This is a genomic window from Kitasatospora sp. NPDC002522 (genome assembly GCF_053595195.1).
This window is the reverse complement of record NZ_JBSFXE010000010.1, coordinates 109,614-166,625: the sequence shown is the minus strand read 5'-3', so window position 1 is coordinate 166,625 and position 57,012 is coordinate 109,614. Positions and strand designations below refer to the sequence as shown.

Annotated in this window: 49 protein-coding genes and 1 pseudogene (2 of these 50 running past the window's edge); 24 read left to right on the top strand and 26 right to left on the bottom strand. The window is 72.6% G+C overall.

The features are described 5' to 3' along the window. The 3 genes from ACWD4U_RS11440 to ACWD4U_RS11430 form a co-directional block, all read left to right on the top strand. Positions 1-43, top strand: the 3' portion of a protein-coding gene (locus tag ACWD4U_RS11440; protein ID WP_363459546.1) for a GDSL-type esterase/lipase family protein. Its footprint begins 1,136 nt before the window's first position; the window shows 43 of its 1,179 coding nt (coding positions 1,137-1,179); its start codon lies off the left edge, out of view; its stop codon occupies positions 41-43. A gap of 128 nt (positions 44-171) precedes the next feature. Continuing rightward, a complete protein-coding gene (locus ACWD4U_RS11435; protein WP_363459544.1) occupies positions 172-1,800 on the top strand; it encodes an MFS transporter in 1,629 nt (542 codons plus the stop codon). A gap of 137 nt (positions 1,801-1,937) precedes the next feature. Beyond that, positions 1,938-2,459 (top strand): PP2C family protein-serine/threonine phosphatase, encoded by a 522-nt coding sequence (locus ACWD4U_RS11430; RefSeq protein ID WP_363459605.1) that lies wholly within the window; start codon positions 1,938-1,940, stop codon positions 2,457-2,459. A 27-nt stretch (positions 2,460-2,486) separates the two neighbouring features. Here the strand turns inward: ACWD4U_RS11430 and ACWD4U_RS11425 are convergent, their stop codons facing one another. Together ACWD4U_RS11425 and ACWD4U_RS11420 are read right to left on the bottom strand one after the other, a co-directional pair. Then, positions 2,487-3,677 (bottom strand): serine hydrolase domain-containing protein, encoded by a 1,191-nt coding sequence (locus ACWD4U_RS11425; protein ID WP_363459542.1) that lies wholly within the window; start codon positions 3,675-3,677, stop codon positions 2,487-2,489. A gap of 230 nt (positions 3,678-3,907) precedes the next feature. Further along, a complete protein-coding gene (locus ACWD4U_RS11420) occupies positions 3,908-4,534 on the bottom strand; it encodes a TetR/AcrR family transcriptional regulator (RefSeq protein ID WP_363459540.1) in 627 nt (208 codons plus the stop codon). 192 nt (positions 4,535-4,726) lie between these two features. On the opposite strand from ACWD4U_RS11420, the gene ACWD4U_RS11415 reads away from it, so the two are divergent. The 3 genes from ACWD4U_RS11415 to ACWD4U_RS11405 all read left to right on the top strand — a co-directional run bounded on the left by ACWD4U_RS11415 (position 4,727) and on the right by ACWD4U_RS11405 (position 7,338). Beyond that, positions 4,727-6,007: a YncE family protein gene (locus tag ACWD4U_RS11415; protein WP_363459538.1), complete on the top strand. Its 1,281-nt coding sequence runs from the start codon at positions 4,727-4,729 to the stop codon at positions 6,005-6,007. A 136-nt stretch (positions 6,008-6,143) separates the two neighbouring features. Further along, a complete protein-coding gene (locus tag ACWD4U_RS11410; protein ID WP_449787167.1) occupies positions 6,144-7,007 on the top strand; it encodes a hypothetical protein in 864 nt (287 codons plus the stop codon). A 49-nt stretch (positions 7,008-7,056) separates the two neighbouring features. Beyond that, positions 7,057-7,338, top strand: coding sequence for a hypothetical protein (locus ACWD4U_RS11405; protein WP_449787166.1), 282 nt, complete (start codon positions 7,057-7,059; stop codon positions 7,336-7,338). A 113-nt stretch (positions 7,339-7,451) separates the two neighbouring features. On the opposite strand, the gene ACWD4U_RS11400 is transcribed toward ACWD4U_RS11405, so the two are convergent. Further along, positions 7,452-8,381 (bottom strand): GNAT family N-acetyltransferase, encoded by a 930-nt coding sequence (locus ACWD4U_RS11400; RefSeq protein ID WP_363462266.1) that lies wholly within the window; start codon positions 8,379-8,381, stop codon positions 7,452-7,454. A gap of 275 nt (positions 8,382-8,656) precedes the next feature. On the opposite strand from ACWD4U_RS11400, the gene ACWD4U_RS11395 reads away from it, so the two are divergent. Continuing rightward, positions 8,657-9,133, top strand: coding sequence for a hypothetical protein (locus tag ACWD4U_RS11395; RefSeq protein WP_363462264.1), 477 nt, complete (start codon positions 8,657-8,659; stop codon positions 9,131-9,133). Here ACWD4U_RS11395 and ACWD4U_RS11390 read toward each other — a convergent pair. Next, complete coding sequence (locus ACWD4U_RS11390; RefSeq protein ID WP_449787165.1) at positions 9,127-10,794, bottom strand: LCP family protein; 1,668 nt, start codon at positions 10,792-10,794, stop codon at positions 9,127-9,129. The genes ACWD4U_RS11395 and ACWD4U_RS11390 overlap by 7 nt on opposite strands. 156 nt (positions 10,795-10,950) lie before the next feature. On the opposite strand from ACWD4U_RS11390, the gene ACWD4U_RS11385 reads away from it, so the two are divergent. Next, positions 10,951-11,628, top strand: a complete 678-nt coding sequence (locus ACWD4U_RS11385; RefSeq protein WP_449787164.1) for a YoaK family protein — start codon at positions 10,951-10,953, stop codon at positions 11,626-11,628. 63 nt (positions 11,629-11,691) lie between these two features. Continuing rightward, the gene (locus tag ACWD4U_RS11380) at positions 11,692-12,876 is read left to right on the top strand and encodes a cytochrome P450 family protein (RefSeq protein ID WP_363457216.1); all 1,185 of its coding nucleotides are present in this window, start codon (positions 11,692-11,694) and stop codon (positions 12,874-12,876) included. 30 nt (positions 12,877-12,906) lie between these two features. Here the strand turns inward: ACWD4U_RS11380 and ACWD4U_RS11375 are convergent, their stop codons facing one another. Continuing rightward, the gene (locus tag ACWD4U_RS11375) at positions 12,907-13,677 is read right to left on the bottom strand and encodes a maleylpyruvate isomerase N-terminal domain-containing protein (protein ID WP_363457213.1); all 771 of its coding nucleotides are present in this window, start codon (positions 13,675-13,677) and stop codon (positions 12,907-12,909) included. Positions 13,678-14,021: 344 nt separating this feature from the next. On the opposite strand from ACWD4U_RS11375, the gene ACWD4U_RS11370 reads away from it, so the two are divergent. The 3 genes from ACWD4U_RS11370 to ACWD4U_RS11360 all read left to right on the top strand — a co-directional run bounded on the left by ACWD4U_RS11370 (position 14,022) and on the right by ACWD4U_RS11360 (position 16,446). After that, on the top strand, positions 14,022-14,663 hold the full coding sequence (locus tag ACWD4U_RS11370) for a carbonic anhydrase (RefSeq protein ID WP_363457210.1): 642 nt from the start codon (positions 14,022-14,024) through the stop codon (positions 14,661-14,663). A gap of 207 nt (positions 14,664-14,870) precedes the next feature. Continuing rightward, positions 14,871-15,611 carry a hypothetical protein gene (locus ACWD4U_RS11365; RefSeq protein ID WP_363457207.1) on the top strand — a complete coding sequence of 247 codons (741 nt, stop codon included), beginning with the start codon at positions 14,871-14,873 and terminating at the stop codon, positions 15,609-15,611. Positions 15,612-15,627: 16 nt separating this feature from the next. Next, positions 15,628-16,446 carry a peptidoglycan-binding protein gene (locus ACWD4U_RS11360; RefSeq protein WP_363457204.1) on the top strand — a complete coding sequence of 273 codons (819 nt, stop codon included), beginning with the start codon at positions 15,628-15,630 and terminating at the stop codon, positions 16,444-16,446. An 81-nt stretch (positions 16,447-16,527) separates the two neighbouring features. On the opposite strand, the gene ACWD4U_RS11355 is transcribed toward ACWD4U_RS11360, so the two are convergent. Together ACWD4U_RS11355 and ACWD4U_RS11350 are read right to left on the bottom strand one after the other, a co-directional pair. Continuing rightward, on the bottom strand, positions 16,528-16,740 hold the full coding sequence (locus tag ACWD4U_RS11355; protein ID WP_363457202.1) for a hypothetical protein: 213 nt from the start codon (positions 16,738-16,740) through the stop codon (positions 16,528-16,530). After that, the gene (locus ACWD4U_RS11350) at positions 16,737-17,621 is read right to left on the bottom strand and encodes a hypothetical protein (RefSeq protein WP_363457199.1); all 885 of its coding nucleotides are present in this window, start codon (positions 17,619-17,621) and stop codon (positions 16,737-16,739) included. The genes ACWD4U_RS11355 and ACWD4U_RS11350 overlap by 4 nt, the downstream gene beginning before the upstream one ends. A gap of 506 nt (positions 17,622-18,127) precedes the next feature. On the opposite strand from ACWD4U_RS11350, the gene ACWD4U_RS11345 reads away from it, so the two are divergent. Beyond that, positions 18,128-20,473, top strand: coding sequence for a ricin-type beta-trefoil lectin domain protein (locus ACWD4U_RS11345; RefSeq protein WP_363457197.1), 2,346 nt, complete (start codon positions 18,128-18,130; stop codon positions 20,471-20,473). Between the two features lie 48 nt (positions 20,474-20,521). Here ACWD4U_RS11345 and ACWD4U_RS11340 read toward each other — a convergent pair whose 3' ends face one another. Beyond that, complete coding sequence (locus tag ACWD4U_RS11340; protein WP_363457194.1) at positions 20,522-22,300, bottom strand: ricin-type beta-trefoil lectin domain protein; 1,779 nt, start codon at positions 22,298-22,300, stop codon at positions 20,522-20,524. A 408-nt stretch (positions 22,301-22,708) separates the two neighbouring features. Here ACWD4U_RS11340 and ACWD4U_RS11335 point away from each other — a divergent pair, with 408 nt between their 5' ends. The 3 genes from ACWD4U_RS11335 to ACWD4U_RS11325 all read left to right on the top strand — a co-directional run bounded on the left by ACWD4U_RS11335 (position 22,709) and on the right by ACWD4U_RS11325 (position 29,174). Continuing rightward, on the top strand, positions 22,709-25,519 hold the full coding sequence (locus ACWD4U_RS11335; RefSeq protein WP_363457191.1) for a glycosyl hydrolase family 95 catalytic domain-containing protein: 2,811 nt from the start codon (positions 22,709-22,711) through the stop codon (positions 25,517-25,519). A 383-nt stretch (positions 25,520-25,902) separates the two neighbouring features. After that, entirely contained in the window at positions 25,903-28,221 is a 2,319-nt protein-coding gene (locus ACWD4U_RS11330) for a discoidin domain-containing protein (protein ID WP_363457188.1), read from the top strand. Between the two features lie 374 nt (positions 28,222-28,595). Continuing rightward, complete coding sequence (locus tag ACWD4U_RS11325; RefSeq protein ID WP_363457185.1) at positions 28,596-29,174, top strand: hypothetical protein; 579 nt, start codon at positions 28,596-28,598, stop codon at positions 29,172-29,174. On the opposite strand, the gene ACWD4U_RS11320 is transcribed toward ACWD4U_RS11325, so the two are convergent. Both ACWD4U_RS11320 and ACWD4U_RS11315 read right to left on the bottom strand, forming a co-directional pair. Then, positions 29,171-29,413 (bottom strand): hypothetical protein, encoded by a 243-nt coding sequence (locus tag ACWD4U_RS11320; protein ID WP_363457182.1) that lies wholly within the window; start codon positions 29,411-29,413, stop codon positions 29,171-29,173. The genes ACWD4U_RS11325 and ACWD4U_RS11320 overlap by 4 nt on opposite strands. A gap of 174 nt (positions 29,414-29,587) precedes the next feature. Further along, positions 29,588-30,322 carry an alpha/beta fold hydrolase gene (locus ACWD4U_RS11315; protein ID WP_363457179.1) on the bottom strand — a complete coding sequence of 245 codons (735 nt, stop codon included), beginning with the start codon at positions 30,320-30,322 and terminating at the stop codon, positions 29,588-29,590. An 80-nt stretch (positions 30,323-30,402) separates the two neighbouring features. Here ACWD4U_RS11315 and ACWD4U_RS11310 point away from each other — a divergent pair, with 80 nt between their 5' ends. Both ACWD4U_RS11310 and ACWD4U_RS11305 read left to right on the top strand, forming a co-directional pair. Then, positions 30,403-31,377, top strand: coding sequence for a helix-turn-helix transcriptional regulator (locus ACWD4U_RS11310; RefSeq protein ID WP_363457176.1), 975 nt, complete (start codon positions 30,403-30,405; stop codon positions 31,375-31,377). Between the two features lie 45 nt (positions 31,378-31,422). After that, entirely contained in the window at positions 31,423-31,779 is a 357-nt protein-coding gene (locus ACWD4U_RS11305; protein ID WP_363457173.1) for a hypothetical protein, read from the top strand. Between the two features lie 117 nt (positions 31,780-31,896). Here ACWD4U_RS11305 and ACWD4U_RS11300 read toward each other — a convergent pair whose 3' ends face one another. Beyond that, the gene (locus ACWD4U_RS11300; protein ID WP_363457170.1) at positions 31,897-34,380 is read right to left on the bottom strand and encodes a SpoIIE family protein phosphatase; all 2,484 of its coding nucleotides are present in this window, start codon (positions 34,378-34,380) and stop codon (positions 31,897-31,899) included. A 457-nt stretch (positions 34,381-34,837) separates the two neighbouring features. Here ACWD4U_RS11300 and ACWD4U_RS11295 point away from each other — a divergent pair, with 457 nt between their 5' ends. Beyond that, positions 34,838-35,380 (top strand): thioredoxin family protein, encoded by a 543-nt coding sequence (locus ACWD4U_RS11295; RefSeq protein WP_363457167.1) that lies wholly within the window; start codon positions 34,838-34,840, stop codon positions 35,378-35,380. 15 nt (positions 35,381-35,395) lie between these two features. Here the strand turns inward: ACWD4U_RS11295 and ACWD4U_RS11290 are convergent, their stop codons facing one another. Next, a complete protein-coding gene (locus ACWD4U_RS11290) occupies positions 35,396-36,403 on the bottom strand; it encodes a hypothetical protein (protein WP_363457164.1) in 1,008 nt (335 codons plus the stop codon). 259 nt (positions 36,404-36,662) lie between these two features. Between ACWD4U_RS11290 and ACWD4U_RS11285 the strand changes: the two genes are divergently transcribed. After that, complete coding sequence (locus tag ACWD4U_RS11285) at positions 36,663-36,959, top strand: hypothetical protein (RefSeq protein ID WP_363457161.1); 297 nt, start codon at positions 36,663-36,665, stop codon at positions 36,957-36,959. A 284-nt stretch (positions 36,960-37,243) separates the two neighbouring features. After that, the gene (locus ACWD4U_RS11280; protein ID WP_363457158.1) at positions 37,244-39,043 is read left to right on the top strand and encodes a cholesterol oxidase substrate-binding domain-containing protein; all 1,800 of its coding nucleotides are present in this window, start codon (positions 37,244-37,246) and stop codon (positions 39,041-39,043) included. A 6-nt stretch (positions 39,044-39,049) separates the two neighbouring features. On the opposite strand, the gene ACWD4U_RS11275 is transcribed toward ACWD4U_RS11280, so the two are convergent. Further along, the gene (locus ACWD4U_RS11275) at positions 39,050-40,378 is read right to left on the bottom strand and encodes a GH1 family beta-glucosidase (protein ID WP_363457156.1); all 1,329 of its coding nucleotides are present in this window, start codon (positions 40,376-40,378) and stop codon (positions 39,050-39,052) included. 190 nt (positions 40,379-40,568) lie between these two features. Here ACWD4U_RS11275 and ACWD4U_RS11270 point away from each other — a divergent pair, with 190 nt between their 5' ends. Next, complete coding sequence (locus ACWD4U_RS11270; protein ID WP_363457153.1) at positions 40,569-41,468, top strand: hypothetical protein; 900 nt, start codon at positions 40,569-40,571, stop codon at positions 41,466-41,468. Positions 41,469-41,606: 138 nt separating this feature from the next. Here the strand turns inward: ACWD4U_RS11270 and ACWD4U_RS11265 are convergent, their stop codons facing one another. The 4 genes and pseudogenes from ACWD4U_RS11265 to ACWD4U_RS11250 form a co-directional block, all read right to left on the bottom strand. After that, positions 41,607-42,503 (bottom strand): DUF1963 domain-containing protein, encoded by an 897-nt coding sequence (locus ACWD4U_RS11265; protein WP_363457150.1) that lies wholly within the window; start codon positions 42,501-42,503, stop codon positions 41,607-41,609. A 62-nt stretch (positions 42,504-42,565) separates the two neighbouring features. Then, positions 42,566-43,732 (bottom strand): tryptophan 7-halogenase, encoded by a 1,167-nt coding sequence (locus tag ACWD4U_RS11260; RefSeq protein ID WP_363457227.1) that lies wholly within the window; start codon positions 43,730-43,732, stop codon positions 42,566-42,568. Then, positions 43,729-44,322, bottom strand: a complete 594-nt coding sequence (locus tag ACWD4U_RS11255; protein ID WP_449787170.1) for a hypothetical protein — start codon at positions 44,320-44,322, stop codon at positions 43,729-43,731. The genes ACWD4U_RS11260 and ACWD4U_RS11255 overlap by 4 nt, the downstream gene beginning before the upstream one ends. Positions 44,323-44,452: 130 nt before the next feature. Then, a pseudogene (locus ACWD4U_RS11250) lies at positions 44,453-45,727 on the bottom strand (LodA/GoxA family CTQ-dependent oxidase); the annotation flags it as partial. 243 nt (positions 45,728-45,970) lie between these two features. Here ACWD4U_RS11250 and ACWD4U_RS11245 point away from each other — a divergent pair. Next, positions 45,971-47,014, top strand: a complete 1,044-nt coding sequence (locus ACWD4U_RS11245) for a polysaccharide deacetylase family protein (RefSeq protein WP_363457147.1) — start codon at positions 45,971-45,973, stop codon at positions 47,012-47,014. Positions 47,015-47,042: 28 nt separating this feature from the next. On the opposite strand, the gene ACWD4U_RS11240 is transcribed toward ACWD4U_RS11245, so the two are convergent. The 5 genes from ACWD4U_RS11240 to ACWD4U_RS11220 are packed head-to-tail and all read right to left on the bottom strand — an operon-like array spanning position 47,043 to position 52,883. Then, positions 47,043-48,071 (bottom strand): LacI family DNA-binding transcriptional regulator, encoded by a 1,029-nt coding sequence (locus tag ACWD4U_RS11240; protein WP_363457144.1) that lies wholly within the window; start codon positions 48,069-48,071, stop codon positions 47,043-47,045. Between the two features lie 27 nt (positions 48,072-48,098). After that, complete coding sequence (locus tag ACWD4U_RS11235) at positions 48,099-49,853, bottom strand: glycoside hydrolase family 36 protein (RefSeq protein ID WP_363457141.1); 1,755 nt, start codon at positions 49,851-49,853, stop codon at positions 48,099-48,101. Positions 49,854-49,858: 5 nt separating this feature from the next. Then, positions 49,859-50,686 carry a carbohydrate ABC transporter permease gene (locus ACWD4U_RS11230; RefSeq protein WP_363457138.1) on the bottom strand — a complete coding sequence of 276 codons (828 nt, stop codon included), beginning with the start codon at positions 50,684-50,686 and terminating at the stop codon, positions 49,859-49,861. Further along, positions 50,683-51,543 carry a carbohydrate ABC transporter permease gene (locus ACWD4U_RS11225; protein ID WP_363457135.1) on the bottom strand — a complete coding sequence of 287 codons (861 nt, stop codon included), beginning with the start codon at positions 51,541-51,543 and terminating at the stop codon, positions 50,683-50,685. Before ACWD4U_RS11225 ends, ACWD4U_RS11230 begins: the two co-directional genes overlap by 4 nt. After that, positions 51,540-52,883: an ABC transporter substrate-binding protein gene (locus tag ACWD4U_RS11220; protein ID WP_363457132.1), complete on the bottom strand. Its 1,344-nt coding sequence runs from the start codon at positions 52,881-52,883 to the stop codon at positions 51,540-51,542. The genes ACWD4U_RS11225 and ACWD4U_RS11220 overlap by 4 nt, the downstream gene beginning before the upstream one ends. 198 nt (positions 52,884-53,081) lie before the next feature. On the opposite strand from ACWD4U_RS11220, the gene ACWD4U_RS11215 reads away from it, so the two are divergent. Then, positions 53,082-53,873, top strand: a complete 792-nt coding sequence (locus ACWD4U_RS11215) for a hypothetical protein (RefSeq protein ID WP_363457129.1) — start codon at positions 53,082-53,084, stop codon at positions 53,871-53,873. Positions 53,874-53,936: 63 nt separating this feature from the next. Here ACWD4U_RS11215 and ACWD4U_RS11210 read toward each other — a convergent pair whose 3' ends face one another. The 4 genes from ACWD4U_RS11210 to ACWD4U_RS11195 form a co-directional block, all read right to left on the bottom strand. Further along, entirely contained in the window at positions 53,937-55,391 is a 1,455-nt protein-coding gene (locus ACWD4U_RS11210; protein WP_363457126.1) for an FAD-dependent monooxygenase, read from the bottom strand. A gap of 116 nt (positions 55,392-55,507) precedes the next feature. Next, positions 55,508-56,113, bottom strand: coding sequence for an acyl-CoA-like ligand-binding transcription factor (locus tag ACWD4U_RS11205; RefSeq protein WP_363457123.1), 606 nt, complete (start codon positions 56,111-56,113; stop codon positions 55,508-55,510). Between the two features lie 77 nt (positions 56,114-56,190). Next, positions 56,191-56,829 (bottom strand): class F sortase, encoded by a 639-nt coding sequence (locus ACWD4U_RS11200; RefSeq protein WP_363457121.1) that lies wholly within the window; start codon positions 56,827-56,829, stop codon positions 56,191-56,193. Then, a protein-coding gene (locus tag ACWD4U_RS11195; RefSeq protein ID WP_363457118.1) for a hypothetical protein crosses the window boundary here: on the bottom strand, positions 56,819-57,012 show its 3' end. The gene runs 517 nt beyond the window's last position; the window shows 194 of its 711 coding nt (coding positions 518-711); the start codon falls outside the window, past its right edge; it ends in the stop codon at positions 56,819-56,821. Before ACWD4U_RS11195 ends, ACWD4U_RS11200 begins: the two co-directional genes overlap by 11 nt.

Here is a 57,012-nt window from a genome sequence, read left to right as displayed (position 1 = left end):
GGGCCAGGACGCCTCGGGCGTCTCGCTCGCTCCGCTGCCCTAGGTTCAGGCAGGCTCGCCGAGCCTTTCCCGACAGGGGACTTTTGTTACTTATCTGCGGCACATTTTCGCGGGAGCCTCGGAATGTAGGGGGAGGAAGTCCCACTCGCCACCGAAAACGAGGTTCTCCGCATGGCCGCCGAGATCACGGCCGACCCGCCGCGCGCCGTCACCGCCCTGCCCGCCCTGGCGCGGGGCGGTGCCGGACGGCCGGTCTCGGTGCTGTTGTCGCTGGCGGCCGTCTACTACGTCATCACCCCGGTGCTGCAGGGTGCGGCCCAGCCCGTCGTGGTGGCCGCCTTCGACCTGCGCCCCGGCCAGGTCGCCGTGATGAAGGTGGCGGGCGCAGCGGCCACGGTGCTGACCATGTTCGGCACGGGCCAGGCGGGCGACCGCTGGGGCCGGCGGCGGGTGCTGCTGTGGTCGCTGGCGGCGCTCGCCGCCGGTCTGGCCGTCCAGACGGCGGCCTTCTCCGGCTGGTCGTACCTGCTCGGCCGGGGGGTGATCACGGTCGCCGCGGCGGCGCTGTTCGTCAGCTGTCTGATGCTGGTGCCGGCGCTCAACGCCCCGGGCCGGATGACCCGGGTGCTGGGCGGCTGGCTGGCCGTGATGTCGGCGGCGTTCTTCGTCTCCGCCAACCTGATCCCGCGCACCCCGTCGCTGTTCTCGCTGCGCGCTGCCGCCGGAATCGGCTGCCTGATCGCCCTGGTCCTGCTGGCCTCGGCCCGCCGCCGGCTGCCGGAGCCGGTCGGCTCCCCGGCCGGGACCTGGGACCGGGTGCTGACCACCGCCCTGGCGGGCGTCGCGGCCACCGCGGTCGCCGCCCTGCAGGTCGCCCCGGTCTGGGGCTGGGCCGACCCGCGGACGGTCGCCCTGTTCGCCGCCGTCCCGCTCGGGCTGACCGTGCTGGGCTGGCGGCTGGTCCGCCGCGGCCTGCCGTTCGCGATGCCCGCCCGGGCGGCCTGGATGGCACTGGCCACCGGTGTCGCCGTCGGCTGCACCCAGCTGGCGCTGATGGCCGCCGTGCCGGTGCTGGCCGTGCAGGCCGGGGCGACCCCCGCGCAGGGCACGCTGCTGCTGTCGATGTTCGGCCTGGGCGGCGCGGCCGGGTCCGTGCTGGTGCGCCACCGCCGGATCGCCCCGGTCGCCGGCTGCTCGCTCGGCCTCCCGCTGGCCGCGCTCGGCCTGGTGCTGCTGCACGTGCTGCCCGCCGGTACGGACGCCTGGCTGGCCGCCGGTTCGCTCGCCACCGCGCTCACCGGCCTCGGTGTGATGATCGCCCAGGTCCCGCAGATGGCCTGGTTCCTCTCCTCGCTGCCGCGGGCCCGGCTCGGCGCCGCGGCCCTGCACCCGGTCGCGGTGCTGCTCGGCGCGGCCGCGGCGCAGGCCCTTCCCTACACCTCGGCGATCAGCCTGGGTGCGGCCCCGGGCGACGCCACCCAGCTGCTCTGGGTCGCCGTCGGCGTGGTGGCCGCCGCCGCGCTGGTCGCGGGCATCCCGGCGGTGGCGGTCGGCGTGGCCGCCGCGGCGGGCGGCGAGTACCTGCTGGTGCGGGTGATCGCCGGCGAGCAGGCGGCGCAGCGTCCGGCGGCGCTGGCCGCGGCGCTGGCGGTCGGCGCGGTGACCGGCCTCGCGGTGTGGACCCGCCGGCAGCAGAGCGAGCGGCTGGCCCGCAGCCGGGCCAGCGAGGCGGCCCTGCAGCAGGCCGTGCTGCACACCATTCCGGAGCGTCTCGGCGGTCTGCGGCTGGCCGGCCACTAGGAGCCGGCGACCGCGGGCACCGGCATCGGCGGCGACTTCTTCGAGGCGGTGCACACCGAGCACGGCACCCGGATCCTGATCGGCGACGTCCGCGGCAAGGGCCTGCAGGCCGTGCAGACCGTCACCGACCTGCTCGGCTGCTTCCGCTCCCAGGCCCACGAGACCGGCGACCTCGGCGAGTGGCCGCCCGGCTGGACCGGCAGACCTCCCGGGTCGCCGCGTCCCGGGGCGACCACGAGCTGTTCGCCACCGCGCTGCTGCTGGAGCACCGGGCCGACCGTCCCGCCGTCGAGGTGGTCAACTGCGGCCACCTCGCCCCGCTCGCCGTCGGCCCGTCCGGCGCCCGCGAGGTGGCCGTCCCGTCGCTGCTCCCGCTCGGCTTCGGCGCGCTCGGCGCGGACGCCCCGACGCCCCGTCAACTCCCGCTGGTCGACGGCGAGTCGCTCCTGCTGTACACCGACGGCCTGACCGAGGCCCGGAACGCCAGCGGCGAGTTCTACCCCGCCGCGGACCGCGTCACCACGCACCCCTGCGAGAGCCCCGCCGAGCTCCTGGCCTTCCTCGACCACGACGTCCGCGACTGGACCCACCACCTCGCCGACGACGTCGCCCTGATCGCACTCACCCGCGCCGAGACCGCCCCGCTGCTCGCCGCGTAGACCCGAGCCGCACCGTCCGACGACCCGTCAGCGCAGCGGGGGCTGCTTCGGGTCGTAGACGTGGTCCGGTGTGATGATCTCGGTGATCGCGCGGGCGAACAGCGAACTCGGCTCCTGGGTCCCGACGAGCTGGTCGGTGTTCAGCATCATCACCAGGGTGGCGTCCTGTTCCGGCAGGTAGACGGTCACCGTCTCGTAGCCCGGCAGCGAACCGTTGTGCCCGATCCAGCCGTCGCTGTCGATCAGGCCGAGGCCGTAGCCCGTCCCGGGGAAGCCGGTCGGCTCGAAGCGCAGGCGCTGCGCCTGGGTCGCGGGGCTGAGCAGTTCGCCGGTGGCCACCACCTTCGCCCAGCGCCGCAGGTCCGGCAGGTCGGAGATCATCGCGCCGGCGGCCCACGCCCAGCTCGGGTTCCAGTCGGTGGCGTCGACGCGCTGCCCGGCGAGGTCCAGCGTGTACCCGTGCGGGTGCGGCTGCGGGAACTCCGGCCCGGACGGCAGGAACGTCCGGTGCAGGTGCGCCGGCCGCACGACCCGGTCGCGGATCACCTCCGCCAGGTCCCGGTGGGTCATCTTCTCCACCACCAGGCCGAGCAGGATCAGGTTGGTGTTGGAGTACTCGAACTGCGCGCCGGGCGCGAAGGTGTTGTCGTGCCGGAAGCCGTACGCCAGCAGCTCCTGGGGCGTCCAGCTCCGCCCGGGGTCGGTGAAGACCGTGCGCAGCAGTTCCTCGTCCGAGGTGTACGGGAACAGCCCGCTGCGCATCCCGGCGAGCTGACGCAGCGTGATGTTCGCCCCGTCGGGCACGCCGTCCACGTACTTCGCGATCGGGTCGTCCAGTCCGACCAGTCCCTGGTCGACGAGTTCCAGCAGTGCGGTGACGGTGAACGTCTTGGTCTCGCTGCCGATCCGCACCATCATGTCGGTCCGCATCGGCTCGCCGGTCGCGAGGTCGGCCACCCCGGTCGCCCGGAGGTAGCTCCCCCGCCCCGGCAGCCACACTCCCACCGCGACGCCGGGCGTCCCCGTCTCGGCCTGCACCCGCGCGATCGCCTCGTCCAGCCGCGCCGCCAGCGCCGGGTCCAGCGGGCAGTCCTCGTCCACCGTCCGCGGCGCCACCACGGACACCGGCGCGGCCTGCGCCTGCACCCCGCCGACCGGGCCGAGCACGGCTGCGGCCACCAGGACGGCGGCCAGCCGCAGAGCCGAGGATCGTCGCATCACAGCACATCACTTCCCACGGAACGGACCGGCACGGAACGGGCCGGCGGCGGATTCGACCACCCGTCAAGCCGACCACGCCCCCGCCCGCCGACCCGGCCGATCCCCACCCGCCCGTCCCGTTTCCACCCGCCTGGCCGCCACCGCCGGGCCGGTGCCGCCTGGTCGCCACCGGGCCGGCCGCCATCGCCTGGTCGCCACCGCCGGGCGGCGTGCCGGCGCGCCGGGTGTCAGCGGCCGGTGGCGCCGAGCAGGAGGGTGGTCAGCTCGTGGACCACCTGGTCGAGGGTGGCTTCGAACTGTCCGGCCGTCCAGTCGTGGAGGAGTCCGTTGACGGCGCCGATGAAGGCGGTGGCGGCGATCCGGAAGTCCCGGGGCGGCACTTCGCCGCGGGCGGCGGCGGCCTCCGCCTCGGCCACGATCAGTTCGACCCAGCGCTTGCGCCGCACCAGCCGCTGGCGTTCCAACTCCTCGCTGACGCCGACGATTTCGACGAAGGCGATGCGCAGCCGGCGGGGGTCCTCGGTGGCGGCGGTGACGTAGGCGCCGAGCACGGCGGCGATCCGCTGGGCGAAGGGCTGCCCGGCGGCGTTGGTCAGGGCGTGCAGGACGGCCTGCTCCTTGTGGTCGTTGACCTGCAGGTGGAGCTGGGCGAGGACCTGTTCCAGGTTGCGGAACTCCTCGTAGAACTGACGGGTCGACAGTCCGGCCGCCTCGCACAGCCCGGCCACCGAGGCGTGCCGGTAACCGGGCCGGTCGCCGAACTGCTGGAGTCCGGCCGCCAGGAAGCGCTCCCGCCGCTCGGCCTGCCGCTCCTGCGCCGACCGGCCGCCGTACGTGCCCGTCGCCTGCCCCATCCGCCCCACCCGCCCCATCGCCTCGCCGCCCGACACGATTCTCGCCCACCGGGGTCTTGTCAGGGCCGCCGCACCCTCCCTACCGTCGAGTAGCGCCAATCTGACAATCCGTCATTTCAGACTTCGTGCGCAGCGCGGCCCCGGCCTGCCCACCGGCCGCCGGCCCGCCCGCGCACCGCGAAGGAGCCCGCGATGTCCCTCCCCCAGCACCGGCGCTCCCGTCGTCTTCGGCCGCTCCTCGGCCTCGCGGCGGCGCTGAGCCTGGCCCTCCCGTCTGCGGCCTCGGCCGCGGCCTCCGCCGCGAGCGGGCCGCAGCAGGCCGCCCCGTCGCTGCGGGAGGTGATGTTCGTGGGCAACAACTGGGACGGCACCGCGGACGTCATCACCTCCCGCGGCGACCTGGCCCGGATCGGCCGGATCAACGTCATCCCCGACAAGGACCAGCGCCTCGCCGAGATCTACCTGAACCCCGTCAAGCTCGGCTACTTCCTCGGCGTACGGCTCGGCCCCGGCGAGGGGCACGACCAGTTCGTCGACGACATGTACTCCACCCCGGACGGCTCGGCGGTGGTGGTCTCCCGGCCGAGCTTCGCCGACGTGGTCTCCATCGACGTCGCCACCGGACGGATCAACTGGCGCTTCCCGGTGGCGGGTTACCGATCCGACCACATGGCGGTCTCGCCGGACGGCACCCGGGTCGCGGTCTCCGCCTCCACCGCCAACACGGTGCACGTGCTGGACATCGCCACCGGTCGGCAGCTCGGCTCGTTCCGGACCGGCGACAAGCCGCACGAGAACCTGTTCACCGACGGCGGCCGGCTGATCTGGAACATGTCGATCGGCGACGTCACCACCGCGCTGGACGCACCGTGGCTCGACTGGACCAAGGGCGACCGCCACATCACCGTCGTCGACGCCGACACCTTCCAGCCGGTCCGCACCATCGACATGCGCCAGCGGCTCGACGCCTTCGGCCGCTCCGACCTGTCCAACGCGGTCCGCCCGGCCGCGTTCACCCCCGACGGCTCGACGCTGTACTTCCAGGTCTCCTTCTTCAACGGCTTCGTGGAGTACGACGTCGCCGGCGACCGGATCACCCGGGTCAAGACCCTGCCGAAGAACCCCGCGACCAGCGAGGACCGCACCACCTGGGTGAACGACTCCCGCCACCACGGCCTGGCGATGAGCCCCGCCGGCGACCGGCTGTGCGTCGCGGGCACGATGGACGACTACGCCACCGTCGTCGACCGCGCCACCCTCCAGGAGGGCCCGCTGGTCCCGGCCGTCAAGCCGTACTGGGCCACGGTGAGCGGCGACGGCCGCTCCTGCATCATCTCCGAGAGCGGCGCCGACCGCGTCACCGCGATCGACTTCGCCACCGGCCTCCCCACTTCCTCCGTCCCCGTCGGCGACCACCCCCAACGCGTCCGCCTCGGCCACGTCCCCACCACCTGGACCGGCCCGGCGTCCTGACCTCCCGGGGCCTGCGCCCGCTCCGTTCCGGCGGACCTCTCCGATCGAGGTGTCCGTCAAATGCGGCGCAGGCGCAGGCCCTGACCGGTACCGTCTGACGGGCAGTCAACCTTGCTTGGGGGCGGCGGTGACGGGCGTGGAGATCGCGGTCGGGTACGTGTTCGCCTGGCTGGTCGGCAAGGCGAAGCGGGTGGCCGGACTGGCCGACGATGAGGTCGACCACGCACTGGACGCCGGTATGCGCCGACTCCACGACCTGGTCAGCCGCAAGCTCGGCGAGGACCCCGCGCTCCGCGACCTGACCGAGGAGGCCGGCTCGGCGCGGGAGCACCCCACCGCGCGCACCCGGCAGCAGGTGGAACTCGCCCTGAGACGTGCCATGGAGCAGGATCCCGCGTTCGCCGAAAGCCTGCAGCACGCCGTCGCCCAGATCCAGGCGATCACCGGGCCGACGGCCGGAGACGGCGGCACCGCGGAGCAGAACATCTTCGCCGGGCCGACCACGGTCCAGACCGGCAGCCACAACACGGGCACCGCGGCCTTCTCCGGGAACACCGCGCAGCAGCACGGCGCCTCCAACATCCAGCACAACTACTTCCCGCCCGCGCCCGCGCCCCGCACACCGTCCCCCTGGCGCAGAGCGGCTCCCATCGCCGGCGCCATCACCCTCGTGCTCCTGACCGGCCTGGCCCTGAACCTGTTCGGGGTCGGAGCGGACAAGCCCTCGACCGGCACACCCCCCCGCGCGATCCTCGACGGCCGCAACACCGCCCGCCACGGAGACGGAGACTCCCGCGACGTCCGCGACCTCCGTGGCATCCGGACAGTCGGGGAGTGGTGGGGACGGTCGGACCGTGGCACCGAGCCACTCCGCCCTCACCGCCACGACCACCACCGCAAGCACTCCCGGGCCGGTCCGCACGACCGCGGGCACCCAGCCGTCTGCCACGACGACCCCGCCCCCGGCAGCCGTCTACTTCAGCGGAACCCTGACCTATGACGGAAGCCCCGACGGAACGCCGTACGACCTCGACTACAGCCCACCCGAGTTGTACGGCCCCAACAACACACTGAACCTCCTCGCCAACGAGATCGACGTCGTCCTCTCGAACGGAGCCAAGGCCGCACCGCCGTCCACCGCCCCGTCACTGCCGGACCGGCAGCGGTGCATCGATGAACTCGCCCAAGCACCAGGCGACTTCCCGGGCATCTACCAAGGCCCCACGGCAGGCACCACCTTCTGCCTCCAAACCGCCGCCGGCCACTACGCCGCAGCCCGCGTGACCGACACATCAGCGCACTACGCCATCACCCTCGTCGTCTGGCCATGAGCCACGACCCAGAGCCCGCACCCCCCACACCAGCACCACCGACCCCACCCGCCCCACCAAGGCCAACGGCCTCACCGATCCCTCTTCCGTTCCCCCTCGGCCCCCGCAGGGCCCTACCCCGCGCGCCAGACCAGGGCCACCGGGCCCACTGGATCCGTGTAGCCGAGGTCGCGGTAGAGGGACTCCGCTTCCGGGGACGCCGTCAGGCCGATGCGGCGGCAGGATCGGGCGGTGAGCCAGTCGTGGACGGCTTGGACCACGTGGCGGGCGTGGCCCTGGCGGCGGTGGGCGGGGTCGGTGACCACGGAGGTGATGTGGCCGACGTTCGGGAGTTCGCCGGGGCGGGGTGCGCCGAGGGCGTACTGGCCGATGGCGAGGGCCAGCAGCCGGCCGCTGCCGTCGTCGGCGACGAACGCGCCGAATCGCGGGTCGCCGTCCAGCCGTTCGGCGAACCAGCGGGCGCACTCGGCGGCCCATGCGGGCGTGGTCGGCACCCCGGCGGACTCCAGCATGATCGCCCGCAGCCGGGCGAGCTCCGGCCCGTCGGCCGGCTCCGCCCGCCGTACCACCGCCCCGCCGGGCCTCGCCCGCTCGCGTCGCCGTCGCACCGACTCCCAGTGCTCCTCGATCAGTTGACGCGTCGACGGGCGCAGCCGCAGCCGCCCCAGTTGCTCGGGCCGGAACCAGCGCAGCAGGACGCCCTCGCGCAGGCCCAGCGTGTCCGGATCGCCGTCCCACTCGACGTCGAAGATCTGGATCACCACGGCCGACCCGTCCACGGCGGTGACCCGCTCGACCGCCAGCGGCGCGACCTCGCCGAGCGCCAACCCCGGGACCTCTTCGGCGAGTTCGCGTCGCAGGGTGTCCTCGGGCGTCCGGTCGCCGGGTTCCCGGCCGCCGCCGAGCAGGCTGAACTCGCCGGGCGCCCAGATGTGCGGGTAGTCGTCGCGCAGGTGGAGCAGGTAGCGCCCGGCGCCGTCATGGATCAGCGCGGAGGAGTTCGCGCTCCCCCCGGCCCCGCCCTCGTCCTCGTACGGCGACACGCCACTCTCCTCCACCCCGCACCACCTGACAGATCATCAGCCTCCTACCCACCATCCACCCCACCCCACCGTCACCCGGCGAATACGAGCCATCACCGAACGCCACCGAAAGCCGCCGAAAGGCGGGTAAGCGAACGGCCGCTCCCGACTCATCTCCCATCGAGCCGACATCCCGTCGGCCCGCTTCCGCGCCACGCGGCGCGCCACCCGGGCGCACCGCTCGGCGCAGCACTCAGCGCAGCACTCAGCGCAGCACTCGTGAGGAGACCGGAGAGATGACCGTCATTCCGCTGGACCCGGATTCGCCCGCCTCGCACGCGGTCGGCATCGACTTCGACCAGACCCTGGTCGCGCACGACGACGGCTGGCAGGACGGACGCATCTACGGCAAGCCGCTCCCGGGGGCGATCGAGTCGCTGCACGCTCTGCGGGAGGTCCGTTCGGTGTTCATCCTGACCGCCCGGCCGCGCCGTTTCCATCCGGAGGTGGCGGGGTGGCTGCGGCAGTACTCGGGGCTGGAGACCCTGGTGGACGAGGATCCGGACCGGGCGTACTGGCAGGGCGACTGCCTGCTGGTGACGAACAAGAAGCTGGGCGCGGCGGTCTACATCGACGACCGGGCGCTGCGCTTCACCGGCGACTGGGCGACCACCCTGGCCGACGCCCGCCGCGCGATCGGGCTGCACCCGCACCCCACCGACACCGCCGACCCGAGCGACCCGCGCCACCGCGACCGGCCGGCGCGTCAGTAGGTGTAGATGCCGCCCTGCGGGTTGACCTCCATGCAGTCCTTGTCGTCGTCGGAGGTCTTGGCGTCGACCGAGGTCGGCAGCGCGGTGGGCACGGGCGTGGGGGTGGCGGCGGGGAAGGCGGTGCCGCTGGTCCAGTCCTTGCCGATGACCAGGGTGAGGGTCTTCCCGCTGCCGGCCTCGGTGAGCGCGCTCGCCGGCAGCTTGAGGTCGGCGGCGACCGCCTCGGCCTGGGCGCGCTGCCCGGCGGGGTAGAGGAGTTGGGTGGTCTCCCGGGTGCCGCCGCCGCTCGCCGCGGCGGCCCGCCCGTAGCCGGCCTCGACCAGCGCGCCCGCGACCTCGGTGGCCCGCCGGCCCGCACCGGAGGCGTTCTGCACGGTCAGCCCGACGGCTCCCTTGTTGACGCTGACCGGCGGGGCGACGGGCGACGGGGTGGCGGTGGGCGAAGCGGCGGGCGGCGCGCCGGACGCGGTGGCGGTCGGCTGCTCGGCGGGTTTGCCGTCCAGCGGCCGGTCGGCGAGCAGCATGGACCAGATCTGCTTGGTGTCGGCGTCCTTGAGGACCAGTTTGGCCTTGGGGTTGGCCGGGTCGGCGAGGGTGGGCACGGTGAGGGTGCTGATCCGTTCGGTGGGGACCGTGCGGATGTCCTCGGCGAGGTTGTACAGCTTCATCAGGTCGGCGATCGCGGTGTCGACGGCCAGCGACTTGGTGGCGGCGTCGGCGAGCTTCATCAGCTCGGTGGGGCTGTCCAGGCGTCCGCTGCCCCGCAGTTGACGGATCATCGAGCTGAGGTAGAGGTGCTGGGCCTTGGTCCGGCCGATGTCGGAGCCCCAGGCGTCGCGGGTGCGCAGCCACTTGAGGGCGTCCTCGCCCATCACGTTGTGGGTGCCCTTGGGCACCTTGAGGCCGGTGCCGCCGACGCCGGGCTGGTAGCGGTCGTACATGTTCATGGTGACGCAGACGGGGACGCCGCCGATGGCGTCGGCGATCCGGACCACGCCGCTGAAGTCGACCATCATGTAGTGGTCGATGTACAGGCCGGTGAGCGAGGTCCAGGTGGCGAGGACGCAGCCGGGGCCGCTGCGGGCGAGGGCCTCGTTGATCGCGGTGTGCGGGGTGGCGGGGTAGGTCTTCGTGCCGTCCTTGCAGGTGGGGACGGTGACCATGGTGTCCCGGGGTATCGAGACCAGCGAGGCGTTACTGCGGTCCGCGGAGACGTGCAGCAGCATCTGGACGTCCGCCAGGCCGGGGCGGCCGGCCTCGTCGGCGGAGCCGCCCAGGTCGACGTTCTCCTTGCTGGCCCGGCTGTCGGTGCCCAGCAGCAGGATGTTCAGCGGGGTGCGGCCCTTGGCGTCGGGGGCGGTCTTGTTGCCCTGCTCGTCGCCGAGGTTGCGGGTGCCGGCCTGGATGTTGCCGTTCAGGTGCCGGTAGTAGAGGTAGCCCGCGCCGGCCGTCACCACGACGGCGACGCCGGTGGTGACGGCGAGCGGTTTCGCCCACCGCCGCAGGCCCTGTTTCGGCGCTCTGCGTCGGCGGCCGCCGCCCTTGGCCGCGCGCCGGGCCGCGGCCCGTCCCCCGGGCGGTGCGGGTTCCGCCGCATCGGGCCGCGGCGCGTCGAACCGCGGTGCGGTGGCGGTTTCCCGCGCGTCGTCGAGCTCGCTCATGGCCGTTCCCCCGTTGTTCACGCTCGCCTGTCGGTGCTCGAACGGACAAGCTACTCCGGATCACGACCCGCCACCGAATCTGTCACATGATCAGAACACTTTGCTGAACACTTGGGTGACGTACCGTCGAGAGCGACCTCGCCCGAGGAGAGTCCCGTGACCGCGTCCGCCGAGCAGCCCGCCCCGCCGCCGCGGCCCACCGGCACCGCCGTACGCGACTCCGACCCGCTGGCGCTCGTGCTGTTCGGGCTCACCGTGGTCAGCGGACTGATCGACGCGGTCAGCTACCTCGGCCTCGGCCACGTCTTCGCCGCCAACATGACCGGCAACGTGGTGGTGATCGGCTTCGCGCTGGCCGGCGCACCCGGCTTCTCGGTGCTCGGCTCGGCCACCTCGCTGGGCGCGTTCCTGCTCGGCGCGGTGTGCGCGGGCCGGCTCCCCCGGCACCGGCTGCGGCCCGCGCTGCTCACGGAGACCGCCCTGCACGTGCTCGCCGCCGTGGTGGTGGCGGTCTGGGGCACCCACGGCGCCGTCCAGTACCCGGTGATCGGGCTGCTCGCCCTGGCCATGGGAATGCGCAACGGCACGGTCCGCAGCTTCGGCGTCCCGGACCTGACCACCACCGTCCTCACCATGACCCTGACCGGCCTGGCCTCCGACTCCCGCCCCGCCGGCGGCAGCGCGCCCCGCCAGCGCCGCCGCGTCCTCTCCGCCCTGACCATGGTGGCCGGCGCCGCCCCGGGCGCCGTCCTGGTCCTGCACCACCAGACCACCTGGGCCCTGGTCGCCGCCGCGACCCTCACCGCCACCATGGCCGTCCTCTACCGGGACTGACGCCGGATCAGCGGTGACCGCACCGCTCGGAGCGAGCCGGCCGGCTCCCCGTAGGGTGGGCGCGTGACCTCAGCCGACCCGACCGTCCTGTCCCTGATCGCCGACCCCTACGCCGGATACGCCGCGCTCCGCGCGGACGGGCCCGTGCACCGCGTGACCGGGCCGGACGGGCTGCCGGTGTGGCTGGTGACCCGCTACGCGGACGTCCGCCAGGGCCTGGCCGACCCCCGCCTCTCGCTCGACCGGACACACGCCGCACCCGGCAACTACCTGGGCTTCAGACTGCCGCCCGCGCTCGACGCCAACCTGCTCAACATGGACCCGCCGGACCACACCCGCATCCGCCGGCTGGTCGCGCAGGCCTTCACCGCGCGCCGGGTCGCCGCACTGCGCGGCCCGATCGAGCGGGTCGCCGAACAGCTCCTCGACGCGATGGAACCGCTCGGCCGCGCCGACCTCGTCGCCGCCTACGCCGCGCCGCTGCCCATCACCGTCATCTCCGACCTGCTCGGCGTGCCCGAGGACGACCGGCACGACTTCCGCGCCTGGACCGACACCCTCGTCACCCCCGACCCGGCCCGCCCGCAGGACGCGAAGGCGGCCGTCGGCGCGATGCTCGGCTTCTTCACCGGGCTGATCGAGCACAAGCGCGGCCGGCCCTCCGACGACCTGCTCTCCGACCTGATCGCCGCACACGAGGAAGGGGACCGGCTCAGCGCGGACGAACTCACTTCGCTCGCCTTCCTGATCCTGTTCGCGGGCTACGAGAACACCGTCCACCTGATCGCGAACGCCGTCCTGGCGCTGCTCACCCATCCCGGCCAACTCGCCGCCCTGCGCCGCGAACCAGGGCTGATCGGCGGCGCCGTCGAGGAGTTGGCCCGCTTCGACGGTCCCGCCCCGCTGGCCATCCGGCGCTTCCCGCGCGAGGACGTCACGATCGGCGGGGTCACCGTCCCGGCCGGGGAGACGGTGCTGCTCGCCCTCGCCTCGGCCAACCGCGATCCCGAGCGGTTCGCCGACCCGGACCGGCTCGACCTGCACCGCCGCGACGGCGGCCACCTGGCGCTCGGCCACGGCATCCACTACTGCCTCGGCGCACCGCTCGCCCGGCTGGAGACCGAACTCGCCCTGACCGCACTGCTGCGCCGCTTCCCCGCCCTCGCCCTCGACGCCCCCACCGACCACCTCCGCCACCGCCCGGCCCTACGCGCCCGCGGCCTCCTGGAACTGCCCGTCCGGTACTGACCCGCGGCCCGGCCGGCCAGGGCGTGTTGCTTACGGCTCCCAGTCGCGGAGCTGCTCGATGACGTGCCGGTCGCCGTCGGCGGCCACCTCGTCGATCTCCAGGCGCCCGTACAGCATCAGGACCAGCTCGCCGGCGGAGGCCCAGGCGGAGACGTCGGCCTTGTCGCCCGGCTCGCCCGCGGCGGGGGCCGGTGTGACGCGGCAGCCCTGCGCGGTGAGCGTCAGGCGCCAGGCGCCGCCCTCGGTGGCCCGGTAGTCGACGGTCGCGTCCTCGTGCGGCCAGGGGCTGTCCGTGGCGCAGCAGGTGGTGAGGAACTCGTCGACGCCGTCGAGGGCCGGCTCCTCGGGCAGCGGCTCGGGCGCGCCGCCGGCGAGCTGGGCGTCGTAGGTGTGCACCGTGGCTTCCTGGACCTGGTGGCGGGCGACCGCGCCGACGGTCTGCGGCGACTGCGAGTCTCCCCACCACGTCCAGCAGCCGCGCTCGGGGCCGACCTCGCGCAGTGCGTCCAGCAGCAGGCGGGTGGACTCGGCCGACCACTCCAGCAGCGCGTCGAGTTCCCGGGGGGCGCCTTCGGCGAACTCCGCCGTGGTGCCGACCGGGCGGGCGTCGGCGGGGCCGACGGCGACGATCGCGGACCAGGCGCGCTGCACCCCGCCCAGGTGGCGGACCAGGTCCAGCAGCGTCCAGTCCGGGCAGCTCGGCACCGGCAGGTCGAGGTCGGAAGCGGAGCGGGCCGCCGCGCGGAACGCGGTCGACCGCTCGTCGATCAGCCGCAGGTGGTCGGAGAACTCGAGTGTCATGGGCACGAAGTTGATCTATCACGACCGCTCCGGCCGGTGCACCCGTATTTCTGCCGTATCTTTCCCGACTCACCGTCCGCGCCTACTGGGGCAACTGATCCGGCACCAGTACTCTGTGGCATCCGGGACCCGGCCGGGGGAGCAGCGCCCGGCCGTCACGGGCCTCGCGCGTGCTGTTCACCCCCGTCGGCACCCGCGAGGCCCGTCTCCTCCCCCGCGACCGATCCCGACGCTCCGTCACCTCACGCGACCGGGCGGTCACCTTCCGCGTCCTCTTCGGTGTCCCCCGGTCCAGGGGATGGCCCGGACGCGCCCCCGTAACACGTGGCACGTAGTCTGCGGGCATGACTGACGCCGCGCCCCTCACCCCCCTGGACGCGTTCGAGATGCTGCTGGCCGGCAACCGGCGGTTCGTCGATGGGTCCCCGGACCACCCGAACCAGGACGCCGCCCGGCGGGCACAGACCGCTCCGTCGCAGACTCCGTTCGCGGTGCTGTTCGGCTGCTCGGACTCCCGGCTGGCCGCCGAGATCATCTTCGACCGCGGGCTGGGCGACCTGTTCGTGGTCCGCACCGCGGGCCACGTGGTCGGCTCCGAGGTGCTCGGCAGCATCGAGTACGGCGTGAGCGTGCTGGGCAGCCCGCTGGTGGTCGTGCTCGGGCACGACTCCTGCGGCGCCGTGGCGGCCACCCGCGAGGCCGTCGCGGACGGCACCACCGCGGAGGGCTTCGTCCGCGACGTGATCGAGCGCGTGACCCCGAGCGTGCTGGCCGCCCGCGCCGCCGGGCACACCGAGGACTCGGCCTTCATCCACGAGCACATACGGCACACCGTCGACCTGCTGATGGACCGTTCCCGGGTGCTCGCCGACGCCGTGTCCGAGGGCCGCGCCGCCGTCGTCGGCCTCTCCTACCGGCTGGTCGACGGCACCGCCCACCTGGTCACCACCCGCGGCATCGACCTGCCGGCCCCCGCCGCCGCCTGATCCCCGCTCCGCCCGCCTCCGCCCCGGCCGCTCCGCCGGGGCGGAGTTTTCTTCGCCTCCGTGCCCCCTCTGGCCCGCCGCGGCCGCTCGCGCCCCTCGTACCACCGGGCGCACCACAGCCTCTCTCCGCACGCTCGCCCCTCCGATATCGGACCTGGTCAACCCGGTCGTACGGTGGAGGGAGGGTGATCCCGAGAAGGTGATGACATGGCACAGGTGAACGTCTCACATGTGGTCAGAGCAGCCGCGGCCGATCCACCCGCCCCGCAGGGGGCCGCGTTGTTCCCGGAGGATGTGCGGCCGGTCGAGGAGGCACTGGCCGACAAGGGGTTACTGGACCGGGCTTACGTGGACGGCTCGTTCGGCACCCTGACCCTTGGCGCCTACCGGCGTCTCCAGCAGTCCTACGGCTACTCCGGCGCGGACGCGGACGGCGTTCCCGGAGCCACGTCCCTGACCCGGCTCGGCCACGAGAGCGGCCTGTTCTCGGTCGTCGACGGTGACAACGGCCCGCCGTCGCGCGGGATCGGGCTGTCGGACGTGGTCTTCGACCGGGTGCCGGACGGCAGCACCAGCGTCGCCATCCAGCAGGTGTGCCAGCACATGGACGTGCCGCTCACCTGGTGGCTGCCCGGCTACATGACCATCGCCTCGCGGGAGTCGGGCTACGACTTCGACGCGGTCAACAGCAACGACCGCAACGCGCACGGCCCGATCCAGTCGGACGGCTATCCGCTGTACTGCTCCCGCGGGGTCGTGCAGTGCATTCCGCCGACCTTCGCCCACTTCCACGAGTCGGGCACCGCGAACCACATCTACGACGGTGTCGCGAACATCGCCGCGTCGATGAACTACGTCATGGACACCTACGGCGTCGCCCGCGACGGGCACAACCTCGCCGCCAAGGTCCAGCAGGCGGATCCCCACCGCCCGCCCTTCCCGTACTGACCGACCGAGGCACGCCATGAGTCAAGTCGAGCAAGTCACGCGCAGGTTCCAGTCCTTCATCGGCGCCCAGGAGGGTTTCTCCAACAACGAATGGAACAACGACATCCGCAACATCTACGGCGTCAACTTCTCCGAGATCTACGGTGAGCCGGACCGGGTCGCCTGGTGCGACATCGGCTTCTGGGTGTGCTTCCGCCTGGAGGGCCTGGACTCGCTGATACCGAAGTCGGAGTCCTGCTACGACTCGCTGAGCACCTACCAGTCGTGGAGCCGGTCCTCGGAGTTCCCGGCCGTCGGGGCGCAGTTCTTCGTCTCCTCGGCCGAGTACCCGCGCGGCGGTGCCCACACCGGCTTCGTCGTGGGCTACGACTCCTCGTCCATCCAGACCGTCGAGTTCAACACCAACATCACCGGCGGCAGCGAGGGCGACGGCTGCTACGCCAAGACCCGGTCCCGGTTCGGGAACGAGAGTTCCGGCGTCTACGCGTACGGCTACCCGAAGTACGCCGAGGGCATCGTCTCCGCGGACCCGGCCTGGGGCGGCACTGCCGCCGGGGCCGGGAGCCCGGCCGCCGGCGGCGGTGGCAACGGCCTGCAGCCGTTCCCCGGAACGGAGTTCTTCCACGTCGGCCAGCACTCCGACATCATCACCCGGATGGGACAGCGGCTGGTCTCGGTGGGCTGCTCCCGCTACCAGGTCGGACCCGGGCCCGACTGGGGCCCAGCCGACCAGAACTCCTACGCCGCCTTCCAGCGCTCCCTGGGATTCTCCGGCGGCGACGCGGACGGCATGCCCGGCCCCTCCAGCTGGACCCGCCTCCAGGTGCCGGCCTGACGGCCCCCACCACCGGCCACCGACCCAAGGGTGACGAATCATCACCCCTGGGGTCGGTGGCCCCGTGCGACTACCGCCGGGTCACGGCGCTCCGCTGCGGTCGAGGTCCAGGCAGAGCGCCCAGACGTCGGAGAAGGTGTGCGGCGAGGGCGAACCGCCGACGTGGATGTCGGCCGTCCAGTACGCGGGCGTCGCGGTGCGGTCGCCGACCGGGGTGCCGTCGGCGTCGCTGGGGTAGCTCCCGGTGAGGTGGGTGCCCTGGGAGCCCGCCTTGGTGAAGCCCGCCGTCGTCACCTGCCCGCCGCTGGCCGCGGCGCCACCGCTGACCAGCACCTCGTGCCGGTGCCCGCCGTCGGGTTCGGCGCAGCCGACGGTCGCCGTCTGGTGGGTGCCCGCGGTCTCGGGACCGCTGATTCGCGGTAGCGGACGGTGGTGCCGATGTTCCGGACGTTGACGCCCTCGCCGCTGCAGATCGCGTACGCGTAGGTGGTGTTGCCGGCGTCCCGTCCGCCGCCGATCCCGCCGACGGCGGTCCACGAGTCGGGGTTGGTCTCGCCGTCGGCGGCCGCCTTCCGGCCGTGGTCGTGGGCGGCGTCGTCGAAGCTCGGGAAGGACGCGACCGGCTTGAGCGTGCCGACGGTGCCCGGCGCGAGCAGGGCCCCGCCACCGAGCAGCACCGTGTTGGCCGGGCAGGTCGCGGTCACGATGCCCACCGTGGTGGCGGAGGTCGGCGTGTTGGCCTTGTTCATCACCACCTGGGTGTGGGCGATCAGGCTGCTGGTGAAGCACATGGCGTACGGGGTCGTGGAGAACGAGGAGTTGACCTGCCCGCCGCTCGCGCACTTCGCGATCCAGTAGGTCACGTCGGTGCCGACCGCCCCGGTCGACCCGGTGTACTCGGTCGACTCACTGCCCATCACGTGATTGCCGTTCACCCCCGCGCCGCTGCCGATGGCCTGGTTGATCCCGCCACCGGAGACCAGCCCGCCGGTGCAGTGCGCACTCGTGGACACCGAGGAGTTCGCGCTTCCCGGCCCGGGCGTCGCCCCGGGCGTCCGCACCGTGACACCCACGGTGTTGGCGTACGCCGTTCCCGACGCCGCCACGACCACCAGCGCGGCGCCCACCGCCAGCGCCTTTCCTGCGACCACGGGCCGCAGAGCCTTGAATGCCACCGCATCCGTCCTTCCGAGAGATCGACGCGGGCAGCCACGAGTACCGACCGAAGCCGGCCGGAACCGTGAGCCCGGGAACGGGCCCGATTGAAGCAGCGGACCGACACCCCTCGCGCCTGGTGCCGCACACAGATCTGCGGACCGTTCCCTGGGTGATCGACCAGGCCCCGGGCCGCTGGCGCCCGGCCACCTCGAGACACGTCAACGGTCATTGCATCGGTGGTGACCAGTTGATCCACTGGGCACACGCACTGCCACATCGCTCGAAAACCACCAACATCCCACCCTGTTCACCCCATTGACGCACAGTCAGGCCCCCTCTACAGTCACGCTCCGACTCAATCCACCAACACCGATCAACCTCGCACGCGGCGACCGGCCTCCCACCCCCGATGGCCGCAGCCCCGGCGAGGGGGCCGGGACCACCGAAGGGACGACGGTTCATGTTCACGTACCGGCAAAGGCGGGCTCCCCGCCGCGGAGCCGCGGCCGGAGCGGCCCTGGCGATGCTCGCGAGCCTGGTCGGCATCGGCCTGGCGGCGCCTGCGCAGGCCGCCACCGCCGCGACCTCCACCGCGATCACCGTCGACGGCACCAAGCCCGGCCTGACCTTCGACGGTGTCGGGGCGATCTCCGGCGGCGGCGGCAACTCCCGGCTGCTGATCGACTATCCCGAGCCGCAGCGCAGCCAGTTGCTGGACTACCTGTTCAAGCCCGGCTACGGCGCCGCGCTCCAGGTCCTGAAGATCGAGATCGGCGGCGACACCAACTCCACCGACGGCGCCGAGGCCAGCCACGAGCACACCAAGGGCGCCGTCGACTGCAACCAGGGCTACGAGTGGTGGCTGGCCGAGCAGGCCAAGGCCCGCAATCCCAACATCAAGCTCTCCGCGCTGGCCTGGGGCGCGCCGGGCTGGATCGGCGGCGGGAACTTCTGGTCCACCGACATGATCGACTACCTCAACTCGTGGCTGGGCTGCGCGGCGCAGCACAACCTGACCATCGACTACCTCGGCGGCTGGAACGAGCGCGGCTACGACAAGACCTGGTACGAGAACCTGCGGGCCGCGCTGAACGCCAACGGCCACGCCGCCGTCAAGGTGGTCGCCGCGGACAGCGACTGGGCCGTCGCCGACGCGATGGTGAGCGACCCGGCGTTCCGCAACGCGGTCGACGTCGTCGGGGTGCACTACCCGTGCGGCTACCTCAGCAGCGAGACCACGTGCAACAGCACGGCGAACGCGCAGAGCCTCGGCAAGCCGCTGTGGGCCAGCGAGAACGGCTCGCAGGACGCCGACGCCGGAGCGCCCGCGACCGCCCGCGGGATCAACCGCGGCTACCTCGACGGCAGGATGACCTCGTACATCAACTGGCCGGTCATCGCCGCCCTGTACCCCAACCTCTTCTTCTCGACCGACGGGATGTCGGTCGCGAACCAGCCGTGGTCGGGCAACTACAGCATCGGGAAGACCACCTGGGTCACCGCGCACACCACCCAGTTCACCCAGCCCGGCTGGCACTACGTCGACAGCGCGAGCGGATACCTCGGCGGCGCCCGCGCCAACGGCAGCTACGTGACCCTCAAGTCGACGAACAACTCCGACTACAGCACGGTCATCGAGACGATGGACGCCACGGCCGCGCAGACCGCGACCCTCACCGTCACGGGCGGCCTGTCCACCGGCCAGGTGCACGTCTGGGCCACGAACGTGAAGTCCGCCAACTCCGCGGACCACTTCGCGCACATCCAGGACCTCATGCCGACCGGCGGTGCCTACACCCTGACGCTCCAGCCCGGCTACGTCTACACCGTCACCACCACCACCGGGCAGGGCAAGGGCAGCGCGACGCCGCCCGCCCCGGCCGCACTGGCGCTGCCCTACGCGGACACCTTCGAGACGCCGGCCGCCAGCACCTCCCCGAAGTACTTCGCCGACATGAACGGTGCCTTCCAGACCCTGCCCTGCGGCGGCGGCCGCACCGGTACCTGCCTGCAGCAGATGGCCGCCACGAAGCCGATCCGCTGGACCGACGAGTCCTTCAACACGCCGTACACGATGATGGGTGACGGCTCGTGGGACAACTACACGGCCTCCGTCGACACCCTGCTCAAGCAGCCGGGAAGCATCGAGGTCCTGGGCCGCGTCAACCAGCAGGGCCGCAACGACAACGGCCTGAACGCCTACCACCTGCGCGTCTCCGACACCGGTGCCTGGTCCATCCTCAAGAGCGACACCTCGTGGACCTTCACCACCCTGGCCAGCGGGACGACCACGGCGCTCGGCACGAACCGCTGGCACACCGTCGCCCTGACGATGCAGGACTCGACCCTCTCCGCCGCGGTCGACGGGGTGACGCTGGGCAGCGCCACGGACTCCTCGTATCCGCGGGGCCAGGCCGGTCTGGGCGTCGTCGGATTCCAGACCGACCAGTTCGACAACTTCTCCCTCAAGCCCGGCACCCCCTCGGCCCACACCGGTCCGGTCACCTCCGGCGTGGCCGGCAAGTGCGCGGACGACAACGGCAACGGCAGTGCGAACGGGACCAAGGTCCAGCTCTGGGACTGCAACGGCGGCGCCGCCCAGACCTGGACCGTCGTCGGCAACACCCTGCGGATCAACGGCAAGTGCATGGACGTCACCAACCAGGCCACCGCCAACGGCGCCCTGGTCGAGCTCTGGGACTGCAACGGCGGCACCAACCAGCAGTGGACCCCGCAGTCCGACGGCTCGCTGAAGAGCAGTCAGTCCGGCCGCTGCCTCGACGACCCCGGAGCCAGCACCACCAACGGAACCCAGCTGGTCATCTGGGACTGCAACGGCGGCGCCAACCAGAAGTGGACCCTTCCGTAAGGCGGTAGAGGTTCACTCCTGGCCGGGGCGGACCGGTCTGAATCGGGGTCAGCTGGGCAGCGCCCACACCTGGTTCGGCTGGTTCGCCTCGGAGTTGGCGCAGGTGTCGACGATGATCGGGGTGAGGTCCGCGGTCTGGGACGCGTAGTCGTCGAGGCAGTAGCCGAGGGAGTCGTTCTTCAGGAAGCCGTTGCGCTGGTAGGTCCAGCGCTCGGTGGCCCGGCCGTCGCAGGGGTTGAGCTTGGCCCAGTAGCCGACGTACCGGCTGTCGCCGGTCTGGTGGACCGCGTCCAGGCACCTGCCCAGGGTCTGTACGGTGCCGTCGCCGGGCAGCGTCCAGCGCTGGTTCGCGCCGGCGGTGCAGTGGAAGAGGATGATCGGGTTGCCCGCGCCGGTGCCCGAGCCGGAGTCGTCGAGGCACTTGCCGGCGGTGCCGGAGTAGCCGGTGCCGGCGCTGCCGGTGATCTGTCCGGTGGGCTGGGTGCCGGTGCAGCCGGAGACCGGGTGGATCCGGAGGATCGCGGTCGCGTGCGCCGCGACGGTGGTGCTGATCGTGCCGGTGCTGGTGCTGGTCGATCCCGCCCACAGGTCCTTGACCGACGCCGTGCATCCGCTTCCGAGGAATCCGGCGGCGGCCAGCGTGGTGGAGGCGGTGGTCGCGGTCGTGCCGCGGTTGAGCAGTGCGACCGCGCGGTCCCCGCCGGCCAGCGGCTTGGCCAGGATGTCGATCGTGCCGTTCTGGCCGACCATGCCGGCCTGCTTGCCGAGGCCGTCCTGGTCGATCGCGATGACGTCGCTGTTCTTCAGGGTGGCCAGCGAGGCGCCGGACAGTGCGGTGACGTCCACGCTCATGATCAGGGGGGCGGACATCATCGACCAGAGCGCCATCTGGGTGCGCGATTCGTCATCGGTCAGCCCGTGGTCGCCGGTGATCAGGAAGTCGGGGTCGTTCCAGCTGCCCGGTCCGGAGTAGCGCGACAGCGGCCAGTTGTAGCCGTACTGGGTCATGATCCCGCTGCCGTTGCCGGACCTGTCCCAGGCCGAGCCGGCCAGGTTGTGCATGATCACGTCGTTGCCCTCGCGCCACAGCTGTCCGGTCCGGCTGGCGGCGTCGATCACCGCGTACCAGTCGCTCAGGTGCGTGGCGCCGATGTAGGAGTACGCCGGCGAGGACTCGGAGAACACCATGTCCCGCTTGGCGGCGTTGTTCTTCATCGCCGCGCCGAAGGCGGTGTAGGCGTTGATGTACCCGGTGGCGCTGTTCGACGCCGCCGGCATGTTGCAGCCGTCCATCTTGACGTAGTCCACGCCCCAGGAGGCGAACAGGTCGGCGTCGGCCTGGAAGTGGTTCCAGCTGCCGGGGAAGCCGCCGCAGGTCGAGCTGCCGATGTCCTCGTAGATGCCGAACTTCATTCCCTGGTTGTGTAGTTGGGTGCCGATGTAGGCCATGCCGTGCGGGAACCTGGCGCTGTCGGCGACCAGGTTGCCGCTGCCGTCGCGGGAGGGGGACATCCAGCAGTCGTCGACGGTGACGGTGGTGTAGCCCCGGTCCCGCAGGCCCGAGTTCACCAGCGCGCTCGCCTGGGCCAGGATCAGCGCCTCGGTCGGGCCGACGTCGCCGGTGTTCGGGTTGTCGGTGCCGCAGCCGAACCGGGCCCAGTTGTTGAATCCCATCGGCGGCGTGACCGCCAGGGAGTTCCCGTTCGGACTGGTCGCGGTCGGGGATGCGTGCGCGGCCGGCGCAAGCAACGAGGCGGACAGGGCGAGCAGCGCGGTTGCCGGCCCGGCGAGCGGCCGAAGGCGTCCGGGGCGGGGTGAGCTTCGCATGAGCCACTACTCCTCGATGGCGGGGGCCTGTTGGCGGGCACCAAGTTCAGCGAAGGCTAGCCGAGCCGTCAATAGATGATTGATAATCAGTACAAACGAGCATGTTCACGCATGGCTGTTGCAGATCGACGCACCCTCCATCACTCCATCCAGAGCTGGCGCGCCGCAGATTCGTCCGATGACTACACCTTGCCACGGGTCGACACACCCTCGTAACCTCGGGAGCCATCCGCCTCGACGCTCCTAATCATCGGAGCAAAGTGCCTCGGAGCTCAGCCACATGACGACTGGTCAGCCAGCGAGAGCGCGCACCGAAGCTCACCGGCTCCGACCATCGACGACGAGTCCCTGCGGGGCACCACCGCGTGGCGGCAGCCCACTCCCCCACCCGTCTGAACGGACCTCCTGATGACCAGTCACCACCCGTCGACCGACCAGCCGAGCCGTCGCGGGGTGCTGCGCGCGGCCGTCGGCCTCGGCGCCGCGCTCGCGCTCACCTCCCTTCCGACCTTCACGGCGCAGGCGGACGTGGTCCGGCCTCCCGCGCCCACCCTGGTGCCGGACGCCCAGGCCCTGACCCTCTGGTACGGCTCCCCCGCCACCGAGGCGGCCGTCATGAAGCAGGGCCTCCCGGTGGGCAACGGCCGTCTCGGCGCGATGACCACCGGCGACCCCTCGCACGACGCCCTCGTCCTCGCCGATGCCACCCTGTGGACCGGCGGGCCGAACGCCTCGCTCGGCTCGGACGGCCAATTCCCGTACGGCAGCGGGGACTTCGGCACCTTCGGGATGCTGGCCAAGGCCTACCTGAACATCCCGGCCCACACCGCCGGCGCGATCACCGGCTACCAGCGCCGGCTCGACCTGAGCAACGGCGTGGTGGTCACCAGCTACCAGCTGGGCGGGGTCACCTACCGCCGCGAGGTCTTCGTCAGCCACCCCGACGACCTGCTGGTGATCCGCCTCAGCCAGAGCGGCGGCGGCACCTTCACCGGCAACCTCACCCTCGCCGGCACCCGCGGCGAGAGCGTCACCGCCGACGCGGCCTCCGGCACCGCCTCCTTCTCCGCCGCGCTGCCCAACGGCCTCAGGTACGCCGCCACCGCCAAGGCCGCCTCGGGCACCGGCACGGTCGGCGTGTCCGGCGCGAGCGTCACCTTCACGGGCTGCCAGGAGGTGGTGCTGCTGGTCAGCGGCGGCACCAACTACTCCACCGACTCCGCCACCGGGTACCAGGACGCCTCGCTCGACCCGCTGACCGTCGCGCGCGGCAAGGCCGCGGCCGCCGCCCCGGTCGCCGGCATCTCACTGCTCGCCACCCACGTCGCGGACTACCAGTCGCTCCAGCAGACGATGACCGTCGACCTCGGCGCCTCCACCGCCGCCCAGCGTGCGATGGACACCGCGTCCCGCCTCACCGCCCGCGCCGCCGCGGGCTCCGCACCCGACCCCGAACTGGAGGCCTCCTACCTCCAGTTCGGCCGCTACCTGACGATCACCGGCTCGCGGAGCAGCCTGCCCACCAACCTCCAGGGCCTGTGGATCGACACCAACAGCCCGAACTGGATGAGCGACTACCACACCGACATCAACGTCCAGATGAACTACTGGCTGCCCGACCGGGCCGGCCTGCCCGGCAGCTTCGACGCCTTCGCCGACTACTGCCTCGCCCAGTACCCGGGCTGGCAGGCGACCACGCAGGCGCTGTTCAACGACCCGCGCAACGGCTTCCGCAACACCTCGGGGAAGATCGCCGGGTGGACGGTGGCCATCTCCACCAACATCTGGGGCGGCTCCGGCTGGTGGTGGCATCCGGCCGGCAACGCCTGGATCAGCAACTCCCTGTACGAGCACTACGAGTTCACCCTCGACCCGGCGTACCTGGCGCGGATCTACCCCCTGCTCAAGGGCGCCTGCCAGTTCTGGGAGGCCCGGCTCGTCACCACCACGGTGACCGACCCGGTCACCGGGGCCAGCTCCCAGGTGCTGGTCGACGACCACGACTGGTCGCCCGAGCAGGGCCCGACCAACGCGCTGGGCATCACCTACGCGCAGGAACTGGTCTGGCAGCTCTTCCGGAACTACCGCGCCGCGGCCGCCGCGCTCGGCCGGGACGCGGCCTACGCCGCCACCGTCGCCGACCTCCAGTCCCGCCTCTACCTGCCGCGGGTCAGCGCGACCACCGGCTGGGTGGAGGAGTGGATGACCGACGCCAACCTCGGCGAGACCACGCACCGTCACCTCTCGCCGCTGATCGGCCTCTTCCCCGGCGACCGGATCGACCCGGCCACCAGCCCCGCCGCGCTCGTCACCGGAGCGACCAACCTGCTGACCGCCCGCGGCATGGAGAGCTACGGCTGGGCCTGCGCCTGGCGGGCGCTGTGCTGGGCGCGGCTGAAGAACGCCGACAAGGCGTACCAGCTGGTGCTCACCGTGCTGAAGCCCGTGGTGAACGGCAACAACGGCAGCAGCATCAACATGTTCGACCAGTACGGCGGCAGCGTCTTCCAGATCGACGCCAACTTCGGCACCCCCACCGCCATGATCGAGATGCTGGTCCACTCCCGGCCCGGCCTGGTGGAGCTGCTGCCCGCGATGCCCTCCGCCTGGGCCGCGTCCGGCCGCATCACGGGCGTCGGCGTGCGCGGCGGCTTCACCGTCGACCTCGCGTGGAGCGCCGGCAAGGTCACCACGCTGACCCTGCACAGCGTCCGCGGCGGCGCCACCACCGTGAAGGCCGGCGCCTGGAGCCAGGCCGTCACCGTCCCGGCCGGCGGCTCGGTGACCCTCGCCCCCGCCGACGTGTTCCAACTGGTCAACCGCCGCAGCGGCAAGGTGATCGACGTGCCGGGCTCGTCGACCGCCACCGGCACGGCCCTGATCCAGTACGCGAACCACGCCTCGGACAACCAGCGCTGGCGGCTCACCCCGGTCACCACGGGCGGCTTCGAACTCACCAACGTCCACTCGGCGTTGGACATGGACGTCAACGGCGGCTCGACCGCCGACGGCGCCTCGGTCATCCAGTGGACCCCGACCCACGGCACCAATCAGCAGTGGACCCTCACCGACGCGGGCGGCGGCTACGTCAAGGTGGTCAGCGTCCGCAGCGGCAAGGTGCTCGGCGTCGCGGGCGACTCCACCGCCGACAGCGCGGGCATCCAGCAGCAGACCGACACGGGCAGCACCAGCCAGCACTGGCAGCTACTGCCGGCCTGACGTCGATCCCGGATCTGACGATCCGTCAGAAATGGTTGTTCACAAGGACGTTACCGACTCGACGGGTACCCGAAAGGGGGCGGCCACTGCTAGGATCCCACCTCAAGTGGTCTAGACCGATTTCCACATTGGTCTAGACCAACACAGGTAATGGTCCAGACCAATGCGCGGGTCCGGACCGCTCCGCCGCCCCTCCGCCCGGTCACGCCGGGGTCCCAGCGTCGCCGTGCTCCGGCACGGCGCCCCGGCGTGCCGGGCGTTGCGGCGGCACCCCGGTCCTGCATCGTCACGTATCGGACGTCCGGCGGCTCTGCGGAGCCTCTGCGCTGCCGTGACGGGCAGCCGCGTACATGGTCCACTTCCCCTCGAGAAGGGTTCCATCCATGAAGCTCCCCTGGCACCGGCTCGGACTGCTCGCAGTCCTGAGCCTGGCCTCGGCGACGATCGCCGGCCTCACCGCACCACCGCCGGCCCGGGCCGCGACCTCGGCCCCGCAGACGATTCCGGCGCTGCAGCAGTGGACGGCCGGCAGCACGCCGTACTCGTTCGGCACCGCGACGCGGATCGTGGTGGACAGCGCCTACGCCTCGCAACTGGCAACCGACTCGGCGCTCTTCGCCGACGACATCCAGCAGCTGACCGGGGTGAGCGTGCCGAAGGTGACGGCCGCCGCCGGCTCGGTCGGGCCCGGCGACATCCTGCTCACGCTCGGCGCGAGCGACCCCGGGCTGGGGACCGAGGGCTACACCCTGAGCGTCGGCTCCTCGATCACCGTCCAGGCGAAGGCCGATGCTGGGGTGTTCTACGGAACGCGCACCCTCCTGCAACTGCTCAAGCAGAGCCCGGTGATACCGGGCGGCTCCGCCCGCGACTGGTCGGCCAAGGTGGAACGCGGGCTGATGGTCGACGTCGGGCGCAAGTACTACTCGGTGGGCTGGTTGCAGGACCAGGTCAAGGAGATGGCGTACCTCAAGCTCAACTACCTGCACCTGCACCTGTCCGACAACCTCGGCTACCGCTTGGAGAGCAGCACCCACCCGGAGATCGTCTCCGCCCAGCACTACACCAAGCAGGAGATCAGCGATCTGATCGCCTTCGCGGCGAAGTACCACGTGACGATCGTGCCCGAGCTGGACATGCCGGGGCACATGGACACCATCCTGGCCGCGCACCCCGAGCTGAAGCTCAGGGCCGCCGACGGGTCCACGCCGGACGCCGGTGACATCGACCTGTCCAACCCGGCGTCGTACACGCTGATGAAGGACCTGATCACCGAGTACCTGCCGCTCTTCCCCGCCGCCTACTGGCACCTCGGCGCGGACGAGTACGGCGTGAACTACGGCCAGTACCCGCAGCTGCTCGCGTACGCGCGGCAGCAGTACGGGGCGGGCGCCACCGCGAAGGACGTGTTCTACGGTTTCGTGCGCTGGGCGGACGGCCTGGTGCGCGGCGCGGGCAAGACGATGCGCATGTGGAACGACGGCATCAAGTCCGGCGACGGCACGATCCCGGTCGCCCCGGACATCATCGTGGACTACTGGTACAACTACGGCCTGACGCCGCAGCAGCTCGTCACCGCCGGCCACCTGGTGAACAACGGCAGCTGGACGCCCACCTACTACGTCCTGGGCGGTTCGAAGCCCGACACGACGTACATGTACGAGCAGTGGAACCCCGGCATCTTCCAGGGCGGCACCACCATCACCGACCAGACCAGGAACCTCGGGTCCATCCTCCACGTGTGGTGCGACAACCCGAACGCCGAGACCGAGCGCCAGGTCGCGGGCGGCATCGCGAACCCGCTCCGCGCACTGGCGCAGCAGACCTGGGGCTCGCCCAAACTGGTATCCACGTATGGCGAGTTCCAGCAGGTGATCACCGCCGTCGGCCACATCCCCGGCTGGCAGGTCGACGTGGCCGCCGGCGATCTGGCCCTCAACCGGCCGGCCACCGCCTCGTCCGCCGAAACCGCGGGGCTGACCGCCTCGAACGCCACCGACGGCAGCTACGGCAGCCGCTGGTCCAGCCTGTACTCCGACCCGCAGTGGATCCAGGTCGACCTCGGCTCCGTCCGGACCGTCGGCGAGGTCAAGCTCACCTGGGAGGCCGCCTACGCCAAGGCGTACCAGATCCAGGTGTCCGATGACGGCACGACCTGGACCTCGATCTACTCCACCACCACCGGCACCGGCGGCGTCAACGACCTGACCGGACTCAGCGGTTCGGGCCGCTACATCCGCATGCTCGGCACCCAGCGCGGCACCAGCTGGGGCTACTCGCTCTGGGAGTTCGAGGTCTACGGAGCCTCGGCGAACCTGGCCGCGGGGAAGACCGCGCTCGCCTCGAGCACCGAGTCCGGTCTCAGCCGACTGGCGCCGTCCTTCGCGGTCGACGGCGACCCGGCGACGCGGTGGGCGAGCGACTACTCGGACCCGCAGTGGATCCAGGTCGACCTCGGTGCCGTCCACACGGTCAACGAGGTCAAGCTGACCTGGGAGGCCGCCTACGCCAAGGCGTACCAGATCCAGGTGTCCGATGACGGCACGACCTGGACCTCGATCTACTCCACCACCACCGGCACCGGCGGCGTCAACGACCTGACCGGGCTCAACGGTTCGGGCCGCTACATCCGCATGCTCGGCACCCAGCGCGGCACCGCGTACGGCTACTCCCTCTGGGAGTTCGCGGTCTACGGCGTCTAGACCCACCCGACCAGGCCCCGGTGGCACCAGGTTGACCTCCCAAGTCCCCCTGGACCACCGGGGCTTCGCCATATGACTCCTCCGATGTAGTCAATCCTGAAGAGGGCGCTGCGACGTGCCAGAACGCTTGACACGGCATCAGAGGTGGTCAAAATTCAGCAAACATCGGCTGTAGGGGCTGCCCGGCGGGCCTCCGCCCCGGCCTGGGTACCGATACGGCGCTTCCACACGTCCCGACTCCGACGTCTCCGGAAGGACGCTGCCACCGGACCACGGAAACCCGATCGGGCCGGCCGGCCCGTGCGGCTCGTCCGGGAAGCCCCGTCCCGGCATCCGGCCGAAACGGCCGATCCCGCTATCAGGAGATGACGCCCGTGGCAGTCGAACACTCACTCACGCGCAGAGCACTGCGCCGCATCGGCTCGGCCGGAACGGTCCTGGCCGCCGCGGTGGCGCTGTCCGCGGTCCCCTCCGCCGGGGCGGCACCGACCGTCACGCTCTACGCCTCGCCGTCCGGAACCGGCACGAACTGCTCGGTGTCGTCGCCGTGTTCCCTGGCCGAAGCGCAGGGCGCGGTCAGGACCCAGCTCGCGGCGAACAGCGGCGCGGACGTCAGCGCGCTGCTGGCCGACGGCACGTACCGGCTGTCGAGCACCTGGTCGTTCGGCGCCGGGGACTCCGGTGCCGCGGGCCATCCCGTGGTCTGGCAGGCCGCGCCCGGTGCGCACCCGGTGATCTCGGGGGCCTCCCGGGTCACCGGCTGGACGCAGGTCGGATCGAGCGGCGTCTGGTCCGCTCCGGTGCCGGCCGGCAGTACCAGCAGGCAGGTCTACGTAGACGGCCAGGAGGCGCCGGTCGCCCAGGCGACCCCGGCGAGCCTCGGCTTCTCCGGTTGGACGGGCTCGTCGTCGGGCTACACCGTCTCCGCCAACCAGGCCGCCATGGCCTGTTAGGCGGTGGTGTCGCCGATCGGGAGCACCTGCCAGTCGCCGGTGGGACGGTAGGCGATGGTCGCGATCGTCCCGCAGCCCGCGGCCGGTCCGCTGGTGCAGCCCTGGAACTGGCCGCCGACCATGGTCTTCTGGGCGAGGCGTTCGTTTCCGCCGTTGCCGGCGGTCAGTGAGCTCATCGCGGGCAGGTAGCGGACCGCGACGACCGGGGACGCGTGGCCGGCGCCGAGGTCGATGCCCACGGAGGCGGCGCCCGTCGGGTCGGGGGCGATGGTGACCGAGGTCGTCGGGTCGCCGTCGAAGGCGGGCGACCGCCGTGGCGGAGCCTTCCCGCACTCCGCCGGCCAACGCCTGCGCGCGGGCCCGCAGCCCGCGAACACCCTCGTGGTCGGGCATGCGCTGTGCGTCAGTGTCGGTCAGGAGACGGCCGTGTGGAGGATGTCGGCGAGCTCGGCGGGCGCCGACAGCATCGGCCAGTGCCCGGTGGACAGGTCGAAACGCCGCCACGGCGCGTGGTTGAGGAAGGCCAGCATCGGCACCCCGCTGTCCAGCAGGCCCTGGAAGTCGTGGCAGGCGACCAGGACACGGTCCACACCGGGGCCGGGCTCGGCCGGGCCGGCCAGCCGCTGGGTGTAGGTGCCGAACGGCTGAGGGGTGGCACCAGCGCTCAGCACGTCCTGCTGTCCCACATCCAGTCCGTCGAGGCTGCTGGACACACCCAGGACCTCGAACGGCGGCATCGGGAGCCGCCAGCCGTCGCCGTGAGCCGCGACCTGCCGGCTCAGCTGGTCCGCTACCTCCGGCGGCATGAGGTCGAGCATGCGCATTCCCGCGGCGAACGGGGCGCTGTCCACGTAGACCACGCGCTCCAGCCGGTCGCCGAGTCGTCCGGCCGCCCCGGTGACGGGGGCAGCCGCATAGCTGTGCGCCACCAAGGTGACCTCGCGCAGCTCGTTCTTCTCGACGAAGTCGGTGATGTCTGCGATGTGCGCGTCCAGATCTGTCTGGGGCCCGCCCTCCCCGGCGCGCTCGGCCAAGCCGGTCAGCGTCAGTGGCAGCGCCGTGTGGCCGTGCTCCCGCAGCGCGTCGGCGGTGTCTTGCCAGGCCCACGCGCCGAGCCAGGCGCCGGGAACGAGTACGAAGGTGGCCATCTGATCTCCCTGGAGTAGGTGCTGCAGAGGAGCGTAGAGTCGATACAGGACAGAATCAGCCCTGAAATGTCGAGTGATCCATGTCGCATCCCCTGACCCGCGTCCTGACCCTGCTGGAACTGCTCCAGTCGAACGCCGGGTTCACCGGGACGGAGCTGGCCGACCGGCTGGACACCGACGTCCGCACGGTCCGCCGGTACGTCGCCCACCTGCGCGATCTCGGCATCCCCGTAGAGGCCCAGCGCGGCCGCCATGGCGGTTACCGACTGGCCCGCGGCTACCGGATGCCGCCCCTGGTGCTCACCAATGACGAGGCCCTCGCGGTCGTCCTCGGACTCCTTGCGGCCGACCGGCTCGGGATGGGTACGACGGTGCTGGCCGGCGCGGGCGCCCGGGCCAAGATCGAGCGCGTGCTTCCGCAGGCCCTGCGGGAGCCGCTCGCCGCCATGCGAGAGACCCTGTCCTTCACCGCCAACGCCGTGAGCGCGCAGGCACCCGGGAGCGGTGTCCTGCTGGACCTGGCCCAGGCCTCGCGTGCCAGGACGACCGTTGGGATCGCCTACCTGTCCCGGCGGCAGGACCGGACCGAGCGCGACATCGACCCCTACGGCGTGGTCTTCCATACCGGCCGCTGGTACCTCGTCGGCCACGACCGCCTCCGCGACGACCTGCGGACCTTCCGCATCGATCGCATCGCCTCCGTCACCCCCCGCCCGCAGACCTTCGCCACCCCTGACGGCTTCGACCCGGTCGCCCACCTCACTGCGAACCTCGCCCAGGGGCCTTACCCCTGGCAGGTCGAGGTGACGATCCACGGCCCTCTCGACGAGATCGCCCGGAGGCTGCCTCGCGCGGCCGTCACGCTCACCGCCCAACCCACCGGCGTGCTGATGCAGGCACGGGCGGAACGCCTCGACGGCATGGCACACCTGCTCGCCTCGCTCGAGTGGCCCTTCACCATCCACAGCCCCGACGAACTCCGCCAAGCCCTCAAGGACCTGGCGGGCCAACTCGCTGCCGCCGCCGAACGACGGCCGGAAGCCCTGCCGTGGTAAATCCACGACTTACTGCCGCCCGCGCGGACGAGATGGCCGGACACCGTGAACCGCGAGCTGTCGGTGGTGCGCAAGGCGATCGGATGGTGGCTGCGGCAGGGCTGGATCACCACCGACCCGACCTTCGGCATCGAGCGCCGTCCCTCCCCGCCGGACAAGACCAAGGCAATCTGCCTCGCCCGGGTCACCGCCGTCCGGCGCCCGGAAGACGTGAGCTTGCGAGACAAGACGCTCTGGCGCCCGCCGCCGGTTTTCCGTTCCTACCGAGACCCCGATCTGCGGCAGCCCGGGGGTCACCTGGGGCCCTGCCGAGCCGCGTCGAGCAGCAGCCGGGCGGGGGTGCATGCGGGCCCGGGAGATCACGGTGTCGAACCACCTGGCCGTCCCGGCGCTTCCGGGTAGCTGCCTGCGGTGTGATCGTGTGCGGGGCGAAGGCGTCGAGGACGTGTTCCAGCTCGTCGACCGGCGCCGTGTCAAACGACTGGCGAAGATCACCACGTAGGACAAGGTCTCAACTGGCTAGGCGAACCCTGGTCGGGTCCGGTCGGGGTCGGCCGGCGACCTGGGCTTGGTCGGGGCGGGAGCCGGTTGCCGAACCCAAATGGTCTTGCCGCGGTCGTGGTAGCGGGTCCCCCACAGGTCGGCGAGCTGCGCGATCATGTAAAGCCCACGGCCACCCTCGTCGGTGTCCGCCGCGTGCCGCACGTGCGGTGAGGTGCTGCTGTGATCGACCACCTCGCAGGTCAGACCGTGGTCGAGGATCATCCGCAGCTGGATGGGCGGCTTGCCGTACCGCAGTGCGTTGGTGACCAGCTCGCTCACGATCAACTCGGTCTCGAATCCAAGCTCTGCCAGGTCCCATGCCTTCAGTTGCTCGGTCACCAGCGTGCGGGCACGGCCGACCTCCGTGGGATCGTCCTCCAGATCCCAGCTGACGTGGTGCTCCGAGCCGAGCTTGTGCGGCTGCACAGCCATCACGGCGGCGTCGGAGAGCCGATCGGGCAACGCAAGCCGGCCGATCAGGCGGGTGCTCAGCACCGACAGGTCGACGTGCGGCCCAGCCGGCAGGGTCAGCGAGCCCAACGCAGCCAGCAGCGCCGCCGGCCGGCCGTCGCTGTCCGCGCCGAGGCCCTTGGTGCTGAGGATCAGCACGTCCCCCTCGCTCCAGGGCATGGTGGTGTTCTGGTACGGCGTGCCCTGGACCCCGAGCGGCGGGCCGATCGGCATGTCGAGGACCCTCAGGCCCTGGTCGGCGCTGCGGATCACGGGCAACGGATGGCCGGCGCTGGCCAGCGACAGCTCGCTCTTGATCGGGTCGAAGGCTGCGAACAGGCAGGTGGTCCCGATCGGGCCGGTTCCGACGGCGAAGTCCGCCGTGACGCGCTTCACATGTGCGTCCAAACGGGCGAGCACTTCGTCGGGACTCAGGTCCATGGCGGCGAGGACCCGGGTCGCCGTCCGGAACCGGGCCATGTAGACCGCGGCATGCAGCTCCTCCCCCACCGCGTCGCCGACCACCAGACCCGTCCGGGCGCTGGAGAGTCGGATGACGTCGTACCAGGCGCCGCCGAGCCCGCTCGGGCCGCGTGGCGGCAGGTACCGGTAGGCCACGTCGACGGTGTCCATGTCGGACAGCGGCCTCGACAGCAGTCGGCGCCGGAGGTCCTGGGACCGGACCCGCTCCCGCCCGAAGCGGCGGGCGTTGTCGATGGCGATGCCGGCACGCTGCACGATCTCCACGGCGGTGGCCACGTCATCATTGTCGAAGGCGCGTGCCTCGCTGCCCGGTTCGGTGAACCGGGCGAAGACGGCGACACCGAACGGCACGCCCCGCACGGACAGCGGCACGGCCAGCCATGAGTGCACGTGGTCACGTGCCGCAGCGGCGGCCCGCGCGTTGCCGCCGTCGACGGCGGCCGAGTACCACCCCTCGCCGGTCAGCAGCAGCGGCTGCCCGCTGGCGAGCGACCGCAGCTCGGGCCCGCCGGGTGCGGATGCGAACGGGTCCGCCTCCCCGACGTCCGCCACCGTCCGGGCCGGCCACCAGTCGGCGGTGGTGGCGGTCGCCGCCCTCAGCAGCGGGCGCTCCGAGGCGATGGCGCCGGCCTCCGGCTCGACGGTTCCGAAGGCGTGCTCGAAGAGGTCGAGATGGGCGTAGTCGCACAACTCCGTGACCACGAAGTCGGCCAGCCCCTGCGCGATGTGCTGAACGTCGGGCCGGCCGCCGATCCGCAGGCCGACCTCGTTCACCAACCGCAGCCGTTCCCTGGCCTGTTCCTCCCGGGAGGTGTCGACCAGGATATGTACCAGGCCGATCGGCTCGCCGGTGCCGCTGCGCAGCGGGATGACCGTCTCGGACCAGACCAGGCGGCGACGGCTCGGCGACGACGAGGTTCCCTCCACCCGGACGCGCACCAGCGGTTCGCCGGTGTCGAGGACGGCGCGCTGCCGCTCCTCGAACGCGTCCAGGTCCAGCAGTCCGGGCGGCGCCACGTCCCGCAGCGTTCGGCCCTTGATCTCGGTGAAGCCGCCCGCCCGCCGACCGGCCCGGTTCAGGGCGAGGAAGCGCCGGTCCGCGTCGAACACGCCAATGGCGACGGGGGAGTCAGTGAACAGCCCCTTCAGGAGGGCACGGTCCAACTGGGCCCGCCGGACGGCGTCGCCACGGTCGGCCTGGATCAGCCGGCTCGCCCCGGCGCTGGCGCCGCTGAGCGGGGTGGCCCAGAGCGCGGCCTCGATCGTCCTGCCGTCGCGGTGACGCAGCCAGGTGATGCCGAGGTAGCCGGACCGGTCGGCATCGAAGCGGGCGGTGTCCGCGCAGTCACCGAGGAGGTCGGTCACCGCCGTGCCCAGGACCTGGTCGGCCGAGTACCCGAGCAGGTGTTCCGCGCCGGGGCTCCAGTGCAGCAGCCGGCCGGCGGGGTCGACCACCGCGTAGGCGTCACCCTGCGGTTGCGGGTCGCGGTGCGAGCTCAGAGGGGCGCCAGGAGTGCCACTGCTCACCGTGGTCCACCTCGCTCAAGGCAGTCGGTTACGTCCTGGTCCGGCCGATCGGCAGACCGCAACACTGGACCTCTCGCCGCTAGCGCCAGCATAGGCCGAGCGGCGACCGGCCTGCCGTACGAGCCGAGCACTCCCTGGTGAGCGGGCCCGGCCCGTCCTGGCCGGCCCTGACCACATCGCCAACACCCCGGACCGCACCGGTATCCCGGACGTGCCGTCATCTCTCATGTCCATGCTCTGATCGAGGGATGGGACGGTGGGGGCTCCTTCGACGGTCGGACGAGACGTAGACCAGTGCGAGCTGTTCCCACGATTCGATCACGGCGACGACCCGACGCGGCGGCACTGGCGACCACCGGCGACCACTGGCAACCACTGGCACTGCGGGACGACCATGGGAGTACACGCCGGGAGTACCCGCGTCGGCCGCTTCGGTCAGCCGGAGGGAGTGAGCCAGATGGCCGTCATCTCCACCATGGTTCCGCTGGGCACGCCCGCACCCGACTTCTCACTGCAGACGACCGACGGCCGAACCGTGGCACGGGACGACTTCGCCGCGGCACCGGCCCTGCTGGTGGCCTTCCTGTGCAACCACTGCCCGTACGTCAGGCATGTCGAGCAGGCCTTCGGCCGCCTGGTCGGCGAGTTCCCGGACCTGGCCGTCGTCGGGATCTGCACCAACAGCCCGGCCATCGCGCCCACCGACGACGCCGACGGGCTGCGCAGCCAGCTGGCGCGTACGGGCTGGACCTTCCCGTACCTCCTCGACGTCGACCAGTCCGTCGGCCGGGCGTACCGTGCAGCCTGCACACCGGACTTCTTCCTGTACGACGCCCGCCGGGAGCTGGCCTACCGCGGCGCCATGGACAAGTCCACACCCGGCAACCAGGAACCGGTCACCGGCGAACTCCTGCGCCACGCCATCCGCCTGGTCCTCGCCGGCAAGCCCGTCCCGGAACCCCACCGGGCAAGCATGGGCTGCTCCATCAAGTGGCTGTGACGGGTATCAACTGGCTCACTGCTCCACGGCCGTCTGAGCAGGGCGGAAACTCATGAAGACGTCGGCGTCGGAACCGTACTTCTCGGCGTGGGCGGAGATGAGGGCTCCGCGCAAGGGGGCTTCGCTGTCCTCCAGGAGGGCGAGGTGGAAGACGGGCGCGGCACCGCCGTCGAGGAGCGCGCGAACGGGACGGCCGCCCCGTCGGGCGAGCTCGACGAGGAGGCGGTGGTCGCTGACGTAGATGCCGCCGTCGGTCTGGACGTATTCCAGCCACATGGGTTCGCCGACGGCGCCGGAGTCGTCCAGGAGCTGGACCTGCTTCTTGAGCAGGTCGTTGATGGACCGTCCGCTGCTCCACAGCTCCGCGAAGCGCTCGGAGACGAAGGAGCCGAGCGGAGTGGTGACACGGACCTCCAGCTGCTGGGCGTCACCGGAGCGGCGGTCGACCGGGAAGAAGCTCACCATCATCCGCTGGCCGCAGCGGTAGAGCTGGATGGACGGCGCGGCATCGTAGACGCGGACCTGGAGTTGGGCGCGGCGCTCGGGTGCGAGCCGGGTCTCGATCCGGCGCAGGTCGCGGACGGTGCGGAGGATTTCGAGCCGGACATCGGCGCTGAGCTCGTGGGAGCGCTGCTGGGCGGCGAGGGAATCCGGGTCGAGCAACATGATCTGCAGGATCGCGCCCCGGCCGATCGCGGAGGCGGCGGCGTCGGCGAACCGCTGGGCAGTGTCGCCCGAGATCATGGTCGAGGTGGTGTCGAGGATGCAGACGATGTCGCTGGTCTGGGCGACCTTGTCGCAGAAGGAGCCGAAGTCCAGCCGGAGGTGCTCGCGGACCCGATCCTCCTCCAGCCTGGTCACCACCGGCTGGATGACCAGCAGGGTGGTGATGGTGGTGAGGAGTTCGGGGGCCATGTTGAGGGCCAGGCTCTCGCCGAAGTCCGGCAAGCCGCGCGCGAACCAGAGGCACAGGCCCGCCGTCAGGCCGAGCGCCGCGCAGATCAGCAGCACGCCTCGCTGCACTCGCCAGTTCCCGAACACACGAGCGTATTACCCGTCGTACGGGTCGTCATGCGCCTGACGACCCGTCGGCGCCCGCCGGGAAGCCGCGGAGGCCGACGAGGTGTCAGGCATCCCGCTGCACATCCCCCGTCGATCCCGCCGTTCCGAACGTGCGACGGGCCCCCTGGACACACCCGTTCGCTGTGGCTGGTGTGCGGGCGGACAGCCCGGGTGGTCAACTCGGCCTGTTGGAGTTCGATCGATGTCAAGGGAGTGCAGCATGGCGATCGTGGCGGTCTTCGAGGTGCCGGGGATGACCCAGGCTCAGTACGACAAGAGCGCGGAGATGGTCGCGGGCCGTCCGGGACCGGTGACGAGCCCGGCGGACTGGCCGGTGGCGGGGCTCATCTCGCACACCGCCGCGCCCACGGCGGACGGCTGGCTCGTCGTGGACGTCTGGGAGTCGGAGGAGGCGTTCCGGGAGTTCGGCAAGGCCATCGTTCCGATTCTGACCGAACTGGGGGTTCAGAACCCGCAGCCGAAGGTCTACCCGGTCCACGCCCTCGTGACCCGATAGCCCGCCGAATCCGCGCCCGGCTCGTGGCCGCGACCACCCCGGCGGGCCCGCCGGCCGCCGACCCTTCCCTCGGCTTCCGGCGGGCACCGATGTTCCGGACGCGCCCGGTCGCCTCGTACGCCTCGTACGCCTCGTACGCCTCGTTCGCCTCGTTCGCTTGGAGATCCTCCGGCCGAGCCGGAGGCGACTCGCGGCGTGGTCTCCGTCGAGAGCGTCAGTGCCGCAGCCTTCTCCGTTGATAGCGTCACCTCGTGGCAGACCAACAGCACGACAGACGCGATGGCTTGACTTGGCGTCAGGCGCTTGCCGGACTCGGTGGGGGCGCCGCCGTGTGGCTGCTGCGCGGCACCGTCGGGCCGGACAGTGCGCGGGCGGTCGGCACCGCGCCCGCCGGCCTCCCGGCCGGGCTGGTGCCCTATCAGAGGGTGTACGAGAACTGGGCCGGTGAGGTCCGAACCGACCCGCTCTGGGTCTGCGCCCCGACCGATCCGCACCAGGTCGCCGACCTCGCCGACTGGGCCCGTGCCGCAGGCTGGCGGTTGCGTCCGCAGGGGTACCGGCACGGCTGGGCGCCGCTCACCGTCGCCCCCGGTACCCCTGCCACGGCCCAGGTGCTGCTGGTCGACACCACCCGGAGCCTCACCGCCATCACCCTGACGGGGAGTTCAGCGGCCGGGGCTCCGACCGTTCGGGTGCAGACCGGCGCCTCGATGGAGGACCTGCTCGCCCGGCTGGCCGATCACGGCCTCGGCGTCACCGCCTGCCCCGCACCCGGCGACCTCACCGTCGGCGGCGTCCTCGCCATCGGCGGCCACGGCACCGCCGTGCCGGCCACCGGCGAGACCGCGCCCGTCGGTCACGGCTACGGCTCGCTCAGCAATCACGTCGTCTCGCTCACCGCCGTGGTCTGGGACGACGCCCAAGTCCGGTACGTGCTGAAGGAGTTCGACCGGAGCCAGGCCGACAGTGCCGCCTTCCTGGTCCAGCTGGGCCGAGCCTTCCTCACCGAGGTGGTGCTGCGGGTCGGCGCCGACCCGAACCTGCGCTGCGTCAGCCGCGTCGACGTCCCGGCCGCCGAACTCTTCGCCGCACCGGGGACGTCCGGCAGCCGCACCTTCGCCGACTTCGTCGCCAGGGACGGCCGCGCCGAGGCGATCTGGTACGCCTTCACCACGCACCCCTGGCTCAAGACCTGGCAGGTCGCCCCCACCCGCCCGTTCGCCGCCCGCACCGTCACGGAGCCGTACAACTACCCCTTCTCCGACAACATCCCCGAGCCGGTGGCCGAACTCGCCGGCCAACTGGTCGAAGGAGCCTGGTGGCTGGCCCCGACCTTCGGCCAACTCCAGTTCCTGATCACCAAGATCGGCCTCACCGGCGACCTGACCGACGTCCTGCTCTCCACCGGCCTGCTGCGCAGCCTGCTCACCGGCGAGCTGCTCACCCACCTGCTCGCGGACGGCCTGCACTCCGACCTCTGGGGCCCCTCGCGGGCCCTGCTCCAGTACGTCCGGCCGACCACCCTGCGGGTCACCGCCAGCGGGTACGCGGTGCTTGCCCGACGGGCCGATCTCCAGTGGGTGGTCAGCGAGTTCACCACCGGCTACCAAGGTCTGCTGACGGAGTACCAGCAGCGCGGCGAGTACCCGGTGAACGGGGCCGTCGAGATCAGGGTCACCGGCCTGGACGACCCGGCCGTCTCCGGCGTGCCCGGCGCCCGACCGCCACTGCTGTCCGCCCTGCGGCCCCGCCCGGACAAGCCCGAGTGGGACACCGCCGTCTGGGTGGACATCCTCAGCCTGCCCGGCACCCCCGGCCTCCACCGGTTCTGCCGGGATCTCGAACAGTTCCTGCTGCGAACCTTCGACGGCACCCGGGCCGGCCTGCGGGTCGAGTGGTCCAAGGGCTGGGCCTACACGCAGGACGCCGCCTGGGCCGACCCGGACGTGCTCGGCCGCGTCATCCCAGACAGCCTCCGCGCAGGCGGCGGCCCGGGCTGGGACGAGGCGATCGCCGTCCTGGACCGCCACGACCCGCACCGGGTGTTCGGCAACGCCTTCCTGGACGGACTGCTCCGCTCCTAGCGATCGTCACCTCGCCCGGTGGGCGGCGATCAGGTCCCGGTACCAGGCGTACGAGGCCTTCGGGGTGCGCACCTGTGTCTCGAAGTCGACCCGGACCAGGCCGAAGCGCTGGTCGTAGCCCTCGGCCCACTCGAAGTTGTCGAGCAGGGACCAGGTGTAGTAGCCGCGCAGGTCGATGCCGTCGGCGGCGGCGCGGGCGAGGGCGTCGAGGTGGGCGGCGAGGTAGTCGATGCGGAAGGTGTCGTCGAGGGTGTCCTCGGTGGAGCAGCCGTTCTCGGTGACGGTGATCGGGGGGAGGGCGTCGCCGTACCGCTCGCGGAGGGTGAGCAGCAGCTCGTGCAGGCCGGACGGGACGACCGGCCAGCCGAAGTGGGTGCGGGGGACGCCGTCGATGGGCGCCTCGGCGAAGGGGAGGCCCGGGTCGGTGGGGGCGGCGATCCGGGTGGGGTTGTAGTAGTTGACGCCGAGTCCGGCGAGCGGGGTCCCGGCGATCAGCGCGAGGTCGCCGTCACGCACGGCGCCGCCGAGGTCGGGGCCGAGGCCGTACGCGGACAGGTCGGGGTACCGGCCGAGCAGCAGCGGGTCGGTGAACAGCCGGTTGTGCAGGGCGTCGTAGGCGTCGGCGGCGGCCCGGTCCTCCGCCGTCTCGCTCGCGACCTGAACGGGCGTCAGGTTGTTGGCGATCAGCACGTCGAGGCCGCGGGAGTGGAGTTCGGCGGCGGCCAGCCCGTGTCCGAGGAGCTGGTGGTGGGCGGCGGGCAGCGCGTCCAGCATCAGCGCCCGCCCGGGGGCGTGGATGCCCAGCGCGTAGCCGAAGACCATGTGCACGAAGGGCTCGTTCAGCGTGATCCACGCCGGGACGCGGTCGCCGAGCCGGTCCGCGACCAGCGTCGCGTACTCGCCGAACCGGTACGCGGTCTCGCGGTTGAGCCAGCCGCCCTCGTCCTCGAGGGACTGCGGCAGGTCCCAGTGGAACAGCGTGGGCAGCGGGGTGATCCCGGCGTCCAGCAGCCCGTCCACCAGCCGCTCGTAGAAGTCCAGGCCGGCCGCGTTGACCGCGCCCTTGCCGGTGGGCTGGATCCTCGGCCAGGCGATCGAGAACCGGTACCCGTCCAGCCCCAGGTCGCGCATCAGCTCCACGTCCTCGGCCCACCGGTGGTAGTGGTCGCACGCCTCGCGCCCGCTCTGCCCGTTCTTCACCGCGCCGGGGCGCTCGCAGAACACGTCCCACACCGACCGTCCGCGCCCGTCCTCGTCGACCGCGCCCTCGATCTGGTACGCCGCGGTGGACGCGCCCCACCGGAAGCCTGCGGGCAGAGCGTGACGGTCCGTCATATGCGAGTCCTCCGAAGCCGGGCAACGGGAAGCAGAATGCGAGTGGTGCTCATGTTAGGGAGCCCCGCCGCACGGAATCCAGCGATGTGACGGCCGTCACATCGACCGGTTCAAGATTCTTTGCCGTTTGCGGCCCGGCCCGGGGCCGAGAAGGGAGGCTATGTCCGCACCCGCAAGGAGACCCCGCACCGTGTCCCACTCCCCCGACCAGCACCACGGCCGGCATCCCGAGCAGCACCACGAGCACGCGCCCTACTCGCCCTACGGCCTGCGCTGGGACAAGGACTTCGCCCTGTCGTTCGGCCCGGACGGCAGCGTGGCGGTCGACCGCGACGCCGGCGGCAAGTACGGCTGGGCGGTGGCCTGCCGGGCGGTGACCCGCAAGCTCCTCGTCGAGCCGGCCGACAGCGCCGACAGCGCGGACGGCGCGGCCCGCCCGGTGGAGCCCCTGGACACCGCCGTCTTCCGCGCCCTGCAGGCCCGCGACGCGATCGTCGGCCACGCCTGCGGGCCGAACGTCGTGGCGGAGTTCACCCGCCGCACGCTCGTGCTGGCCCGCGGCCCGCAGTGGGACGACGCGGTGAGCACCGCGCTGATCGGCGGCTGGGCCGATCCGCTGAACCACGGTGGCCGGATCGACGCCTCGGTGGTCGGGCGGATCAAGTCCGAGGCCGAGGCCCTGCACCGCGCCGCGGTCCCGGTCTGGCGGCGCCGGGTCCGCGGCTCGCGCGTGCTCCTGCTGGAGACGCCGATCGGCGACGGGCTGACCCTGCTCGACCTGGTCGCCGGCGAGCTGCGCATGGACGACCTGGTCTTCGAGGCCGCCTTCGACGACCCCCGGGTGGCCGCCGTGGTGGCCCAACTCACCCGCGCCGAACGCGCGGTGGCCATGGCCTGGGCGCATCCCTCGACCGGCAGCTGGGCCGAGGCCGCACGTTTCGCCGGCCGACCCGACCCGGAGGCCTTCGGCGAGCGCGTACGCCGTAAGCTCAAGCGCCTCGGCGACCGGTACACCGCCCGCACCCGCGCGGCCGCCACCACCGCGGACGGCACCACCGCGGACGGCACCACCGCGGACGGCCACCGGTGATCGACGCCCTCCGCACCGCGCTCCCCGCCTACCTCGCCGGCGTCGCCACCGCCGGCACCGTCGCCCTCCACGCCGCGCTCCTGCGCGCCCTCCGTTCCCGGCGCCGACGGCGGCGTCAGCGCGCGGCGTCCGACACCCTCACGAGCAGTCGAAGCGGTGCGCGAACGGGCGGTCCGGGCAGCGCGGGCAGGTGAACAGGTAGACGCCGCCCATGTCGCCGAGCATCAGGCCGGGCGCGCCCTGGACCAGGGTGCGCCGCTCGTAGGGCAGGTCCCAGACGGTGCCGGTGGCCGGGGTGTCCTCGATGGGCAGCCAGGCGCGCCAGCTCCCGCCGTCGAACTCGGCGCTGCCGATCGACAGCAGGTGCTCCATCCGGCGCTCGCACCCCGGGCAGTCCGGCCAGTCCGGCTCCTGGGTCCAGGTCGGGTAGCCGCCGGCCTTGATGCCGTCGGGGACCGAGAGGTGCCGCTGGTACGACCACCCGGTCTCCTCCTCGAGCCGGTCGAACCGCTCCCTGAGCCGCCCGTGCAGCTCGGCCGGCAGGTCCCAACTCGGGTACTCGGCCACGGGCTCCGGGTGCAGCACGCAGCGGTCCGGGAGGTAGTCCTCGGGCGCACCGTCGGGTCGGGGCGGGTCGGCCGGTGCGAGGTCGGGGCGGGATCCGTCCCACCAGTACACCGCGGGCCGCGGCGCGTAGTCCTCCTCGTGGTCGAACGGGCACCACAGCACCTGCACCACGTCCGTGCCCGCCGGGAACGGGAGTTCGGGCGCGTCGGCGGCGAACAGCTGCACCACCGGCACCAGCGGGATCGCCCCCGCCCCCTCCGGCGGCGCGTACCCCGCCCCCGGGTGCTCCTCCTCGCAGCGCGGCCACGCCTCACCGCGCGGCCACACCACCGGTCCCCCGACCGAGCTCTCCCGCTCCCCCGGCTCGCCCCGCCGCGGGTGCAGCCGCACCGCGTTCACCCGGTACGCGGCCAGTTCGGGAAACAGTTCCTCGACGTCGACCGGCCGAGGCGGTGTCGTGCGGACCATCGAAACGTACTCCTCGCTGACCGGCCGGACCTGACTGCTCGGCAGCGTAGTCCCACCCTCCGTCAGCCCGGCCCGCCGCCACCCGGAGCCGGCAGGTGCCGCCGGTGCCAGAACGGCCGGTCGGGCCAGCGTTGTTCGCGCGTGTAGTGGGTGCGGTGGTTGCGGAGGTAGTGGGCGCCGACGGCGGTGAGGGTGTCGGTGTAGGCGGGGAGCGCGTGCGGGTCGCCCGCGAGGTGCGCGTGGACGGCCCGGCCGGCGTGCAGGCCGGTGAAGAGGGCGGTGAGGATGCCCTGGGAGGAGAGCGGGTCGAACGCGGCGGCGGCGTCGCCCGCGGCGGTCCAGCCGTCGCCGTACGCGGTGTCGAGCCGGGCGGTGTGGGCGGGGGCTCGGCGCGGCCTGGCGTCCGGGGGCCACGGGTGGGCGGCGGCAAGGGAGTTGACGTGGCGGGTGGCGGCCAGCCGGGCCTCGAACCCGGGCCGCTCACGGCTCGCGCCGGGCAGGTCGGCGTCGGTGTACCAGGCGAGCAGGCGCCGTCCGGAGGGCAACGGCGCGGTGTACCACCAGCCGTCCGGGGCCGCCTCGACGGTGGTCGTGGTGTCGGCGGGCCGCGACGCGGGCGGGTCCAGCGTCAGGTGCACGGCGACCAGGCCGTCCCGGACCAGCCGCCGCGCCCCGCACGCGGTGGCGACGGCGGCGCGCCGGCCGGTCGCATCGACGATCCACCGGCAGCGCACGGCGCGCCGGTGCCCGTCGCCGCGCAGCTCGACCGTCCAGGTGCCGTCGGCCGCCCGGGCGGCGGGGCGAGCCACCGTCCGAGGGGCCAACCGGGCGCCCTGGGCGCGGGCCTGCGCGCGGAGCCGGCGGTCGAAGAGCGGCCGGTCGAGGTGCCAGCCGTGGCCGTGCGGGTCCAGGATGGCGTCGACCGCCCCGAGTTCGGGCGTCCCCCACGCGGAACGGTTGGCCGGGCACGGCAGGTGACCGTCCGTCAGGACCGCCGACGCACCGAGGTCGCCCAGCAGCACCCGGGCGACGGCGGGCAGCGCCTCGCCGACCGGGACGGGGCCGCGACCGGCGTCGGCGAGCAGCACCGTCCGCCCGGCCCGCACCAGCGCGAGCGCGGCCGCCGCCCCGGCGGGACCGCCGCCCGCCACCACCACGTCGTAGCACGGGAGTTCACCGCCGCCGACACCAACGCCCGCACCGACACCCGCGCCCGCGCCCGCACTCACTGACCGCCGCCCTCCGCCCGGCTGGCCCCGCCCCCGTTCGTGGACTCCTCGCCGAACGGGTCGAGCTTGTCGATGTAGCCGACGGCGATCTCGTGGGTGCCGTACCCGGTGCGCTCGGCGGTCTCCCCGAGCAGTCCGGCGTACGCGGCGGTGTCCAGGGCCGCGGCCTCGGGGACGTGCAGGGTGACCAGGTTGCGGTCGGGCGAGACGCCATCCAGCGGGAAGCCGGGGACGGACTCGACCTGCAGGACGTCGGGGAACCTGCCGTCGCCGACGGTGTACGGGCGGCGCTCGACGATGCCGAAGTGGTACCACTCGGCCACGGCCTGGGCCAGCTGGTCGCGGTACTCGCCGTGCAGTCCGCGCAGCCAGGAGGCCCGGCGGGCGAAGGCGTCCTCGCGTTCCTCGTCCGAACCTCCTTGGCCGTCCTCCTGGTTGACGATCCGGAAGTCGGCGTCGGTGAGCACGTGGTTGGGGACGCGGGCGGGCCAGAAGGTCGGCACGTGCGGGTCGTAGCGGCGGGTCGGCAGCGCCTGGGACTCGTAGCCGGAGCGGCAGCTGGCGGTGTCGGTCTGCCAGGGGATGGCCATCCAGCGGGTCAGGCCGCCGGGGGGGCTGGGCGTGCAGCGGGCCGTCGTCGCCGAGCGCGCGGGCGGTGGTGAGCTCGGGGCCGTAGTCGGGTTCGGGCTGGTCGTCGGGGCGGTGCCGGACGCGCAGCGGCTCCTCGTACAGGGTGGCGTGCCGGATCGGCCAGGTGACCTCGCAGCCGGGGTGGAAGGCGTCGGCGAGGCAGAAGTCGAGGGCGGCGCGGTCCAGCAGTCCCGGCTGGTCGGCGAGCGGCGCGTCCTCCAGGCGGTGCGGGAAGCCGGGCCAGGGGTCGGTGCTGAACTCGCCGTTGGACCAGGCCTCCAGCTGTCCGACCTGGGTGTCGGAGAGCGTCAGGTACTGCAGCGGGGACTTCGGCCGGCTGGCCATCGCGTCGCCGTAGAACCACGGCCACGGCTGGGGTGACAGGCCGTCACGGGCGTGGTCGCGCATGGCGGTGTAGACCTGCCGGCGCAGCTCGCGGTTGCGCTCGGCGGTGCTGGACAGGCGGTCCAGGTGCGCGGGGGCGAGGAAGTCCTCGGGGCCGCCGCGGCCGTAGTGGGTGGCGAACCCCTTGTTGACCCACTGGAGTTCGTGGAAGCGCCGGAGGAGTGGCTCGATGTCGCGGGCGAAGTTCACGGCCGGGTCGGCGGGGAGCCCGCCCGACCCGCGGAACAGGTCGTCGAGCAGGTCCCACAGGGTGCGCAGGGTCTTCACCTCGGGCGCGAAGTTGGGCGGGGCGACCACCACCCAGGCGCCGGTGACCGGGAGCTGCGCGCCGTTCAGCGTGACGGTCGCGGTGACCGGTCCGTCGGAGGTGTCGTCGTACCAGCCGTCGTTGTTGCCGAAGGACTGCAGTTGTTCGCCGCCGGGCGCGCCGGAGGTGCCGGCGCCGCCGAGGACGACGAGGCGGCCCTGGTCGTCGGTGTGCATGCGGCCCAGCGGCACGGGGACGCCGAGGAAGGTGCCGCCGGTGAACTCGACCTGGTCGGCGGTGCCGGCCCGCAGGGTCTTGCGGCCGGGGTCGATGACCAGGTGCTCGCGCTCGGTCTGCTTGGCGTTGCGGCGGGCGGACTTCATCCCGGCCATGTCGGGGATGTCGAAGGCGAGGTCGAAGTTGTACCAGGCGGCCTTCCGGTTGGCGACGTGCACGCCCCACTCGATGGCCACGCCCGGGTCGGCGGTGGTGAGTTCGCGCACCACGCGGCCCGCGGCGTCGTAGCCGTAGATCCGGAAGCGCGCCGCCTGCCGTTTGATCGCGCCGGTGTCGTCCTTGTGCGAGCCGGGCGCGGCCGGTTCGGGCGAGGGTGTCTCGGGGCCGTGGAACCAGCCGTCCGCCCGGGTGCTGTTGCCCACCCGGGCGACCCCGATCGCGGGGTGGATCTTCGCGAAGGCGATCTCGTCGGTCATCGGCGGTGAGTCCTCTCGTCGGTGGCGCGCACCCACCCTGACAGATCGAGTACGACCCATCGGCCCAGATCGCCGTCCCGGCCCCGGACTTCGCTCGATCGAGCGACACCAGGCCCGCCTGCGCAGGACGATTGCCCGTCAGCTCCATGCCCTGTGCGACGGGTTGACGGCGGAGCGGCGGTCCGCCAAGCTCCCAACCGTTCTCGCGGCGGCCGGCCGCGACCGGCCCCGCGGAGAACGACGATGCGCTTTTCGGGAATCGCCTGGACGGGGTCCGGCTACGAGGTCGCCGTGCTCGACGACGCGGGCCGTCCGGCCGCACCGGCGGCCCGCTTCGCGGCCGGCCGGCTCCGCGCGCTGACCGACCATCTCCTGGCTCTCCAGGGCGAGTTCGCGCGCGCGGGCGAGGAGCTGGCGACCGTCATCGACTCGACCAACGGGCTGCTCGACGGCGGTCTGCTGAACGCCGGCCTGCCGGTGTTCCGGGCCGACCCGTGGGTGCTCCCGGCCCGGCCGGCCTTCGGCTCCGTCCCGGCGGCGGAGCTGGCGGGCGCCGCGGTGCGCGACCCCGGCGCGGTCGTCCGGCTCGGCATCGCCACCGGCACGCTGGCCGGGCGGGCCGAGCAGGCGGTTGCGGACATCGACGCGGCCGCCGCCGACCTCGACCGGATGCGCCGCTCGGGCCGGTGCCTGTGGGAGGCCCGCTGCGAACGCCCGGTGGTGGCGCTGACCTTCGACGACGGCCCGAACCCCCCGCACACCGGGCGGATCCTGGACGTGCTCGACCGCTACGGGGTGCCCGCGACGTTCTTCTGCGTCGGCCTGCAGGCGCTGGCGCACCGCGCCGAGCTGGAGCGGATGGCCGCCGCCGGGCACCAGATCGCCAACCACACCTGGTCGCACCCGTACCTGCCGGACCTCTCCCGGGGCGAGCTGTTCGCCCAGCTGGAGCGCACCGACGAGGCGATCGCGCTGGCCGTCGGCGGGGACGGCCCGCGGATGTTCCGCCCGCCGTACGGCTCCCGCTCCCCCGAGGTACTGCACTGGCTGACCGAGCACGGGGCCACCGTGGTGCTCTGGGACGTCGAACCCGCCGACTGGTCGATGCCCGGCGCCGAGGCGATCAGCCGGGCCGTGTTGGACCAGGCCCGGCCCGGTTCGCTGATCCTGATGCACGACGGCGGCGGCGACCGCTCGCAGACCGCCGCCGCGCTGCCCGCCGTGATCGAGGGCCTGCTCGACCGGGGCTACGAGTTCGCCCGAGTCGACCGCCTGCCGCTCACCTGACGGCCCGGACCCGTCGGGCGACGGACCCTCAACTCCCCGCCACCGGGCCGGAGGACGCCCGGATCACCAGCTCGGGGTCGAAGAGCAGCTCCCCGGTGGGCGTGTCCCGGCCGCCCACCAGCGCCAGCACGCTGCGGCCGACCTCCAGCGCGAGGCGGTCGGTGGGCTGGCGCACGGTGGTCAGCGGCGGATCGGTGAACTCGGTGATCATGGTGCCGTCGTAGCCGACCACCGACACGTCGTCGGGGACCGAGCGGCCGAGCCGGCGCACGCCTCGGATGACGCCGAGCGCCATGTAGTCGCTGGCGGCGACGATCGCGGTCGCGCCCAGGCCGAGCAACGCGCCGGCGGCGGCCTGTCCGCCCTCGACGGTGTAGGACTGACGGATCACCAGGCGCTGGGCGTCCTCGATGCCGCGGCGGGCCATCGCGTCGATGAAGCCCTGCACCCGCCGGTCGGCCGGGTGGTTGCCCGAGGGTCCGGAGGCCATGCCGATGGCCCGGTGGCCGAGCCGGTGCAGGTGGTCCACGGCGAGCTCGGCGGCCAGCCGGTCGTCGGTGGAGAAGACGGGCACCGGCACGCCGTCCGCGAACTCGCCGTTGACGCCGAGGTAGGGGATGCGGCGCGAGCGCAGCATCTCGTAGATCTCGGTGTCCGCGCCCTCGACCGTGTTGGAGGCGGACAGGAACACCACCGCGGCGATGCCCTTGTCGATGATCGCGCCGATGTACTCGCGTTCCTGCACGCCGCCGGGGAAGGCCGGGCACAGCACCGTCTTGAGGCCGTGCGGGGCGAGCGCGGCCTCGATGCGCTCGGCGGCGTCGGCGAAGAACGGGTTGGAGACGTGCTCGGTGACCACGGCCACCAGTTGGCCCTGGACGGCGCGCTCGTACCCGAGTTCGCTCATCGCCCGCTCGACCGCGTCCCGGGTGGTCTTGGCGACGCCCTGACGCCGGTTGATCACCCGGCTGACCGTCGCCTCGCTCACGCCCGCGTGAGCGGCGATCTCGACGATGCCGACCTTCAACGTCCTCCCCTTCGCCTGACGGTCCGTCATGTTGTCCGTGTGCTCCACCGGGCCGCCTCACACCTTGCTTCGGATCCGGGCCAGACCCGTCCGCGGCACCTGGACGCTGCACAGGCCCGGGGCGAGGGTGGTCTGGACCCGCTCGATGATACGGCCGTCGGGGCCGTGCACCGTGATCTCGACCACGTGCGGCCCGTCCCGCACGTCCAGCACGACGCGGCTCGCGGCGCTTCCGTTGACCAGCACGGTTTCGGTGAACGCGGCGGGGGCGACGGGCACCGCCCGCTCGGTGTGCACGTCCAGCACGCAGGTGCCGTCGGCGACGGACTCCACCAGCGTGCACAGCTCGTCCGGGCGGCCGGGTTCCACCGTGCCGTCGAGCAGTTGCGGGCGCAGCCGCCGCCACTCGGCGAGCCAGAAGCGCAGCGCGTCGAGGTGCGCGTCGGGCAGGGTGTCGAGGCGGACCGAGACCTGCGGGACGGCGTGCAGGGCGCCGATCAGCTGGCGCGCGGCGCTCTCGACGGGGGCGCCGGCCGCCCACATCACGGGGTCGCTGTGCACGGCGCCGCCGACCGCGAGCAGCGCGGTGTCGAGGGTGCGCACCCGGTTGGCGGTGGAGTCGGCGGGGCAGTCGAAGGAGCGCAGCAGGTTGCCGAAGGCCGCCATGGCGGGGCCGACGTAGGGCTGGCGGAGCTCCAGCAGCAGGTCGGGGCGGACGGCTTCGAGCGCGGTGCGCAGCTCGGCGAGCAGCTGGAGCAGGGCGCGGCCGACGTCGGCGCCGCCGTCGTGGGCGTAGACCATCGCCTCCTCGAGGAAGTCGATCTTGAGGCCGTCGAGGCCGTAGTCGCGGACCAGGCGCACGCAGGTGTCGACGACGTGGGCGCGCACCTCGGGGTGGCGCGGGTCGAGGACGTGGGCGCCGGGGACGCCGGCGGCCCGGGGGGCGTGGCGCGCCCACCTGTCGTGGCAGTCGGCCTCGGGGCCGAGCAGCAGCGGGGCGACCCAGGCGAGGTAGCGCAGTCCGTTCGCCCGGACCTCGGCGACGTGGGCGGCGAGGTCGGGGAACTTGGTCGTGTCGGGGGTCCAGTCGCCGACGCCCGCGTAGCCGCGGCCGGCGGCGTGGCGCTGCCAGCCGTCGTCGAGGATGAGCGCGCCGAAGCCGAGGCCGGCGGCGAGCCGGGCCTGCGCGGCGACCTGGTCGGCGCTGACCGCCTGGTTGTAGGCGTACCAGGTGCAGTAGAGCGGGACGCGGGCGGCCTCCGGGACGGGCATGGTCGCGGTGTGCCGGGCGTACCAGGACCGCAGCGGGCGCAGCGCCGCGGCCACGGTCGGCGCGCGGGGCACCAGCAGCAGGCGGTGCGGCCGGTCGGCGGGCGGCAGGTGGAGGTGGACGACGTGGGTGTCGTTCTCCTCGGAGACGCCGTAGCGCAGGGCGACTTCGGGCACCGGGTCGGCGGTGGCGAAGGTGAGCAGGGTGGCGCCGGTGTGGTCGTAGAGGCTGCCGGCGGCCAGTCCCTTGACCAGGCTGACGGTGGCGCGGCCCGCCCAGTCGGCGACCAGGGTGCGGCGCCAGTCCGCGCCGGGGTGCCAGTAGCCGGCGGCGTCGCCGAGCGGGACGGACAGGCGCACCTCGACCGCGGCCCGGGGCGCGTCGATCCGCAGCACTCTGACGCCCGCTTCGGCGTCGTCCAGGCTCCATCCGGTGTCCGCGCCGTCGGCGAGGACGGCGATCTCGACGGTGTCGAGCAGCGGCGCGTACCTGGCCGGGGCGAGTTCGGCGGTGGTGACGGCCTCGGGGGCCAGGGGGGTCACGGTGGTTACTCCTTGACGGCGCCGGCCAGCAGGCCGGAGACGAAGTGGCGCTGGAGGGTGAGGAAGACGATCGCCATCGGGATCGCGGCGACGGCGGTGCCGGTGAGGATCGCGCCGTAGTCGGTGTCGGTGACGCCCTTGAGCGAGGCGAGGGCGACGGGGACGGTGAGCGAGGCGCTGTCGCGCAGCACGATCAGCGGCCAGACGAAGTCGTTCCACTGGAAGAGGAACAGGAAGATGCCGAGGGCGGCGAGGGCGGGGCGCATCGGCGGCAGCACGACCCGGACGAACAGCCGCAGTTCGCCGCAGCCGTCGATGCGGCCGGAGTCGAGCAGTTCGTCGGGGACGGCGCCCATCGACTGGCGCATCAGGAAGATCCCGAACGGCAGCGCCAGGTTGGGCAGGATCACCGCCTGATAGGTGTTCAGCCACTGCAGGTCCGCCATCAGCTTGAACAGCGGCACCAGCGTGACCTGGCCGGGCACGACCAGGCCCAGCATCAGCAGCCCGAACAGCGCGTCCCGGCCCTTGAAGCGGTACTTGGCGAAGGCGTAGCCGGCCAGCGTGCACACCGTGCCCGCGCACAGCGTGTAGATCGCCGCGATCGCCAGGGAGTTGAGCACCACCCGGCCGAACTGCGCGGTGTCCTGCAGGCTGCGCAGGTTGGCCGCGAGGTGGCCGCCGGGGGTGAGCGGCGGCGGGCTGTCGAAGATCTCGCCGCTGCTGTGGGTGGCGGCGACCACCAGCCAGTAGAACGGGAGCAGCACGGCCGCCAGGGCGATCGCCAGGCCCCAGCTGAGCGCGAGGCCGCGGCCCCGGGTGGTGCGCGTCATGACGGGTCTCCCAGCACCTTGAACTGGACCAGTCCGAGGATGCCGATCAGCACGGCCAGGGCGTAGGCGATGGCCGAGGCGTAGCCGAAGTCGAAGTAGCTGAAGGCGTTCTGGTACAGGTACACGCCGATGGTGAGGGTGGCGTTGTCCGGTCCGCCGTGGGTGAGGATGAACGGCTCGTCGAAGATCTGCAGGGTGCCGATGGTGGACAGCACGGTGGTGAGCAGCAGCGCGGGGCGCAGCCCGGGCAGGGTGACGTGCCGGAAGGAGCCCAGCGCGCCGGCCCCGTCGACGGCCGCGGCGTCGTACAGCTCGCGCGGGACGGTCTGCAGCCTGGCGAGCAGGATCACCGCGTTGTAGCCGGTGTAGTGCCAGGTCAGCGCGAGGGCGAGGGAGAGTTTCGCCCAGAGCGGGTCGGTCAGCCAGGGCACGGCGTCGACGCCGGCGAAGTGCAGCAGCCAGTTGACGAGCCCGTACTTCTCGTTCAGCAGCACGGAGAAGACCACGCCGTAGGCGACCAGGCCGGTGACCATGGGCAGGAAGAACCCCAGCCGGAACAGCGTCCGGCCGCGTAGCAGACGGGAGTTGAGGGCGACGGCGAGCCCGGTGGCGAGCGCCAGCATGACCGGGACCTGGATCACCAGGATGACGGCGGTGTTCTTCAGCGCCGTCCAGAACAGCGGGTCGTCCAGCAGCCGCGCGTAGTTGTCGGCGCCGACGAAGGTGTCGGCGCCGTCGACGGTCCGGTAGAGGCTCAGGACGAAGGACCAGGCGATCGGGTAGAGCTTGAACGCGGCGAACAGGGCGAGCGCGGGCAGCACGAAGGCGTACGGGGCGAGGCGGCGGCCGGTGCTCATCGGACGACCTTGCGGCCCGTCTGCTGGGCGAGCTGGTCGGCGGCCTGCCTGAGCACCTCGGCCGGGTCGGCGCCCTTGAGCAGCACCTTGGTCTGGGCGTCGGTGACGACCTTGAGCGCGCGGGCGTAGTCGGCGCTGTAGTTGTAGGCCGGGGACGGTGCCTGCAGGGCCGCCAGGAACACCTCGCCCTTCTGCCGGCCGGAGAAGAACGCGGACGGGGTGTGGAAGACCGGGTCGTCGTAGGCCTTCATCAGGGCCGGGGCGATGCCCTTGTCCTGGTAGATCCGCACCTGCGAGGCGGGGCGGGTGAGGGCGAACTCGACGAACTTCCAGGCGGCGGCCTGCTGCTTGCTGCTGCCGGCGACGGCCAGGTGGGTGGAGTTGACGGTGGCGGCGGTGCTGCCGCCGCGGCGCACGGCCGGGGGCAGCCGCACGCCCCACTTGCCCTTCTCCTCCGGCACGTTCTCCTCGATGATCCCGCCGAACCAGGTCGGCCAGGGCAGGACGGCGGCGGTGCCGGCCTTGATCGAGGCGATCAGCGCGTTCCATCCGCCGGAGAGGTCGCTGACCAGCCCGGCGTCGTTGAGCTGCTTGATGATCGTCATCGCCTTGACGGCCTCGGGCGAGTCGAGGGTGATCGCGCCGTCGAGGTTGAAGTAGAAGACCCCCTGGAGCTGGAGCAGCATCTGGAAGAAGTTGGCGGCGTCCGCCTGGGAGGCCGGCTTGTCGATGCCGAGCAGGTACTTCCCGGTCTTCGCCTTGATGACCTTGCCGGCCTCGATCGTGTCGTCCCAGGTGTCGAGGGACTTCACGTCCACCCCGGCCTGTTCGAACACGTCGGCGCGGTAGTAGAAGCCCGCCGAGTTGGCCTCCCACGGCAGGGCGTTGACCCGGCCGCCCCGGCCGGAGACGGTGGCCCACAGGCCCTGCGCGAAGGCGTCCCGGTACTGGTTCGCGCCGAGCTTGCCGAGGTCGGCCAGGCCGTTGGGGAACTTCTCGACGTAGCCGGGCAGGTAGTCGACGCCGATGTGCAGCACGTCCGCGAGGCCGGTGCCGCCGGCCGCCAGGCCGGTGGTGATCTTGTCCCAGATGGCCGGGTTGCCGATGTCCTCGACCGTCACCTTGATGTCCGGGTACTGGGCGTTGAACGCCGGTGTCAGCGCCTTCAGTTCCGCCGCCGGGCCGGCCCAGCTCCACACCGTGATCTCGCCCCGGTCGGGGGACCCGGCGCCGCCGGATCCGGTCCCGCCCGAGCCGCTGCAGGCCGTCAGGCCGGTCAGTCCGGCGCCCGCGGCGAGGGCGCCGCCCGCTCTCAGGATGCCCCGACGAGAGATGTCCATGTCCTACCCCCTTGCTCAGGTCGCCCGGCGGCGACTGGCGACTTCATCGACCTGCACGACTCCGCCAAGCCCAACGGCGTCGCCGAGGGCACCGGCCTCGGCATCTTCTCCGGCGCGGCCAGCTACGACGAGACCGGCGACGACCACTTCGCCGAGGCCGGCGACTCCATCGCCTCGCAGTACCAGGCCTTCCTCGCCATGGCCGACCTCGCCGCCGGCCGGGGCGACAGCGCGCTCTCCGCCCAGTACGCGCGGCAGGCCGCCGACCTGAAGACGTACTTCAACACCACCTGGAGCGGGACCGGCACGGGCGCCGACATGGTCCGCGGCTACAGCACCAGCGGCGCCGCGATCACCGGCTGGGGCCGGGAGAACAGCTGGTTCATGCCGATGAAGCACCTGGTCGACGCCGGGCCCCGCAACGACGCCTACCTCGACTACATCGACCAGCAGTCCGCCGGCAGCGACCGGCCCACCAACATCGAGGCCTACACCTACCTGCCCGACACCTTCTTCGCCTACAACCGCAACGACACCGCCTGGAAGTGGATGCAGTACGTCTACGACCGGCGCGACGACCAGCACGTGGTCACCCGGCAGGGCCCCAACGGCGACTACCCCGAGGTCTCCTTCACCCTGGTCGGCCAGACCGTCGAGGGCCTGCTCGGCGTCGACCCGAACGCCCCCGCCCGCACCCTGACCACCGCCTCCCACCTGCCCACCGGCACGGACTGGCTGCAGATCGACGACCTGGCGATCGGTCACAACACCTTCCGCCTGCGCCACGACGGTGCGACGAAGTCCACCCTCACCAACACCGCCGGCACCGACGCCTACACCTGGGAAGCCCGGATCCCCGGCAGCCACCCCACGCTCACCGTCAACGGCGTCCCGCAGCCCGCCGCCACCAGGACCGTCGACGGCACCGTCTACAGCTACGCCACCGTCACCGTCACGCCCGGTGCGACCGCCACCGTCCAGGCCCCGTAGCACACCTGACGGACCGTCAGCGGCGGCCGGGGAGCGCTGCGCTCCGGCCGCCCCGCCCGCCGGTCAGGCCGCGGCGAGCCAGGTGCCGAGCGCCTCGTGCAGCCCCTCGGCCGTGTCGCCCTGCCAGGCGACGTAGCAGTCGGGGCGCAGCAGCATCGCGGTGTCGAGCTGCGGGACGGTCACGGTGTCGACGTGCGTCGCCCAGCGGCCGGCGTCCAGGGTGCCGGTGGGGTCGAGCAGCAACGGGCGGGCGGTGCGGGTGAGTTCGCGCAGGCCCGGCAGGTCCGGGGCCCAGCGGCCGACCAGCGGGCCGGTCGCCCGGCCCATGGGGTAGTGGACGTCCGCACCGGCCAGCAGGTCGGCGAGGTGCTGACGGGTCGTCGGCTGGGCGATCAGCTCGCCGAGGAGTTCCCGCAGCGCGGTGACGTCGCCGCCGGGGCGGACCAGCAGCGTCTGCGCCTGGGTGTGCATGGCCACCCGCCGTGCCACCGGCGACCGTTCCGCCTCGTAGCTGTCCAGCAGACCCTCGGGCGCGTGGCCGTGCACCGCCGCGGCGAGCTTCCAGCCGAGGTTGACCGCGTCCTGCAGGCCCAGGTTGAGTCCGGGGCCGCCGATCGCCGAGTGCACGTGCGCGGCGTCCCCGAGCAGGAACACCCGGCCCGCCCGGTAGCGCGCCGCGATCCGGGTGTTGCCGCCGAACAGCCGGCGCATCAGGTGCGGGCCCTCCCCGGTCGGCACGCCCAGCGGCACGTCCGCCCCGAGCACCCGCCCGACGCTGGCCCGCAGCTCGTCCAACGAGGCCTCGCCCTCGGCCGGTTGGTCCCACTCCACGGTGGAGAGCAGCGGGGTGCGGCCCGGGAACGGCGCCCAGGCGACCAGGCCGCGTTCGGTGCGCAGGTGCCGGAACGGCGGGACCACGCCGAACCCGGGCACGATCAGCCCGCCGTCGGGGCCGACCTGCTCCGGCGTGACGCCCACGTGGCCGGTCCGCGACACCGAGTCGTCGGTGGTCACGCCGGGGAAGTCGATCCCGGCGAGCCTGCGGACGGCGCTGCGCCCGCCGTCGGCGCCGACCAGGTACGCCGCCTCGACCGGCTCCCGTCCGCGCAGCTCGATCGTCACCGACGTCGGACCCTGCGTCAGGCCGACCACCTCGTGGCCGCGGCGGACCTCGACGCCGAGTTCCGCGGCGCGTTCGGCCAGCATCTGCTCGATCCGCCGCTGCGGCACCGGCAGGACGTACAGCGGGTTCTCCGGCAGGTCGCTGAGGTCGAGCGGGAACGCCCCGAAGACGAAGCCGGGCGTCGGCTCGGGTATCGCCCCGGGCGCGGTCAGCCGCTCGTACAGGCCGCGCCGGTCGAGCATCCGGACCACCTGCCCGACCAGCCCGTTGGCGCGCTGTTCCTCGGACGGTTCGGCCAGGCGTTCCAGCACCAGCGGGCGCACGCCCGCCAGGGCGAGCTCGCAGGCCAGCATCAGGCCGTTGGGTCCGGCGCCCGCGATGGCGACGTCGATCATGATCAGACTCCTTTTCGGGCAGGGGACACCGGCCCGACGGCCTGCCGGGCTGCGCGTGTCCGCCCTGCGGAAGGACCGGGTGGATCGCCGGGAGGGGGATGTGCCGAGGGGAGGGACTACGGAGTCGCCAGGCCCGCCTCGAACTGCGCGAGGGCGTCCGCGAGCAGGTCCGGCACGGCCACCGGCGGATCGGTGCGCAGGTGGTGGGCGACGGCGGTGTTGGTCGCGGCCATCACGGCGGACGCGACGAGGTGCGGGTGGAGGTCGCGTCGGAGGTCGGCGCCGGTGCGGTCGGCGACGGCCGCGGCGATCTCCGCCTCCGCGATCGCCCCGGCCCGCAGCATCTCGCCCTGCAGGGCCGGTTCGGCCATCAGCACGCGCACGCCCGCGGTCCACTTCGCCACGTCGGACACCGGGTCGGCGGTCGACGGGGCGTCAGGCGCGAACTGCCGCAGCGCCGCCCGGGTGACCGCCTCCCACAGCGGCTCGTCGGGCTGCTCGCGCAGCGCCTCCGCGACCCGCAGGCAGCGGTCCAGGTGGCGGGCGGCGATCGCCTCGCCCTTGCTGGAGAAGTAGTTGTTGAACGTCCGCGGCGAGACGCCGGCGGCCTCGGCGATGTCCTCGACCCGGACGTGCTCGAACCCCCGCTCCACGGCCAGCCGGATCGCCGCCCAGCTGAGCGCGGCGCGCGTCTCGGCCTTCTTCCGCTCTCGCAACCCCATGGCTCGACAGTAGCAAAACTTGCGGGGCGCGCAAAGATGCGTGCCCCGCAAGTTTTATCAGGCCGGTTCGGACCCCTTCACCGCACGGCGCTCAGGTGGGCGAAGACCACGGTGTTCGCCTGGTAGCCGGTGTGCGGGCTGTACTGGCCGCCGCAGGTGATGAGGCGCAGCTCGGGTCGGCCGTCGCTGCGGTAGACCTCGTTGTCGGGGAAGGCGTCCTTGGGATAGCTGCGGACGTCGTCGACGGTGAAGACCGCCGTGGCGCGGTCCTCGCGGGTGATCTCGACGTCCAGGCCCTTGCGCAGCAAGCCGAGCCGATAGAAGACGGCCGGTCCGGCCCGGTTGTCGACGTGTCCGACCACGACCGCGGTGCCGGCCGCGCCCGGGGCGGTGCCGTCCTGGTACCACCCGGCGAGGTTGCGCGCGGTGGCCGGCGGGCTGGCGAGCCGGCCCCCCTCGTCGAGGTGCAGGCCCGTGAAGGGGGCGTCCACCTTGAGCGACGGGATGCGGATGCGGCGCGGCGGCGACGCGGCGAGCGGGGCGTGCGGGCTGGCGGTCGGGGCCGCCGGAGCGGCCGGCGTGCCGTCGGCGCGCGGCGGGTCGGCCGGGTGGGACGTGGTCAGGCCGTCGTCCACCAGCCAGGCTCCGCAGAGGATGGCGGCGGCCACCGTGGCGGCCGCCGCCCGGATCCGGCGGGGTCGCCGATCAGCGCGCATCGGTGTTGCGGTGACGGCGGTAAGTCCGCACGCCGAACCACAGAGCGCCGACCCCCAGCAGGCCGCCGATCGCGATCTCCGTGGGGCTCACCTCGTCGACGGACCCGCCCGCACCGGCCTCGACCCCGCCGTGCGGAGCCGGCGCCAGGGACGACGGCGGCCCGGAGCGCGTCGGCGACGGGG

Coding starts and splice junctions, on each gene's coding strand:
- ACWD4U_RS11415 (WP_363459538.1), top strand. CDS start 4,727: ATGTCCCTCCCCCAGCACCGGCGCTCCCGTCGTCTTCGGCCGCTCCTC.
- ACWD4U_RS11265 (WP_363457150.1), bottom strand. CDS start 42,503: ATGGTCCGCACGACACCGCCTCGGCCGGTCGACGTCGAGGAACTGTTT.
- ACWD4U_RS11200 (WP_363457121.1), bottom strand. CDS start 56,829: ATGCGCGCTGATCGGCGACCCCGCCGGATCCGGGCGGCGGCCGCCACG.
- ACWD4U_RS11360 (WP_363457204.1), top strand. CDS start 15,628: ATGAGTCAAGTCGAGCAAGTCACGCGCAGGTTCCAGTCCTTCATCGGC.
- ACWD4U_RS11240 (WP_363457144.1), bottom strand. CDS start 48,071: ATGACGGACCGTCAGGCGAAGGGGAGGACGTTGAAGGTCGGCATCGTC.
- ACWD4U_RS11315 (WP_363457179.1), bottom strand. CDS start 30,322: ATGGCCACCTTCGTACTCGTTCCCGGCGCCTGGCTCGGCGCGTGGGCC.
- ACWD4U_RS11395 (WP_363462264.1), top strand. CDS start 8,657: ATGACCGTCATTCCGCTGGACCCGGATTCGCCCGCCTCGCACGCGGTC.
- ACWD4U_RS11225 (WP_363457135.1), bottom strand. CDS start 51,543: ATGAGCACCGGCCGCCGCCTCGCCCCGTACGCCTTCGTGCTGCCCGCG.
- ACWD4U_RS11275 (WP_363457156.1), bottom strand. CDS start 40,378: ATGACGGACCGTCACGCTCTGCCCGCAGGCTTCCGGTGGGGCGCGTCC.
- ACWD4U_RS11230 (WP_363457138.1), bottom strand. CDS start 50,686: ATGACGCGCACCACCCGGGGCCGCGGCCTCGCGCTCAGCTGGGGCCTG.
- ACWD4U_RS11420 (WP_363459540.1), bottom strand. CDS start 4,534: ATGGGGCAGGCGACGGGCACGTACGGCGGCCGGTCGGCGCAGGAGCGG.
- ACWD4U_RS11210 (WP_363457126.1), bottom strand. CDS start 55,391: ATGATCGACGTCGCCATCGCGGGCGCCGGACCCAACGGCCTGATGCTG.
- ACWD4U_RS11390 (WP_449787165.1), bottom strand. CDS start 10,794: ATGAGCGAGCTCGACGACGCGCGGGAAACCGCCACCGCACCGCGGTTC.
- ACWD4U_RS11220 (WP_363457132.1), bottom strand. CDS start 52,883: ATGGACATCTCTCGTCGGGGCATCCTGAGAGCGGGCGGCGCCCTCGCC.
- ACWD4U_RS11345 (WP_363457197.1), top strand. CDS start 18,128: ATGCTCGCGAGCCTGGTCGGCATCGGCCTGGCGGCGCCTGCGCAGGCC.
- ACWD4U_RS11255 (WP_449787170.1), bottom strand. CDS start 44,322: ATGGCCATCCCCTGGCAGACCGACACCGCCAGCTGCCGCTCCGGCTAC.
- ACWD4U_RS11245 (WP_363457147.1), top strand. CDS start 45,971: ATGCGCTTTTCGGGAATCGCCTGGACGGGGTCCGGCTACGAGGTCGCC.
- ACWD4U_RS11310 (WP_363457176.1), top strand. CDS start 30,403: ATGTCGCATCCCCTGACCCGCGTCCTGACCCTGCTGGAACTGCTCCAG.
- ACWD4U_RS11365 (WP_363457207.1), top strand. CDS start 14,871: ATGGCACAGGTGAACGTCTCACATGTGGTCAGAGCAGCCGCGGCCGAT.
- ACWD4U_RS11205 (WP_363457123.1), bottom strand. CDS start 56,113: ATGGGGTTGCGAGAGCGGAAGAAGGCCGAGACGCGCGCCGCGCTCAGC.
- ACWD4U_RS11295 (WP_363457167.1), top strand. CDS start 34,838: ATGGCCGTCATCTCCACCATGGTTCCGCTGGGCACGCCCGCACCCGAC.
- ACWD4U_RS11375 (WP_363457213.1), bottom strand. CDS start 13,677: ATGACACTCGAGTTCTCCGACCACCTGCGGCTGATCGACGAGCGGTCG.
- ACWD4U_RS11335 (WP_363457191.1), top strand. CDS start 22,709: ATGACCAGTCACCACCCGTCGACCGACCAGCCGAGCCGTCGCGGGGTG.
- ACWD4U_RS11435 (WP_363459544.1), top strand. CDS start 172: ATGGCCGCCGAGATCACGGCCGACCCGCCGCGCGCCGTCACCGCCCTG.
- ACWD4U_RS11425 (WP_363459542.1), bottom strand. CDS start 3,677: ATGCGACGATCCTCGGCTCTGCGGCTGGCCGCCGTCCTGGTGGCCGCA.
- ACWD4U_RS11285 (WP_363457161.1), top strand. CDS start 36,663: ATGGCGATCGTGGCGGTCTTCGAGGTGCCGGGGATGACCCAGGCTCAG.
- ACWD4U_RS11330 (WP_363457188.1), top strand. CDS start 25,903: ATGAAGCTCCCCTGGCACCGGCTCGGACTGCTCGCAGTCCTGAGCCTG.
- ACWD4U_RS11370 (WP_363457210.1), top strand. CDS start 14,022: ATGACTGACGCCGCGCCCCTCACCCCCCTGGACGCGTTCGAGATGCTG.
- ACWD4U_RS11340 (WP_363457194.1), bottom strand. CDS start 22,300: ATGCGAAGCTCACCCCGCCCCGGACGCCTTCGGCCGCTCGCCGGGCCG.
- ACWD4U_RS11215 (WP_363457129.1), top strand. CDS start 53,082: ATGGCCGACCTCGCCGCCGGCCGGGGCGACAGCGCGCTCTCCGCCCAG.